Below are 47,281 nucleotides of genomic sequence, written 5' to 3'. Positions count from 1 at the left end.
GGGGCGGGCCCGCATACTGCGGGCCCGCGAAGGTGCTCCACGGACGGCTCCTGGCTCGACGGCGCCACCTTGGCATGCCCAGGCGGTTCACCGCTGAGCCCGCCGTCGTCAACAAGCACTCAGGAGACGCTCGATGCCCCGCAACCCGTGGCGCGCCGCCGCAGGCCTGGCCCTGCTGTTGATGGCCGCACTGCCCGCCGCCGCCCAACGGCTGCTGCCCGACCGGGCCCATGAGCAGCTGTCGCCGCGCGAGCGCATCGACCTAGAGACCGGCTGGCGCTTCCAGCGTGGCGACCCGGCCGGCGCCACGGCGCGGCTGATGTACGACCTGCGGCCCGAGGTCGTGCAGTCGGCCGACGGCAAGGTGGCCGACGCCCAGCCCGAGGAAGCCCAGCGGGCCAAGGGCCCGCGCGACGGCGTGCTCAAGCCTTGGGTGCTGCCCAGCGCCAACGCCTTCATCAAGGACCCGGCCCGCCGCCACGTCCGCCCGCCAGGGCACCCGGGCGGCGACCTGCCCATCGTGCAGGCCGGCTTCGACGACAGCGGCTGGCGCGCCGTCACGCTGCCGCACGACTGGGCCATCGAGGGGCCCTTCCTGGAGACCGGCCCCTATGGCGGCATGGGGCGGCTGCAGACCTGGGGCCCCGTCTGGTACCGCAGGAAGCTCGACATCACGGCCGCCGACCGCGGGCGCGCGATCTTTCTGGATGTGGACGGCGCGATGTCGTACGCCACGGTCTGGCTCAACGGCAAGCTGGTCGGCGGCTGGCCCTATGGCTACACATCATTCCGGCTGGACCTGACGCCCTACGTCCAGCCCGGCGGCGTGAACCAGTTGGCCATCCGGCTGGACAACCCGCCGGAGTCCGCCCGCTGGTATCCCGGCGCGGGGCTGTACCGCAAGGTCTGGCTGACCAAGACCGATCCCGTCCACGTTGCGCACTGGGGCACCCAGGTGCGCACGCCGCAGGTCTCCGCTGAACAGGCCACCGTGGCGCTGGAAGTCCGTGTCGACAACGGCGGGCGCAGCGACGCCCGCGTGGACGTGGCGACCGAGTTCTTTGCGCTGGACGTCGAAGGCCGCCGTCACGGCGGCGCGGTGGCGCGCATCAGCCGGGCGGGCCTCGTCGTGCCGGCGTGCGGGCAGCGCGTGGCGGCCGGCGCAGCCCGCATCGCCAAGCCGCGCTTGTGGGGGCCCAGGCCGCAGCAGCAGCCCCACCGCTATGTGGCCGTCACGCGGGTGAAGCGCGACGGCCGGGTGGTGGACCGCTACGAGACCCGCTTCGGCATCCGCTCGCTGCGCTTCGACCCCGACACCGGCCTGCACGTGAACGGCCAGCCGGTGCGGCTGAACGGCGTCAACAACCATCACGACCTGGGCGTGCTGGGCGCGGCGTTCAACGTGCGCGCCGCCGAGCGGCAGCTGGAGATCCTGCAGGCCATGGGCGCCAATGCGCTGCGCATGGCGCACAACCCGCCGGCGACCGAACTGCTGGAGCTGGCCGACCGCATGGGCTTCCTGGTCGTCGACGAGATCTTCGATTCCTGGGAGCGCAAGAAGACGCCGCTGGACTTCCACCTCGTCTTCCCGGACTGGCACGAGCCCGACCTGCGCGCCATGCTGCGCCGCGACCGCAACCACCCGTCGGTGATCCTGTGGAGCATCGGCAACGAGGTGGGCGAGCAGTACACCGGCACCGACGGCGCGGCGGTGGCGCGCCGCCTGCACGAGATCGCCCGCGAGGAGGACCCGACGCGGCCCACGACGATGGCGATGAACTACGCCAAGTCCGACATGCCGCTGCCCGCCGAGGTTGACGTCATCGGCCTGAACTATCAGGGCGAGGGCATACGCCAGGACCCGGAGTTCGAGGGCACGGACCGCATCCGCACCCCGCCGCAGTACCCGCTGTTCCACGCGAAGTTCCCGGACAAGCTCATCCTCAGCAGTGAGACGGCCTCCGCCTTCAGCAGCCGCGGCGTTTACCTCTTCCCGGTCACACCGGCGAACAGCGCCATCACCCGCGACGGCCGCGGCGGCGACTCGGCAAGCCGTCAGGTCAGCGCCTACGAGCTGCATGCGGTGGACTTCGGCGCCTCCGCCGACAAGGTGTTCGCGGCGCTGGACCGCCATCCTTATGTGGCGGGCGAGTTCGTGTGGACCGGCTTCGACTACCTCGGCGAGCCCACGCCCTACTACGCCTCGCGCAGCTCCTACTCCGGCATCGTGGACCTTGCCGGCTTCCCCAAGGACCGCTACTGGCTGTACCAGTCGCGCTGGCGGCCCGGGCTGCCGATGGCCCACCTGCTCCCGCACTGGACCTGGCCCGAGCGCGTTGGACAGGTCACGCCGGTGCACGCCTTCACCAGCGGGGACGAGGCGGAGCTGTTCCTCAACGGCCGATCCCTGGGGCGGCGCAAGAAGGGACCGCTGGAGTACCGCCTGCGCTGGGACGACGTGGTGTACGAGCCCGGCGAACTCAAGCTGGTGGCCTACCGGCATGGCCAGCCCTGGGCGACGGCGAGCGTCGCGACGGCGGGCGAGGCCAGCCAGCTCGCGCTGGCTGCGGACCGTGCCGATATCGCCGCTGATGGCAGCGACCTGAGCTTCGTCACCGTGCGCATCGCCGACGCGGCGGGCAGCACGGTGCCCCGCGCCGCGCCGCGCGTGCGCTTCAGCGTCGACGGCCCGGGCGAGATCGTCGCCACCGACAACGGCGACGCCACCAGCTTCGAGCCCTTTGTGGCCACCAGCCGCCGGACGTTCAGCGGGCAGGCCCTGGTCATCGTGCGTGGCCGCCGCGGCGAGGCGGGTGCGTTCAAGCTGCGCGCCGAAGCCGACGGCCTGGCGCCCGCCGAGCTGACGTTGCGCAGCCGCTGAAGCCTTACTCCGGGTAGCGCTTGCCCTGCGACGGCAGCGCCCAGTCGTCGCTGCGAAACGGCGCGGCGGGCAGGCCGTCGCCGGCCACGAGGTTGGACTCGCTCGGGTTGTCGACCCAGGCATAGCGTGCCGCCACCGGCACGGGCACGTCAGGGCTGCTCAGCACCACATGGTCGCCGTCGATGCGTGCCTGCGCCGCGAAAAAGCGGCGGTCGGCACCGGACAGCGCAAAGCCGTGCAAGGCCTCGCCGGCCCGGGCTGTGCGCAGCCCGCCGGCCGTGGCGCTGAACTGCAGCCACAGTTCCTTGCCCCTGACCTCGCTGCGCGCAAGGCGGGGGCCGCTGGCCGGCGCTTCGCGCAGCCCCATGTCGTGCAGGGCCAGTGCTGCCAGGCGGTCACCCAGCGTGCGCTTGTTGCGCGGGTGGATGTCGTTGGCGTCGCCCACGTCGATGGCGACAGCCATGCCGGTGTGGGGCAGCTTGAGCGCTTGCGCCTGCGCGTCGCGCAGTTCGGCCCAGCCGCCTTCGCCCAGCCGGTTGTCCTGCAGCGGCAGGAAGGACGCCAGCTGCACGAAGAGGAAGGGCAGTTGCGGCTGCTGGAATTGACCACGCCAGTCCTGGATCAAGCGCTGGAAGCCGCCCGCGTACGCCGCCGCCCGGCCGGTGTTGCTCTCGCCCTGGTACCAGAGCACGCCGCGCAAAGGCAGGCCTTGCAGCGGCGCGATCAGGCCGTTGTGCGCCAGCGTCGGCGCGTCGTTCGCGGTGGGTTCCGTGGCCACCCGCGGCTCGGCCACGCGCGCGCGCCAGGTGCCGGCCAGCGGCACCGCGCCGGCGGGCGTGTCCAGGCGCATCGCTGCGGCGTCGCCGTGGAAGCCCCCGCCACCGCCGGTGTCGGTGATGCGCACCGCGATCCAGTTGGCACCGGCCCTCAGCAGCCCCGGCGCGACCTCATAGCGGCGCGATCGTTCGTAGCCGCACTGGCCGCCCACGCGCTGGCCGTTGACCCAGACCTCGTCGCAGTCGTCCACTTTGGCCAGGTGCAGGCTGGCCGCGCCGGCCGCCTGGCTCGGGCTCATCTCGATGCGCCGGCGCATCCAGACGATGCCGTCGAGATCGGCAAGCCCCTGGCTTTCCCAGACCTGTGGCGCCTGCAGCGTCGGCCAGTCGGCGTCGATGTCGATGTCGATGTCGCCGGCTTCCGACCAGCGGCGCGTATCCACGCCCGTCCAGGGCAGCCCGGGCTGCCAGCGCTGCAACCGCGCTTCGATCTGCTGACGGCGCAATCGAGTGAACTGGTTCACGTCGGCCGGCAGTGCGCGCACCGCGCCGGCCAGTTCGGGGTCAGCCAGCGCGGCGTCCTGGCGCACCCAGGTCTCCAGATGGGAACCGCCCCAGGCGGTGTTGACGAGACCGATGGGCACGCCCTGCGCAAGCTGCATCCGGCGCGCGAAGTGATAGCCCACCGCGCTGAAGCTGCCCACCTTGCCCGCTTCCGCGACCGCCCAGTCGGCCGGCGCAATGTCGGCCTGTGGCTGCAGGCTGGCTCGCAGCGGGACGCGCAGATGCCGCAGCTGCGGGTTCTGCGGGCTGCCGTCTTCCTGCGGGCCGGTGTCGGTGGCCGACAGCGGCCATTCCATGTTGGACTGGCCGCCCAGCAGCCAGACGTCGCCGACCAGCACGTCCTTCAGCTCGATGCGCTGGTCGCCGGCAACGATCAGCCGGTGCGGGCCACCCGCCGGCAGCGCCGCGAGCCGCACGGCCCAGCGGCCGTCGGCCGGCACGCGCACGCTGGCCTGGCGCCCGGCCAGTTGCACGGCGAGCGTCTGCCCGGGCGTCGCCCATCCCCACAGGCGGATGGGCTGCTCGCGCTGCAACACCATGTGCTCGCCGAAGATGTTCGCGAGCCGCACCTCGGCCTGCGTGCTGGTGGCGGCCAGGGCCAGTGCCAGCGGCAGCAGCCAGCGGCGCGGTCCAAGGGGCGAGGAAGGCGCAGCGGTCATCAAATTGGTCCGGGTGCAGTGCTCGATGGCTTCGAGCGCACGGCGCGCCTCGGACGCCGTCGAGGCGGGGGTCATGAGCCTATGAGGCCCGGGGCGGCCCGCGCCAGCGGACCGGTGTGCAGTCAGACAGCGCCGGCGCTGCGTTCAAGACGCCAGCGGTTGCGGCTGCGGCTCGGCGGCACGCGCGGCCTCCATCGGCGTGATGTTCTGGGCCAGCTGCCCCTTAGGGCCCTGCACGAGGTCGAACTGCACCTGGCTGCCCTGCTTCAGCGTCCGGAAACCTTCCATCTGGATCGCCGAGAAATGAGCGAAGACGTCATCGCCGCCGGCGTCCGGCTCGATGAATCCAAAGCCCTTGGCATCGTTGAACCACTTGACTTTGCCCAGCGCCATCATGTTGTCTCCATTTTCTGTGGCACCTCCAGGGGAGGCGGAGGCAGATTCTGGTGACGTGAACAATGGCGTCAATTCGGGACCTTCCCGGCCGGGTTGACCCGGGGGCGCTTGCAATTCCGCGCAGCGGCGCCAATTGCCGACGGTCGCGGGGATTGCTGGCCCTCCCGAGGGAAATACCCCCGTCGATAGAATCCCGACATGCCTGTGCTCCCCGTCTTTTCAACGCAAAACCAGTCGGTTCCGCCGCCGCCCGTGCCTCCTGTGAAGCCGGGCCGCGACGAGGGCGACGGGGCGGTGGTCGTCGAGCGCCAGACGCAGAAAACCGAGCCTCCGCGGCTCTACCAGGTCCTGCTGCTGAACGACGATTTCACCCCGATGGAGTTTGTTGTCATGGTTCTGCAGGAATTTTTCCGGCATGACCTCGATACGGCGACGCAGATCATGCTCAAAATCCACCACGAGGGTCGCGGGGTCTGCGGTGTCTTTACCAAGGACGTCGCCGCGACCAAGGTGGAGCTGGTGTTGGCCGCCTCACGGCGTGCCGGCCACCCCCTGCAGTGCATTATGGAGGCCGCATGATTGCGCAAGAGCTTGAAGTCAGTTTGCACATGGCGTTTGTCGAAGCACGCCAGCAGCGGCACGAATTCATCACCGTCGAGCACCTGCTGCTCGCGCTGCTCGACAACCCCAGCGCCGCGGAGGTGCTGCGCGCCTGTGCGGCCAACCTGGACGACCTGCGCAAGAGCCTGACGCAGTTCATCAAGGAAAACACGCCCATGGTGGGCGGCAGCGACGAGGTGGACACCCAGCCGACGCTGGGCTTCCAGCGCGTCATCCAGCGCGCCATCATGCACGTGCAGAGCACGGGCAGCGGCAAGAAGGAAGTGACCGGCGCCAACGTGCTCGTCGCCATCTTCGGCGAGAAGGATTCGCACGCCGTCTACTACCTGCACCAGCAGGGCGTCACGCGCCTGGACGTCGTCAACTTCATCGCCCACGGCATCAAGAAGACCGACCCCGAGCCGCCCAAGGCGCCGGAAGGGCAGGGCCAGGCCCAGGAGGGTGAGCGCGAGGAAGGCGAGGGTGGCAATGCCAAGGCGTCGCCGCTGGAGCAGTTCACGCAGAACCTGAACCAGCAGGCCAAGGACGGCAAGATCGACCCGCTGATCGGCCGCGAGTCCGAGGTCGAGCGCGTCGTGCAGGTGCTGTGCCGCCGCCGCAAGAACAACCCGCTGCTGGTGGGCGAGGCCGGTGTCGGCAAGACGGCCATCGCCGAGGGCCTGGCCTGGCGGATCACCGAAGGCGAAGTGCCCGAAGTGCTGGCCGATTCCGTCGTCTACTCGCTGGACATGGGCGCGCTGCTGGCAGGCACCAAGTACCGCGGCGATTTCGAGCAGCGCCTGAAGGCGGTGCTGAAGGCGTTGAAGGACCAGCCACATGCCATCCTCTTCATCGACGAGATCCACACGCTGATCGGCGCCGGCGCGGCGTCGGGCGGCACGCTGGACGCGAGCAACCTGCTCAAGCCGGCGCTGTCCAGCGGCGCGATGAAGTGCATCGGTGCGACCACCTTCACCGAGTACCGCGGCATCTTCGAGAAGGACGCGGCGCTGAGCCGGCGCTTCCAGAAGATCGACGTGGCCGAGCCGTCGGTGGAGCAGACCATCGAGATCCTCAAGGGCCTCAAGAGCCGCTTCGAGGAGCACCACTCGGTCAAGTACGCGCTGGGCGCGCTGCAGGCAGCGGCGGAGCTGTCGGCCAAGTACATCAACGACCGCCACCTGCCGGACAAGGCCATCGACGTCATCGACGAGGCCGGTGCCGCGCAGCGCATCCTGCCCAAGAGCAAGCAGAAGAAGACCATCACGCGCGTGGAGGTCGAGGACATCGTCGCCAAGATCGCGCGCATCCCGCCCGCGTCCGTCAACAGCGACGACCGCAGCAAGCTCAAGACGCTGGACCGCGACCTGAAGAGCGTCGTGTTCGGCCAGGACCCGGCCGTCGATGCGCTGGCCGCCGCCATCAAGATGGCGCGCTCGGGCCTGGGCCGGCCGGACAAGCCGGTGGGCTCGTTCCTGTTCAGCGGCCCCACGGGCGTCGGCAAGACCGAAGTGGCCAAGCAGCTCGCCTACATCCTGGGCATCGAACTGATCCGCTTCGACATGTCGGAGTACATGGAGCGCCACGCCGTCAGCCGCCTGATCGGTGCGCCTCCGGGCTATGTCGGTTTCGACCAGGGCGGCCTGCTGACCGAGGCCGTCACGAAGAAGCCGCACGCGGTGCTGCTGCTGGACGAGATCGAGAAGGCGCACCCGGATGTCTTCAACGTGCTGCTGCAGGTCATGGACCACGGCACGCTGACGGACAACAACGGGCGCAAGGCCGACTTCCGCAACGTCATCATCATCATGACGACGAACGCGGGCGCCGAGGCGCTGAACAAGGCCACCATCGGCTTCACCAACTCGCGCCAGCAGGGCGACGAGATGGCCGACATCAAGCGCCTGTTCACGCCCGAGTTCCGCAACCGCCTGGACGCCATCGTGTCCTTCCGCCCGCTGGACGAGGAAATCATCCTGCGCGTGGTCGACAAGTTCCTGCTGCAACTGGAAAGCCAGCTGCAGGAGAAGAAGGTCGAGGTCAGCTTCTCCGACGCGCTGCGCAAGCATCTCGCCAAGAAGGGGTTCGACCCGCTGATGGGCGCGCGGCCGATGCAGCGCCTCATCCAGGACACCATCCGCCGCGCGCTGGCCGACGAGCTGCTGTTCGGCAAGCTGGTCGATGGCGGCCGCCTGGGTGTGGACGTGGACGAGAAGGGCGAGACGGTGCTGGACATCCAGCCGACGCCGCCCAAGCCCAGCAAGGACGGCAAGCCCAAGGCGGAGCCGGCGACGGCCTGAGCGGCCGGTTCAATCGCAGAAGGGACGCCTCGGCGTCCCTTTTTCGTTCAGCCGGCCGGGTCCTGTCTGAAGAAGCCGGCCAGCAATTCGTACATCGCGGGCTCCTCGGCGCGCATCGCGGCCGGCGCGACGAAGAAAGCCTCCACCGCCACCGCGAAGAACTCCTCCACGGCCTCGGCGCCGTAGGGGTCGATCAGCGTGTCCTCGCCGGCATCGATGCGCCCGCAGAATTTCTCCCACTCGGCGTCGATCACCTCGATCCAGCGCTCGCGCGCGGCGGAGTCCAGCGGCGGCACGCCGTCGGCCAGGCCGTCGCGCATGTCGATGACGTGGGCGAACTCGTGGATGACGACGTTGAAGACCTCGTCGGTGCCGAACGCGGCCGGGTCGTTGCTGACCGCGATGGCGTTCCAGGCGAGCATCAGCGGCCCGCCCTCCATCGCCTCGCCGGCCAGTTCCTCGTCGTACTCGTGGACGATGCCGTCCTCGTCCTCGTAGCGCCGCTGCGCGACGACTTCACCCTCGTGCATGACGATGCCGACGAAGCCGTCGTACCAGCTCAAGCCCAGCCGTAGCACCGGCAGGCAGGCCTGGGCCGCTACGGCCACCGCGACCTCGTCGGTGACCTCGAAGCCGCCGACGCCGTGGAACTCCTTGGCCGACAGGAAGAGGCTGGACAGGCGGCGCAGCTCCGCCAGATCGTCATCGCTGCGCTGGCTGAGGAAGGGATAGCGCAGCAGCGTCAGCTGCCACAGCGCATCGGGAATCGCGTGGCGGCGTGCGGCGCGCTCCTCGCGCCAGTGCCGCAGGGCCTTCAGCATCACAACGGCAGCCGTTGCAGGCCGGCGGCGGACAGGCGGATGACGTCGCCGCGTGGCGGCGTCGCGTCCAGGTCCCAGTCGGACAGCACGACGCGCCGCAATCCACCGCCGAGGTCATGCTCGGCAGGCCGGTGGGTGTGGCCGTGGATCATGGTCGTCGCGCCCGCCTCGCACAGCAGCGCACGGCAGGCTTGGGCATCCAGGTCGGTGGCCATCAGCTGCGCCGCCTGGGCCGCCCGGCTGCCTTCGCGCATCTGCCGTCCCAGCGCCTGGCGGGCGGTCAGCGGCTGGGCCAGCACCTGCGCCTGCCATGCGGGCGAGCGCACCTGGCGGCGAAAGGCATGGTAGGCGGTGTCGTCCAGGCATTGCGCATCGCCATGCGCCAGCAGCCAGCGCTGGCCGAAGGCGTCGAGCACGGTGGGGTCGGGCAGGGCGGCCATGCCCGCGTCGGCCAGCAGGGCTGGGCCGACGAGGAAGTCGCGGTTGCCGGGCATGAAGAACAGCGCCACGCGCTGCGAGGCTTCGCGCAGCAGCCGCACGACGCCCGCCTCGAAGGGCTCGCCGCGCGCGTCGTCACCGACCCAGACCTCGAAGATGTCGCCCAGCAGCAGCACCGCTTGTGCGGGCGTCTCGGCCAGATGACGCGCCAGCCGTTCAAGCGTGGCGGGCGTGTCCGGCCCCAGGTGCAGGTCCGAGAGCAGGTCGACCTGCTCCCAGCTGGCCGGGGCCGTCAGCGTGTGGATCAAACTTCGACGGCTTTCTGGATGACGACGGCCTCGACCGGCACGTCGTCATGGAAGCCGGAGCGGCTGGTCTTGACCTTCTCGATCTTGTCGACGACGTCCTGGCCCTCGACGACCTTGCCGAACACGGCATAGCCCCAGCCGGAAGGCGATTCCGACTTGAAGTCCAGGAAGCCGTTGTTGGTCGTGTTGATGAAGAACTGCGCGGTGGCGGAGTGGGGCGCATTGGTGCGCGCCATCGCCAGCGTGTAGTGGGCGTTCTTGACGCCGTTGTTGGCCTCGTTCTGGATGGGCGCGTCGGTGGGCTTTTGCTTCATGCCCTCTTCGAAGCCGCCGCCCTGGATCATGAAGCCCTTGATGACGCGGTGGAACACCGTGCCGTCGTAGTGGCCCTTGCGGACGTAGTTCAGGAAGTTGGCGACGGACAGCGGCGCCTTCTCGACATCCAGTTCGATGAGGATGTCGCCGTGGTTGGTGGTGAGTTTGACTTGGCTCATTTTTTGACAGGCTCGACGAGAGCCTTGGTGATGAAGATGGGCTTGACCGGGAAATGCTGGTGGATGCCGTTGGGTGCGATCTCTGCGGCGCGGATCTTGTCGACGACGTCCATGCCCTCGACGACCTGGCCGAAGACGGCATAGCCGCTGGCCGGATTGCCCGGGTCGCCGTCGAGCCGGACGTTGTCGGCGACGTTGATGAAGAACTGCGAGGTGGCCGAGTGCGGATGGTCGGTGCGCGCCATCGCGACGCTGCCGCGCACGTTGGACAGGCCGTTGTGCGATTCGAGCGGGATCGGCGCCTTGGTGGGGCGTTGGTTGAGCTTGGCGTCGTAGCCGCCGGTTTGGATCATGAAGCCGTCGATGACGCGGTGGAAGAGCACGCCGTTGTAGTGGCCGGCCTTCACGTACTGCACGAAGTTGGCGGCCGACTTGGGCGCCTTGGCGGCGTCGAGCTCGATGCGGATGTCGCCCTCTGTCGTCTGCAGCTTGACCGTCTGGGCCGCGGCGGCGCTTGCGGCCAGCAGGCCGGCGAGGAGGAAGGAGATCGTCTTCGTCATGATGGGGTGTGGAGGGTCAGCGGGAGCGCAGGTCGCGGGTCAGTGCCAGCGTGCGAGTGATCTTGCCGGCCAGTGCATCGGTCGGCGCGACGGCGGCCTTCTGCGCGCGCTGGTAGGCGCGCAGCGCCAGCCGCAGCAGCACATCGCCGAGATTCTCCTGCGCCTGGGCGTGTTCGGGTTGCAGGCGCAATGCCTGCTCCAACGCAGCCTGGGCCTCGTCCAGCTCGCCGGCGGCGGCGTGCAGCACGGCGAGGTTGTTGTAGGGGTCGGCCAGGTCGGGAAAGTCCTGCGTGAGCCGGGTGAAGATGGCGCGCGCCTTCTCGCGTTCGCCCAGCTCCATGCGCATGACGCCGAGCGCGAAGCGCAACTGCAGGTCCTCCGGCGTGCGGGTCAGCGCCTGTTCGACCTGTTCGACAGCCTGGGTCTTCTGGCCGGCCAGCCACAGGCGCTGAGCGCTGGCGAGGTCTTCGGCGCGGGCCGGCACCGAGGCCAGGGCAAGCAGCAGCACAAGGGCAGGGAGGGGCAGGCGCATGAGGGTTGTCGCGGGGGCGGCAGAAAAGGCGGCTTGGGGGTCGGCCGCTATACTGATTTCATTCTATGAGCCCCGCCTGGCCGCCCCCGGTGCGGGGCTTCTTGTTGGTGGCTCCTAGGGGGTCGCCCCTCGCTTTCTGTCCCATGTCCCTGCGCGTCCACAACTCCCTCAGCCGCACCCTCGAAGACTTTCAGCCGCTTGTGCCGGGCCAGGTGCGCATGTACGTGTGCGGCATCACCGTCTACGACCTGTGCCACATGGGGCACCTGCGCATGAACATGGCGTTCGACGTCATTTACCGCTGGCTGCGCGCCAGTGGTTATGGCGTCACCTACGTGCGCAACGTGACGGACATCGACGACAAGATCATCAAGCGCGCCGTCGAGCGCGGCATCACGATCCGCCAGCTCACCGAAGAGATGACGGCCGCGATGCACGAGGACTTCGCCGCCGTGGGGCTGCTGCGCCCCGACCACGAGCCACGCGCGACCGAATACGTGCCGCAGATGCTGTCGCTGATCGGGCGCCTTGAAGAACGCGGCCTGGCCTACCGGGCCGAGGGCGGCGACGTGAACTACGCCGTGCGCAAGTTCGATGGCTACGGCAAATTGAGCGGCAAGAGCATCGACGACCTGCGCGCCGGCGAGCGCGTGGCGGTGGACGACGGCAAGCTGGACCCGCTGGATTTCGTGCTTTGGAAGGCCGCCAAGGCCGAGGAGCCGGCCGACGCCAAGTGGCCCGCACCCTTCGGCGAGGGCCGCCCCGGCTGGCACATCGAGTGCTCGGCGATGAGCTGCGCGCTGCTCGGCGAAAGCTTCGACATCCACGGCGGCGGCACCGACTTGCAGTTCCCGCACCATGAGAACGAGATCGCGCAGAGCGAGGGCGCCGGCTACGACTTTGCGAAGTACTGGCTGCACAACGGCTTCCTGAACGTCGACGGCGAGAAGATGTCCAAGAGCCTGGGCAACTTCTTCACCATCCGCGACGTGCTGAAGAAGTTCGACGGCGAGACGTTGCGCTTCTTCATGCTGCGCACGCACTACCGCCGGCCGTTCAATTTCAGCGACGCCCATCTGGAAGACGCGCGCACCGCGCTGGCGCGCCTGTACACGGCGCTTGACGCCGTCCCGCCGGCTGACGTCACCATCGACTGGACCGAGCCCAGCGCCGCCGCCTTCAAGACGGCCATGGACGAGGACTTCGGCACGCCCGGCGCCATCGCCGTGCTGTTCGACCTCGTCAACGAGGTCAACCGCGACCGTTCGCCGCAGCGTGCCGGTCTGCTGAAGGCGCTGGCCGGCGTGCTGGGCATCCTGCAGCAGGTGCCGCGCGCCTACTTGCAAGGCGGGTCGGACGACAGTGCCTGGATCGAGGAACGCATCGCGGCGCGCGCCGCGGCCAAGGCCGCCAAGGACTTTGCCGGTGCCGACGCCATCCGCGCCGAACTGGCGGCCCAAGGCATCACGCTGAAGGACGGTGCCGGCGGCACGACCTGGGTCAAAAGCTGATGGCCACCAAGACGCCCGTCGAGGTCACGCCGGACTATTGGGACGAGGCCTGCAAGCACCTGGCCAAGCGGGACCGGGTCATGAAGAAGCTCATCCCGCAGTTCGGCGAGGCTCGCCTGCAGACGCGCGGCGACGCCTTCGCCACGCTGGCCCGCTCCATCGTCGGGCAGCAGATCTCGGTCAAGGCCGCGCAGTCCGTCTGGACCCGCTGGACCACGCTGATGCCCAAGCTCCAGCCCGCGGCCGTGCTGGCGCTGGGTGTGGAGGAGCAACGCGCGGCCGGCCTGTCCGCCCGCAAGGTGGAATACCTGGGCGACCTTGCCAAGCACTTCGATGCGGGCCAGGTCCACGTGCGTCAATGGGCGCAGATGGACGACGAAGCCATCATCGAGGAGCTGGTCGCCATCCGCGGCATTGGCCGCTGGACGGCCGAGATGTTCCTGATCTTCCACCTGATGCGCCCCAATGTGATGCCGCTGGATGACATCGGCCTGCTGAAGGGCATCAGCCAGAACTATTTCTCCGGCGAGCCCGTGTCGCGCGCCGAGGCACGCGAAGTTGGCGACGCCTGGGCACCTTTCCGCTCGGTAGCGGTTTGGTACATTTGGCGCAGCCTCGATCCGCTACCTGTGGACTACTGATGAGCAAAAAACACTTTCTGGAATTCGAGCAGCCCATCGCGGAGCTTGAAACCAAGATCGAAGAGCTGCGCTACGTGCAAAGCGAGTCGGCCGTCGACATCTCCGAAGAGATCGACCGCCTCTCCAAGAAAAGCCAGCAGCTGACCAAAGAGGTCTACGCCAGCGTGGCGCCGTGGCAGGTCTACCAGATCGCCCGTCACCCGCAGCGCCCGCAGACGCTGGACTACTGCTCGGAAGTCTTCACCGAGTTCCAGGAGCTGCACGGCGACCGCCATTTCGCGGACGACGCGGCCATCGTCGGCGGCCTTGCGCGCTTCAACGGCCAGGCCTGCATGGTCATCGGCCACCAGCGCGGCAGCGACGCCAAGGAGCGCACGCTGCGCAACTTCGGCATGCCGCGCCCCGAGGGCTACCGCAAGGCGCTGCGCCTGCTGAAACTGGCCGAGAAGTTCGGCCTGCCGGTCTTCACCTTCATCGACACCATGGGCGCCTACCCCGGCATCGGTGCCGAGGAGCGCAGCCAGAGCGAGGCCATCGGCCGCAACATCCTCGAGATGGCGCAGCTCGAGGTGCCCATCATCGCCACCGTCATCGGCGAAGGCGGCTCCGGCGGCGCCCTGGCCATCGGCGTGGCCGATCAGGTGCTGATGCTGCAGTTCGCGGCCTACTCCGTCATCTCGCCAGAGGGCTGCGCGTCCATCCTGTGGAAGAGCAGCGAGCGCGCCTCCGACGCGGCCGAAGCGCTGGGCATCACCGCGCACCGCCTGAAGGCGCTGGGCCTGATCGACAAGATCGTCAGCGAGCCGGTGGGCGGCGCGCATCGCGACGCCAAGCAGATGGCGTCCAACCTGAAGCGCGCGCTGTCCGACGCGCTGCGCCAGGTCAGCGACCTCAAGACGCGCGAGCTGCTGGACCGCCGCTACGAGCGCGTCCAGGCCTATGGCCGCTTCAGCGACACCAAGAACCGCTGAACCTGAACGGGTCGCGGTCGCCTTCAGCGGCGGCCTCGATTCCACCGCGCTGCTGCACGTCGCCGCCCGTTCGGGCGCGCGCGTGCTCGCCTGCCACGTTCACCATGGGTTGCAACCCCAGGCCGACGACTGGGCCGCGCACTGCGAGCGCGTCGCCCTCGAGTTCGGTGCCGAATTCGCCTGCGAGCGGCTGACCGGCGCGCCCGCGTGTGGCGAGAGCGTCGAAGCCTGGGCCCGCGCCGGTCGGCATCACGCGCTGCACGACATGGCGACGGCGGCCGGTGCCGACCTGCTGCTGCTGGCCCATCACCGCCGCGACCAGGCCGAGACCTTCCTGCTGCAGGCCTTGCGCGGCGCCGGCACCGCCGGCCTGGCCGGCATGCCGCGTGCGCAGTGGCGCGAAGGCGTCTGCTGGGCGCGGCCGTGGCTGGACCAACCCCGCGAGGCCATCCTCGCCTACGCCGAGCAATACGGGCTGCGCTGGATCGAAGACCCGAGCAATGGCGACGCCCGCTATGCACGCAACCGGCTGCGCCAGACCTTGTGGCCCGCTTTCCCCACGGCGGAGGCCGGCCTCGCGCAGGCGGCGCGTTGGGCGCAGCAGGCCAACGAACTGGCCGAGGAGGTCGCCGCGGCCGACCTCGCCACGCTGTCTGGCCCCGAGCGCCTGAACCTGGCGGCGCTCGCCCGGCTGTCACCCGCCCGCGCCAGCAACGCCTTGCGCGCCTGGCTGGCGCGGCACACGGCCGCGCCGGCCAGCCTCGTCGGGCGCCTGTTGTCCGAATGGCGGCCGGGCGGGACGCTGAGCTGGCCGGCACCAGGCGGCGCGTTGCACGCCTATCGCGACGGGTTGTTCTGGGCCGAGGCGCCCGGCCACGCGCCGGCACCTGCCGAGATCGACCTCGGCCGGCCTGGACGCTTTCCACAGCCGGGTTGGCGCGGCAGCTGGCTCGTCGAGGCGGCCACGCCCGGCATCGCGCCCGACCGCCTGGCACGCCTGGTGCAACGCAGCCGCGCGGGCGCCGAGCAGTTCCAGCGCGCGCCCGGCTCGTCGCCACGCAGCCTGAAGAAGGCCTGCCAGGAGGCCGGCCTGCCGCCCTGGCGACGCGGCGGGCCGCTGCTCTTCGACGCGGATGGGCAGCTCGTGGCTATCGCCGGCCTGGGCATGGATGCGCGTGCCTTCGCCGCAAAAGATGCGCCGCAGCTTGCTGTGCGCTGGCTGGAGGACGCAGCCTTGCCGCAGAGCGAAGGCGACGGCCAGGGCGGCGCATAAAATCGGGGGTTTGCGAGCATGCCGTCCCGGCGTCTCACCTTCAGCCTTCGCTCAAACACATGGCTCTGATCGTCCACAAATACGGCGGTACCTCGATGGGGTCCACCGATCGCATCCGCAACGTGGCCAAGCGCGTCGCCAAATGGGCTCGCGCAGGCCACCAGATGGTGGTCGTGCCTTCGGCGATGAGCGGGGAGACCAACCGCCTGCTGGGGTTGGCCAAGGAGTTGTCGCCGGGCAGCCAGACCCCCGCCGTGATGCGCGAGATGGACGCGATCGCCGCCACCGGGGAGCAGGTCTCGGTGGGCCTGCTGGCCATCGCGCTGCAGGCCGAAGGCATGGAAGCGGTCAGTTATGCCGGCTGGCAGGTGCCGGTGGCGACCGATTCCTCGTACACCAAGGCACGTATCGAAAGCATCGACGATACCCGCGTGCGTGCTGACCTGGCAGCCGGCAAGGTGGTCGTCATCACCGGCTTCCAGGGCATCGACCCGGTGGGCAACGTCACGACGCTGGGCCGTGGCGGCTCGGACACCTCGGCCGTCGCCATCGCCGCGGCGATGAAGGCCGACGAGTGCCTGATCTACACCGACGTGGACGGCGTCTACACGACCGACCCGCGCATCGTCCCCGAGGCGCGCCGCCTGCACACCATCAGCTTCGAAGAGATGCTGGAGATGGCGTCGCTGGGCTCCAAGATCCTGCAGATCCGCTCGGTGGAGTTCGCTGGCAAGTACCGCGTGCCGCTGCGCGTGCTGTCCAGCTTCACGCCCTGGGACATCGACATCAACGAGGAAGCCAAGTCCGGCACCCTGATCAGTTTTGAAGAGGACGAAAAAATGGAACAAGCCGTCGTGTCGGGCATTGCCTTCAACCGTGACGAGGCCAAGGTGACGCTGCTGGGCGTGCCCGACAAGCCCGGCATCGCCTTCCAGATCCTCGGCCCGGTCGCCGAGGCCAACATCGACATCGACGTCATCATCCAGAACGTCTCGCACGACGGCAAGACCGACTTCTCGTTCACCGTGCACCGCAACGACTATGCGCGCACGATGGACCTGCTGCAGAACACCGTCGGCCCGGCGACCAACGCCGCCAAGGTCGTCGGCGACCCGAAGATCTGCAAGGTGTCCATCGTCGGCATCGGCATGCGCTCGCATGTCGGTGTGGCCAGCAAGATGTTCCGGGCGCTGAGCGAGGAGGGCATCAACATCCAGATGATCTCCACGAGCGAGATCAAGACCAGCGTCGTCATCGACGAGAAGTACATGGAACTGGCCGTGCGCGCGCTGCACAAGGCCTTTGACCTGGACCAGGAAGCGGCGACAGCAGCCTGATTTCTGCGAGGATCACTGCCGCGCTGATATAGAATGCGTGGCTGTGCTGGAGTCGTGACCGAGTGGCCGAAGGTGCTCCCCTGCTAAGGGAGTATGTGGGCAAAACCTGCATCGAGGGTTCGAATCCCTCCGACTCCGCCAAAGCACAAGCAAATACGGGCCCTCGCGGCCCGTTTTTTTTTGTCCCTCCAGCTCCACTTCGGCGCTGTGCAAAGCCTCGTCGACGAGGTTGCTCGCCCCAGCGTCAGCGGGCTTCTATCGCGCTGCGGTCTTCAATGCAGCGTCGATCACCTCTACGAACACCCTGTCCGCTGCGATGCAGCGCAAGGACCTGAGTTCCCGTCGGGTGGTGCGCTTGCAGGTGAGCAGTTCCAGCAGGCGCGGGCGATCAACTGTTTGAGCAAACCCGGCGATCAGCTCGGTGCCGAAGCCGTCCCAGCATGCGGCCAGGCTGGCAACGGCGCCCGGCAGGCCGTCGGGCCAGGTGATCGGCTCTGCGGCGCTCAATTGGGTGAACAACGCGCGCACGGCCCGAACGGCGCGGCGGGGGTCTTGCGGGGTGTGGGAAGCCAGGCCGTGCAGCAAGCACGTCGTCAGCGGCGCCACCGAACTCCACGGGTCCCGTCCCAGCGCCTCGCAGGCGTTGCGGGCGACCATGGTTTCCAGCGTGGCCACCGCCACGGTCTGCCAGGCATCCAGGTCGTGATGTTCCAGATGCTCGACGAGGGGCAGCAGTTCGTCCCAGCTGTGATCGTCGGCGGTCGCCAGCAGTGCGGTGGCCCTTTGCAGCGAGCAGTCGCTCGACGACGGGGCCGGCTTGGGAAGGCGGATCGTCATGTCACTCCGACAACGTCTGCCGCAGGTCGAAGCTCAGTTCGGCCGTCGCCGGCTGCTCGCGAGGCAGCGGCTGGAACTTCCATTGGGCCACGGCCTGGATGGCATGGGGGTTGAGGTAGGGGTTGGAGCTCTTCACGACTTCGGGCTGCGTGACGCTGCCATCGGGCTGCACGACGAAGCGCACCACCACGCCGCCCTTTTTCTGGCGCCTGAGGATCGTCACCGGGAACGCCGGTTCGACCTGGTGCACCAGGACCAGCGGAGGCTCTTCCTCCTCCTGGGCCGGCGCGGCGGCAGCGGCCTTTGGCGGTAGGGGCACGGGCGGCAGCGGCAGCGATGGCGCGCTTGCTGCCTGGGTGTTCGGTGGCATCGCGGCGGCACTGGGCGGGGACTCAGCCGCCGGCGCGGGTGCGGCTTCGGCGACGGCCGCGGGTTTGCGCTGGGCGGGAGCGGCTCGCTCGGGGGGCTTGCTGGTCGAGACCACGGTGCCGGCCGCCGGCTTTCCCGCCGGGGCTTGCGTGGGCGCCGGCGCGGCGGGTTCAGGAGCGGCGGCGGGGCCGATCCGCTTGGCCGTGGCGCCGTCGCGAAGGATCCGCATGAGGACCTTGTCGCCCTCCTGGCGGGCGCGCTCGGCGGCCGGGGCGAATCGGGGGTCGGCCGCCGCAGGGGCCTGCGCCATGGCGGCCTGCATGCCGCCGCCTGCGCACAAGAGCATGACGCCGCAGAGGCGGCGCTGCAGCGTGGCGAAGTGCGATGGATTCATGTGGACTTTCGCGGCGGTCGAAAGGCCGGCGCGCGGCACCTGCCTTTCTCCCCCATCTCGTTCAGAAGAACTTGTAGTTGACGGAGACGTGCAGGCTGCGGCGCTGCGCGTCCTCGACCGAAGGGGTGACGTCTATGGCCCTGCGGTCGACCGCCATTGCGCGGTTGAACACGTTGCTGACGTAGGCGCTCAACGTCAGGTTGCGAACGCCGCTGTAGCTGAAGAAGTAGTCGGTGCGCACATAGGCCGGCAGGCGGCAGGCGCCGGACGAGAGCTGTCGCGCGGCGCAGCCCTGCGCGTCCCAGCCGCTGTCGTAGTAGTCACCCTGCAGCGACGTGCCGCTGCGGTAGCTCAGCTTCAGGCCGTTGAGGACGGCACCGGTGGTGAGCGCGCCGCTGAAGCTGGCACTCACGCGGGAATAGCCGTACCGGCCAGCCAGGTTGTCGCCATAGCCGCCGCGCGCCGTGCTGTAGGCCTGGAACCGGTTGAGCCAGGTGCCCATCAGGTTGAGCTCCAGGTCGCCGACGGGCGTGTCGACGCTGGTCTTCACGCCGAAGTCCACCCCGTCGGTGCGGGTGCGGGAGGTGTTCTCGAACCGGTTCTCCACTTTCAGCAGCTGCCCCACCGTGATGCCGTACTGCTGCCGCAGTTGCACGGTGTTGAAGACCGGGTCTTGGCTCAGCGGTGCGCGCTGGACCGCCACGCCGGGCGGCAACTGACCCTCCTGCTCCAGCAGTTGGCTGGTGCCCGTGAACCGGATCTCGTTCTTGCGGCTCAGGCTCCAGTAGTCCAGCGTGACGCTGGTGCGTTGCATGGGTTCGAACAGCGTGCCGAACGAGTAGCCACGCGAGACCTCCGGCTTCAGGGACGGGTTGTTCCTGATCACGCTCACCGCATTGGCGTCGCATTGGGCGAGAGCCCGCTCGGCGAGCGCCTTGAGGCCGGCCCGGGCCGGGTCGCCGGCGGGCAGGGCCGCAGCCTGTGCGGTCAGGTCGTCGGCGTAACTTTGGCCGCCGGGGCAGCGCTTCGGGTCCTGGATGCCGCTCTCGAAGGCGGTTTTGGTCGAGGTCCCGGCTTCCACCAGGTTGGGTGCGCGGAAGCCGCTTTCGGCGGTGCCGCGCAGCAGCAGGTCCTGCGTGGGCTGGTAGCGCAGGCCGATCTTGGGCGAGAGGTGGGCGCCGAAACCGGGGAACTTGTCGATGCGCGCGGCCACCTGGGCGTTCAGCGTCTGCACGACCGGGATGTCCAGCTCGCCGAAGACGGCGCCGAAGGTCCGCGAGGCACGGGTCTGCGCGTAGGCGTAGCCCACGATGTCGCCGTTCTGCACGTTGTCGGTGGGCGTGATGACCGAGCGCTCATGGCGCAGGTCGTATCCCGCGGCGAAGCTCATCGGGCCGGCCGGCAGCTGGGCCAGCTCGCCGGAGATCTTGCCGTCCAGAGCCGTCTGGGTGAGCTTGCCGGTGGAACCCAGCGTCGGGAACAGCGCGTCGATCACCGCCTGGCTGTTGCGCTTGCCCAGCCGGTAGCCGTTGGAGATGTTGAAGAAGTCCGGGTCGATGGCCGATGTCCGGTCGCTGAGGTCGGTCGTCCCGCCGATGGTCTGGCGGAACCCGCTGTTGCTGAAGGCAATGCCCTGCGCACGTTGCGACGCCTTGGAGCCGAGGAAGGCCACCGAGGTTTCCCAGTCATAGCCGCCAGCGCTGCCCCGCAGGCCGGTGACCAGGCGGTAGTTGCTGGCGGATGCCGTCTGGCCGGCCTTGACGTCGGCGAAGCGGTAGGCCAGCGCGGCGTAGTCACCGGTGTCGTTCAGCGGATGCGTCGGCGGCAGCATGAAGAACGAGAACGACTGCGCGGTGCCCGTCCTGGGGTCGGCCCAGCTCGTCGCGGGGTCGAGGCTGTCGTAGAGCGCCTGGTACCACAGGTAGTCTGTCTTCGTGCGCGCCCACAAGAGCTCGGCGAAGCCCTCGACGCCCGGTGCGATCGCGGCCTTGGCCGAGATCAACAGATTGGTGCGGTTGGCCGCGGGCTGGGCTTCGAAGCCCTTGTAACGGTCATACCAGCACAGGCCGTCGATCGTCAGGCTGGCATCGCATCCGGACACCGCGTGCCAGTTGGTGGTGTTGGCCGGTGCGATGTTGCCGGGGAAGCTGTAGAACGACAGTTGCTCGTTGCCTTGCGGCAGGGTGTTGCGCCAGCCCTCGCTGACGCGGTCGACCACGTCGCGCCAGACCACCGGGTCGCGGCGGTAGTGCTGCACCGATGCGGTCACGTTGAAGCCGTCGGTGTCGAAGTCGCCGATGCCGGCCGTGGCATGGAAGCCGCGTTCGCCGAAGGAGCGGCTGTTCAGCGACCGCCCCATGTCTGCCCCGGCCTCGAAGCCCTGGTAGTTCTGGCGCGTGATGATGTTGACCACGCCGGCCACGGCGTCGGAGCCATAGACCGCCGAGGCGCCGCTTTTCAGGATTTCGATGCGTTCGATCGCATCGAGCGGCAGCGTGTCGATGTTGGTGAAGAACTGGGCGAAGTCCGCCAGGCCGAACGGCGCGACACGGCGGCCGTTGAGCAGCACGAGGGTCGACTGCTGGTCGAGGTGGCGCAGTGCGGTGGACGTGGCGCCGCTGGCGAACGCGGTGCTGCCGCCGACGTCGGTCAGGGAGTCCGTGGTCCAGGGCAGCGATTGCAGAAAGCCGGCCAGCGTCGTGGCGCCGGAGCGCTCGATGTCGGCGCGCCGCAGGACGGTCACGGGGTCGGATGTCTCCACATCGATGCGCTTGATGTTCGAGCCGGTCACGACGACGCGGTGCAGGGGCTGGGGCGGGGCGTCTTCGGATGCGGCTGCGGGCAGCGCAGCGGCCAGCGCGGCGATGGCTGCCGCGATGTGGGACATGCGGTGAACGTTCATGGGTGTCCTGGCTTGGGTGGAAGGCCTGCCGTAACAGGCCGGTCGGCGATAGCCCAGGACGATGCGTGAGGCCGGGCAGGAAGTCATGACCGACTTCTTGCGTGTTCATGAACAGGCGGGGCATGCCTGCGTTTTTGCGCGCGGGCCGTGCCAACCGCGCCAACTGCGTGGCAATGCGGCGCCGGCCCGTGGAGCCGGCCCGTCGAGCCGGTGGCGAGATGGCGCGGTGCGGTCGAGCGCCCGGGCGGCTGTCACGCCGCGTCGACGGTCGCGGCGCTGATCGGCACGTGCAGGTGAACGTGGGTGCCCTGGCCCGGCTGGCTCTCAATCCGCAGGGTGCCACCCATCAGCTGCGCCCGCTCCTCCATCGAGAGCAACCCGAAGCCCCGCGAGGGACGATCGGTCTCGAAGCCAACGCCGTCGTCGTCGATGCGCAGGTCCCAACCCTTGTCATTGCATTGCAGCTGGAGGTGGACATGCGTCGCGCGGGCGTGGCGGGCGATGTTGTTGAGGGACTCCTGGGCCACGCGGAAGACCATGGTCTTCACCTCGGGGTTCAGCGCGCGCACCTGCGGGTCGACGGCCGCCTCGCAGGTGACGCCGGACATGCGCTGGTATTCGGCGGCCAGCCATTGCAGGGCAGGGGCCAGGCCGCCGTCCAGCGCCGGCGGCCGCAGGTCCATGACCAGCTGGCGCATGCTGGTGGTGAGCATGTCCACGCGGTCGCGCATTCGCTCCCATTGGCCCGAGTCCGGCGACTGCCCCGCTTCGGCGCGCGTCTTCAGCACCGACATCTCCATGCGCATGGCGACCAGCTGCTGGCCCAGTTCGTCGTGCAGCTCGCGGGCGACGCGCTTGCGCTCTTCCTCCAGCGACAGGGCGTTGTGCGCGCCCAGCTCGCGCAGCGCCTGGCGCGACGCCTCGAGCTGCTCGGTGCGCTGCTGCAGCTCCTGCGTGCGCTGAGCCACCTGCTCGCGCAGCAAGGCGGCGCGGCGCACGAGCCATTGCGTGCGCAGGCGCAGCACGCCCCACAACGCCAACAGCACGCCCACGGCAACGGCGGCGCGGAAGGGCGCGGTCTCGTACCAGGCCGGCTCGACATGCAGCGGCCAGCGTTGCGTGGCCCATTCGCCGCCGTGGTTCCGTGCGCGGACCTCAAAACTGTAGTGGCCAGGCGGGATGTTGTTGTAGCGCGCGATCCGCGACTCGGTGGGCGCGTCCGTCCAGGCCTGTTCCAGCCCGGCCAGGCGGTAGGCGTAGCGCACCTGTTCAGGGGCCGAATAGTCGAGCAGCGCGAAGCTCATCTGGACCGAGCGCGTGGAAGGCCCCAGCCGGATCTCGCCGGTGGACGGCTGCCCTTCACTGACGGCGGTGAGCACCAGCGGGGCCTTGTAGGTCCACGGTTGGTATCGAGCCGGGTGGACGACGGTCAGCCCCTTCCCACCGAAGAGCAGGTCGCCCTCGGTGGTGGTGGCGACCGCTCCCGCGACGTGGGCCTGCAGGCCCACGCCATCGGTCTGCCGCAGCGGCGTGACCTTGAGCGAGTCGGCATCGATGCGCGCGAGGCCGGTGTCCGTGCTGACCCAGGCGTTGCCCTGCGCGTCGAGCGCCACGGCATTCGCCGCGTTGTCCGTGATGCCCTCCTTGTGCCCGACGCAGCGAACCGACCCCTGCGCACCCTGGCGCCCCGGCTCGACCCGGCAGGCGCCGCCGCCGTAGATGCTCACCCAAAGGCGGCCGCGGCCGTCTTTGGCGATGGCGCTGATCCATCCGCTGGACAGGCCCGCACGCCCGGGGGGTGTTTCCGGCCAGGGCTGGTCCATCACGCCGCTGCTGGGGCGGTAGCGAAACAGACCTTGTGTCGTGCCGACCAGGAGTTCGTCTTCGGACTCGCAGAGGAGCCAGTTGACGCGGTGGTTGGCCACGACCCGCTTGGCGGCGGGCTTGCGTGCTGTCAGCTCGAGGTAGTTCAGGCCGTTGTTGCCGCCAATCCACAACCGGCCGCCCACCGTGCAGAGCGCCGTGAACCGGGCAGTCGCCATTTGGGGCGCCTCCTGCAACTCGACACGGCTGCCGTCGGCGCTTGCCACGTACAAGGCGTTCGTTGCGCCGATGAAGACGCGTCCGTCGGGACCTTCGATCATTGCGAGGATGGCGTCCTCTGGCAACGCGTGGCGGGGGCGCCCCTTCTGCGTCGGCAGGCGACGGATTGTTCTGCGGTCGGGCGCAATGATGGAGACGCCGCCGCGCAGCGCACTCACCCACACGCTGCCATCGGCACGGGCGAGGATGGTCTGGACCAGCGTGGCCGCACCGCCGGCCTGATATTCGCCGCCCGCGTACCAGGTGGACACGGCCTGCTGCGCGGGGTTCGTCGCGGCGAGCGACTCGACGCCACCGACCCACATCAAACCGCCACGGTCACGAAAGAGCAGCCAGCTGGCATCCGCAGCAATGCCGGCCGGGTCCGGGCGCAGGCGCCGGGTGGACAGCGTCGCGATGTCCGCCGCCACGATGCCTTTGGTCGTGCCCAGCCAGATTTCGCCGTTGCCGGCGTCGGCCATGCCGATCACTTGCTCGAGGTGAGCCTGGCCGCCGCGTTCATCCAGCAGGCGATGGACGACGCCGGTCGCCGGCTCCCGCACGAACACGCCCGCGGTGAGGGTGCCGATCCACAACCGGCCGGTGCTGTCTTCGATCAGGCTGAGCAAGTCCTCCGCGGGGCGGTCTCCGGCCGGCAGCGGCACCAACTCGAAGAAGCGCGCACCGGCGCGCAGGACGAAAAGCCCGTAGGACATCGCGGCCCAGAGGTCGCCGCGCCGGTCCAGCAGCAATGCCGCCGGATCGATGTTCTGCGGCAAGCCAAGCGGAATACCGTGCTCTGCATCCTGCTGCACCCGCCCGGTGGCCAGCTCCAGCCGGTTCAACCCCTGATCGGTGCCCACCCACAGTCCGCCTTGGCGGTCTGCCGCCATCGCGGTGACCTGCGACCCGCTCAAACCTTGCGGACCTGCCGTGATGGCCTTGATGGCGCCCGTTCGCGGATCCAGGCGCAGCAGGCCGTTGCCGAATGTACCGATCCATAGCAGGCCTGAGTCGTCTTCGTACAGCGCCGTGACGTTGGCGGAACGCAGGTCGTCGCGCTTGGCCAGGTCGCCGAAGTCGCGCTGGAACTGATGGCCGTCCCACCGCACCAGGCCGGTCTGCGTGCCGATCCACATCATCCCGCTGCGGTCCTGCAGCATCGCCGTCGGGGCGAGCCCGGCGGGCAGGGTGGCGCGGCGGAAGACGGGTGTGGCGCTCTTCTCCCACGCACTCGCCGCCCACAGGCAGTTGCATCCCAGCACCCATACCAGCGCCCAGGCCACGCTGCCCAGCCGTCGCCAGAGCATCGCCGTGGCTGGCATGAGTCGGTGTTCGGCCTCAGCCCTGCTCGCCGACCAGCAGCGCATGGCCGCCCCTTGGAATGTAGTGTTTCATCGTCTGAAGGACGCGGCCCCTGTCGCTGCCAGGTTTGTAGATTAAAATCGACAATCATATTCCAGCCGCGTCGCTTGCGCCGACGACGAATCGCCATGAACAAAGATGCCGACGTGAACCGGGTTTCTGCAAATGCATCAGCGGGCCGCGTCCGCGTGCTGATCGCTGACGATCACGCGTTGGTGCGTGAAGGTCTGCGCAAGGTGCTCGAACTGGACGCCGCAATCGCACTGGCCGGCGAGGCCGCTTCGGCGTCCGAGACGCTGTCGCGATTGGAGCAAGGCGGGGTGGACCTGGTGCTGCTGGACCTGCTGATGCCGGGCTGCACCGACGTCGACCTGATCGAGCGCATCGTGAAGGCGCACCCACAGCTTCCCGTGCTCGTGCTCACCATGCACGCGGATCCCCACATCGCGCGCAGGGCGCTGGAAGCCGGCGCGCGCGGTTACCTCACCAAGGACATCTCCACGGAGTTGCTGATCGAGGCCGTGCACCAGGTGGCCGCGGGCCGCAGCTATGTCGACCCCACCCTGAGTGCGGCGCTGATCCGTCCGCAGACCGAAGTGCCCCAACCGCTGGAACAGTTGTCTGCGCGGGAGCGCCAGGTGCTCGTGGCCCTCGTGCAGGGCAGGGCGCTGATCGACATCGCGGCGGAACTCAATGTGGCGCCCAACACCGTCAGCACCTACAAGTCGCGGTTGATGGAAAAGCTCGGGCAAAGCAGCCTGAGCGACCTCGTGCGCTATTCCATCCGGCACGGACTGGCCGGCTGAAAAGCGCAGGTCGTGGGCTGTAGTGTTTAGGCGACTTCACTCGCAGGGCTCGAACCCGTGTTGAGCTGAATCGCCGCAACATCAGGCGCGCCGTAGGGATTCGTCGACGGCAGCGTTGCGTTTAGATCGCGCTCCGGAGCGTCGCCGCTGTGCTGCAACAACTTCATGGCAGCAGCGCGAAGCACTACGCGTCGGAGACATCTCGTGATGTAGTGTTTCATCGTCTCAAGTGGCTGCGCCCCTTCTTGAGAGATTTGTAGATTAAAATCGACGCATTAGGTATTCAAACGTGAGCGTCGCACTGGCGGCGTCGTGCTGGGCCCGGCGTGAAACGAGTCATCCCCCGTCGATCGACAGACCGAATCCGCGTGCTGATCGCGGACGACCACGCGCTCGTGCGCGAAGGGCTGCGCAAGGTGTTCGAGCTCGACGACGCGATCCAGTTGGCGGGCGACGCGGCCACGGCCTGCGAGACGCTCTTCGAACTGCGGCGGGGCCGGGTGGATGTGGTGGTGCTGGACCTGTCCATGCCCGGCTGCACCGACGTCGATCTGATTGAGCGGATCGTGGAGGCTTACCCGACGCTCGCGGTTCTCGTGCTCACCATGTACGCGGATCCTTACATTGCCCGCCGGGCGCTGGACGCAGGCGCGATCGGCTATCTCACGAAGGACATCTCCATCGACCTGCTCATCGAGGCGGTGCATGAGGTGGCTGCTGGCCGCAGCTATGTGGATCCAACCCTGCGTGCGGCGCTGGGTTGTCTGCAGGCCAACGCACCACAAACGCTGGAGCAGCTGTCGGCGCGGGAGCGTCAGGTGCTGTTGGCGCTGGTGCGCGGCAAGGCGTTGATCGACATCGCGGCCGATCTGAACGTGGCACCCAACACCGTCAGCACCTACAAGTCCCGCTTGATGGAAAAGCTCGGGCAGGGCAGTCTCAGCGACCTCGTGCGCTATTCCATCCGGCACGGCTTGGCGGGTTGATGCTGCTGTCGACGTGCAGCGGCAGGCTCATTTGTTGTAGTGCTTAATCGACAAACGCAGAAATCCGTGAACTAAGTCATTCCGCGACTCGACCTCCGTAGTGGTGTTTGATGTAGAGTTTCAACTACAGCAAACGAGCAACCGCTACACGGAGGTTCACGATGTTTTCGGTCACTGACCACATCCCCGCGAGAGGGGGCTCGGACAAGCAGTTCGCGCCAGGCCGATCTCAGCTTGCGCTCCAAGACCACCCGCGCGTGGTGGCCCATCACTTCAGCGGCCGTGAAGTTCGGCCGGCCAGTCGTGAGGTGGTCGTCGACGGGACGAAGCGCAAGCTCCAGCCGCGTGCGTTCGACCTCCTGGTCTACCTGATCGAACACCGCCATCGCGTGCTGTCCATCGACGAGTTGCTGGATGCCGTCTGGCGTGACCGCGATGTGCAGGTCTGCTCGCTGGCGACCGCCATCGCGCGCATACGTGCTGTCCTTGGCGCCGGGGCCTCAGGCGATGAAGTGATCATCCAGACCCACCACCGGGTGGGCTATCGCTTCGTTGCCGTGCTGGAGTGCGACGCTCGCGTCGCCTGGTGAGGCGCATGTGAAGGCGCACGAGGCAAGCGCGATGGGTGCGCCAGCCAACGGGGCATCCCATCTGGATGGCATCGAGGATCGGTTCCGGCACGAGATCGACCATCACGGCCTGCGCACCGCATGGCTCGCCGAACGCGTGGCCCGCACGCTCGGCCTCGATGCCGGCAACGTCCAGGCGGTGACCGAAGCGGCGAACCTGCACGACGTCGGCAAACGTTTCGTCGAAGACGCCGTGCTCTACAAGCCGGGGCGGCTGGATGCGAAGGAACGCCACGACATGGAAATGCATGTCGTCTTCGGCGCCTGGTCGTTGATGTCGAACGAGAGGTCGCGGCCGCGCCTGGCCGCACAGGTGGCGCTGCTCCATCACGAATGGTGGAACGGCCTGGGGTATCCCTTCGGCATCTCCGGCGATGCGATCCCGCTCGCTGCGCGTATCACCGCCGTCGCCGACGTGTTCGATGCGCTGAGCCAGGAGCGTTGCTACAAGCCGGCCTGGCCTCGCGACCAAGTCATGGCGTATCTGAGCGCGCAGCGCGGCCGTCAGTTCGACCCGCAGTGTGCCGAAGCGATGCACGACGTGGCCGAGCGCCTGCCTGCCAACTGGCATCTGCATGCGCTGTCTGCCGAACGACCTTTCCTGCCGGCTGCATCGCCGGGTGTCGTCTCGTTGCCGCCGCATGCGGCGTTGCTGCGCCGCCCGCGTGCGTCGGACTTGTCCGTCGCGTTGCACGGCGCGTAGCCCCGGGCCTGTGGATCACCTTGGAAGCACCCGCAAATCATGGCGCTTGTGATGAACCCGATTGACCGCTTGTTGCTGCTTGTGGGGCGCGTAGCCCACGGGCATGGCCTGTTTCTGCCTTCCACGCAGGGGCTGCCGACACTGCGGGACGTGATGGCCATGCCCTACGGGCGCGGACAGCCTGCAATGGAACACCCCGGCCCGTCGTCCGCCGCTGGCCGCGAGCGCTGGGATCCGAATGCGCGTGCGTCCAAGCCCGGGCTTTGGAGGAATGCGGCAAAACGCGTGGCCGCCTGGGCCCGAATTCGCCCGCGAGTTGAGGAAGCGCCTGCGAAGGCAGCGCCCCGCGCGCCGGCACGGCGCGGGCGGTCGCAGCGCCGAGTCAAAGCGCTGTTGACGGCGCCCTTTCGATGGGTCGCGCACGTCGTCTGCCTGGACGTCAAGCTGAAGCGCGAGGGCAGGACCCTGCACATTCTGCTGGCCGCTCGCCCGCCCGCCATCAAGAAGCCATCGGGCCTGGACAAAGCCATCGCCGAGGCCGCGCCGCTGAGGCGTGCACTCAAGCAGTTCCTCGATCTGCACCCGATGACACGGAAGATGCTGCGACACCTGGGCTATCTCGAGCGTGCATTGGGAACGCAAGGGGTGAAGGCCTTTGCAGAGGTGCCTGTCGAAGTCCTGGAGGTTTCGCTGGAGCAGTTGGAGTCGATCGTCACCAACTGGTCCGACCGTGATCTCGCGGAGCTCCGTTCGAAATTGGCCGTGGCGGTCAAGGATCGCTTGCAGGATCAGTTCGGCACCGATGGCCAACGGTCTGACTTCGCGACGGCGTCCCGCCTGATGGTTGGAGACATTCCGCACTCCGAGTTCGTCGAACTGGAACGCCAGTACCAGGGCCTGGTTTCACAAGAAACCATCCAGGCGGCACTCGATGCGATCAGGACGCCGGCACTTGATGAACCGGCAGCAGTGCCGGGCGACTGCACCGCCGGCGAGCCATTTCCCATTCGAGAGGCCGAATGGGCGAGTCACGAAGCGAAGCAGGCGAAGCCTGCTGCGCTGCGCCGCGCGCCATGAAGTTCCCGCGCCTGTCGGCAGCTCGAACTGAATGAGCTTTTGCAATCGACGCCACTAGACGCCACCCGACGCCACCCCATTCCGAGTCTTCGCCATGCATAACACCGCCACACAGCACTGCCCCGCTGCCACTGCCAGAGGCTTCACGCTGATCGAAGTCATGATCACCGTCGTCATCATCTGCATCCTCGCCGCGGTGGCGATGCCGCAATACAAGGACTACGTGACGCGCAGCCGCCTGGCCGATGCGGTCACCGGGTTGGCCACGATGCGGGCACAGATGGAGCGGTACTACCAGGACAACCGCACCTACGCGAACAGTGGCAGCTTCGTCTCGCCATGCAAAAGCGGCGGCGAGGCGGGCCGCAGCTTCGGCGACTTCGTCATCAGCTGCACCGGCAAGCTCAACGACCAGGAGTTCACCTTGCAGGCGAAGGGCGGCGGCCCGGTGAAGGGCTTCACCTACACCATCAATCAGCAAGATGTCCGCGCGACCAAGGAGCTGCCGCCCAATTGGGGTTCGCGCTGCGACAGCAAATGGATCACGAAGAAGGGTGACTCGTGCTGAGCCGCCATCGCGTTGCTGGTTTCGGCCTGATCGAGTTGATGGTGGCGGTCAGCATCCTGGCCATCCTCGGCGCGGTGGCGATGCCCAACTTCGCCACCTGGATCAGGAACTCCCGCATGCGCACGGTGGCTGAAGCACTGCAGGCGGGTGTCCGGCTCGCGCAGGCGGAAGCGCAGCGTCGCTCGCAAACTGTCGTGTTCTTCCTCACCAACAGCAAGGCCTGCACGACGGAATCGACAGCCGCTGCAGATGGCAGCTTTTGGCAGATCTTGGTCGTGCCGGACCCGCTGCAGAGCGACGACGAGGCGGAGGTGGTGCAGTGCGGCGTGTTGACCGACGTGTCGTCCGGCGTCAGCCTGAGTTCCCGAACCACGGCGTTGTGCTTCGGTGGAGACGGGCGACAGACGACACAGGCCGATCCGGCAGGCATCGGCATCTCCTGCACCGCCGGCCGGGCCCGCTTCGACGTGGCACCGAGCGTCCAAGGTCCGGAGAACCGGCCGTTGCGCCTCCTGGTCACGCTGGCCGGGGCGATCCGGCTGTGCGACCCCGGCAAGGACTCGCGCGCACCTGACGGATGCCCCCGTTCATGAAGCCGCCGAACGCTTCCAATCGCGGCTTCTCGTTGATCGAGATGATGGTCGGCCTGCTGATCATCTCGTTCGGTCTGCTCGGGCTCATCTCCATGCAATTCCGCGCGGTGCAGGCCTCCGTCGGCACGGAGGACTCCCAGCGCGCCGTGCTGCTCGCCAATGAGATGGCAGCGGCCATGTTCAACGCGAACACGGTGAATGTCGGCAAGGACGCGGTGAATGCATGGGCATCGCGCGTTGCTGAAAAAAGCGCGCAAGGCGTGCCGAACGGCGTCGGCGTCGTCACCGTGGTCAATGCCTCGACGGCGCGCATCACGGTGAGCTGGACGCCCGTGAACGCGCGCGGCGAGGCCAACGACACGCACAAGTACTCGACCGACGTGGTGATTCCATGATGCACCGCCGCATGACGGTTTCTCGCGGCTTTTCCTTGCCGGAGCTGATGGTGGCGATGGTCATCGGCCTCGTCCTGATGCTTGCCGTGACCACCATGGTGGCCCGCCAGGAGTCGGTTCGCCGCGGGGTCACGTCGGGCAACGACTTGACCGGCAACGCGGCCTACGCGTCCTATTTGCTGGACCGCGAGATGCGGAGCGCGGGCGCGGGTTTCAGCCAGGCGGTGGCGCAGAGCTATGGCTGCGCGGTGCGCGTCTCGCTGGACAGCGCGCAGCTGCTGCCGGCGACGAAGCCGTTTCCCGCGCCGTTCGCCGCGGTGCCCACAGACTACCGCCTCGCACCGCTGATCGCCTTCGCCGGTGCGGGTGCCCATGGCTCCGATGTGATCGCCGTCGCTGCGGGCAACTCGGCGCTGAGTGAAGCGGCCCTGCCGGTCGTGCCGAGATCCGCGGCGCCGGGTGAGCTCAAGCTGTCCAACACGCTCGGCATGCGGGCTGGCGACCTGCTGCTGCTGTCCCAGGCGGGTACCGGCTGCATGGTCCAGCAGCTGGGCAACAACTTCACGGGCGGCCCCACGCAGCGGGCAACCCTGGGCGGTCGTTATGCGGCCGACACGATAGACGGGCTGACCATCACTCAGTTCTCGACCAAGCCCTTCGTATTCGTCCTGGGCAATGTCGTGGGCAACCAGCCGCGGTTCCAACTGCTGGGCATCGACGCCGATGACACCCTGGTTTCCTACGACCTTCTGCAGCTCCGCTCCGAGGGCGTCCAGCCCTTGGCCGAGGGCGTGGTGGACATGCGGGCGCTGTACGGCGTCGACATGGCGCGCGGCGGTCAGGACCAGGTGACCGAATGGGTCGCGCCGACGGCCTCGGGCTTCACCGCGGCAGCGCTGACGGACGGCACGGCCGTTGCGCGCGAGAACCTGCGGCACATCCTGGCGGTCCGCGTCGCCTTGGTGCTGCGCAGTGACCTGGTGGAGAAGACCGACGTCACAGCCGGAAAGTTGACGCTCTTCAGCGACCTGCCTGACGCCGTGCATCAGACCTACACCGTGCCGGCAGGCTCCGCGAATCAACGCTACCGCGTCGTCGAGTTCACGGTGCCGCTGCGCAATGTCCGGGATGCCCGCTGATGAAACACGCCACTCCTGCCCACGGCACACCTGGCCGCCAGGCACAACGCGGCATCGTGCTCGTATTCGCCTTGATCACCTTGGTGATCCTGTTGATCGGCGCTGTCGCGATCTCACGCTCGATCAGCGCGAGCCAGTTCATCACCGGCAACCTGGGTTTCAAGCGCGACCTGGCCCATCAGGGCGAGCGCGCCTTGCAGGCAGCGATGGCGGCCGTACGGAACGGCCCGCTGGCGGATGTGGCGGCACGCAATGACGACCTGAAAAGTGCCAACTACAAGGCCACGCTGCTGCCCACCAATGCGCAAGGCATTCCGAAGGCGCTGTTGTCGGATGAGGAGTTCAGCAAAGTGGGGTCGGCGGATCGCGACATCCAGATCGACGACATGAGCGTGAAGGTCCGCTACGTGGTGGACCGCCTGGCAGCAGCGACGGGCGGCTGCGGACCCACCCATTGCGCGATGGCGAATGAAACGGTTTTCGGCGGCGGGTCCAGCGAATGGATCAATTCGCAAGGCAACAGCGGCGCGACCAAGGAACCCAATCCGGGCGCCGCGCCGCAGCAACCTGTCTATCGGATCACCGTGCGTGTGAGCGGGCCGCGAAGAACGCTGTCCTTCTTCCAGTCCACGTTCACCACCAACTAGTTCGCCAGTGCCGGCGTATCGAGATCGTTCATGAAAGCAGTCCGCCTTGTCAGCATCCCGGGCGTGGCCTTCGTGGCCAGCCTGATGATGGTCGCCGCAACGGCACCCGCTCAAGTGCCGTTGGCCGATCAGCCCGTCTTCTCGGCGGTCAGCGTCCCGGGCAACCTTGCACTGGCGCTTTCGGTCGAGTACCCGACGGCGATCAGCGTGGCCCATCCGTCGCGCACCTATTCGCCGGCCAACACCTACATCGGCTATTTCGACCCGATGAAGTGCTATGCCTATCGCTACACGGACGGTGCCGGTCTCGACAACTACTTCTATCCCGCCGCGCGGACGATGACGCGCACCTGTTCCGGCCTCTGGAGCGGCAACTACCTGAACTGGGCGTCGATGCAGACGATCGACCCGTTCCGCTGGGCGCTCACGGGTGGCTTTCGCGTGATCGACACGCCCACGTTGACGGTGCTCGAGAAGGCATGGGGGACGAACCAGGGGGACACGCGGAACTTCCCCGACAGCAGCGTTGCCGGCAGCGCGACGCTCGCGGGCGCGACGCCGTTCTCCACAGCCTCCGGCATTGCCACGCGGATCTGGTCGTTGGGCAACAGGATGCGTTTCATGACGTCGTCATCGGGCGCTCCGGTGCCCGACTACAGCGCCGCGGCGACGGCGTACGACCCGCGCGCGAACTACCAGCACGGCACGCTCTACGAGGTTTTCGTGCGCGTGAAGGTTTGCGACGCCTCGGAGTCCGTCGAGAACCTGGAGAGCAATTGCAGCCAGTACGGCACCGGCTCTTACAAGCCCACCGGGCTGCTGCAGCAGTACGCGGACAAGATCCGCTACAGCGCTTTCGGCTACCTCAACTCGGCGAGCGTGAACCGGGACGGCGGCGTGCTGCGCGCGCGCCAGAAGTTCATCGGGCCGAAGATGCCGGTGCCAGGCGGGCTGCCCGTGGCCAATGAGAACGCCGAGTGGGATGCCGGCACCGGTGTGATGTTCAGGAACCCCGATGCCGCAGACGCCGCCGCGACCAACACGGAGTTTGGCGTCGCCGTGGCCGACAGCGGCGTGATGAACTACCTGAACAAGTTCGGCGAGATCACGCCCGGCGCCTACAAGTACTTCGACCCGGTGAGCGAGCTGTACTACGGCGTGCAACGCTATTTGCGCAACATGGGCAACGTCCCGGCCTGGACCGCGATGGACGGCGCCGACACGGCCACCCGCAAGGGTTGGGTCGACGGCTTCCCGGTGATCACGTCGTGGAAGGAGAAGGACCCGATCCAGTACTCATGCCAGCGCAACTTCATCCTGGGCATCGGCGACGCCAACACCCACGCCGATCGCAACCTGCCCGGCGCGTCGGGCGCGTCGGAGCCGGCGCAGCCGCCTCAGGTTTCGAGCGATACCGCCGTCAACGCAACGGACTGGACGAACCAGGTGGGCGCACTGCAAGGCCTTGGCGATGCGCTCGGATCGGTCCAGAACTACAACGGCTGCTGCAGCAACAACGGCGCGTTGATGGCCGGCCTCGCGTACTGGGCCAACACGAACGACATACGGCCTGATCTGGAGGGCGACCAGACCATCAAGACCTACTGGCTGGACGTCCTCGAGTTCCAGCGGTTCAAGTCCAACAACCAGTTCTACCTGGCGGCGAAGTACGGTGGCTTCTCCGCACCCAGTTCCTTCTTCGCATCCGCCGCGACAAAGGCGCAGTTCGACACCAACAAGTCGTGGTGGGCCACCACCGGCGACACCATGCCCGATGGCGCCCCCCGCCCCGACAACTACTTCACGGCGGCGCGCGCCGACCAGATGGTGGCCGGGCTGACCAAGACCTTCTCCAGCATCGCGTCCCAGCTCAACGCCTATTCGACGGCGTTCGCGACCGCCATGCCGCAGGTGTCGGCGCTGGGCGTGGCCGCCTATGCGACCAAGTACGACGCCAAGGCGTGGACCGGCGAACTGATCGCCAGCAACGCCACCTTCGACCCCGAGACCGGCACGCCCGACCAGGCCACGCGTTGGAAATTCTCGGAGGTCCTGGCGAAGCAGGCCGCCGGCACCGGCTGGGACACCGGCCGCAACATCGTCACCTACAACGCTGACCGGAAAAAGCGAGTCGGCGTGCCCTTCCGCAAGGACGACATTTCCGCCGACCAGCGCCGCGCGCTGGATACCGCCTACGAAAGCGGCAATGACGCGGACAACTACCTGAACTACCTGCGCGGCGAACGCACGCATGAACGCTCGTCCGCGGCCTCGGGATCCACCCGCGCCTACCGCGACCGGGCCAACCTGGTGGGCGACATCGTCAACGCGAAGGCACGGCCGGTCGGCCCGCCGGCCGCGCCTTACTCCAGCGCCAACAACCCCGGCTACGACGACTTCAAGGCGAAGTACGCCGACCGCACGCCGATGGTGTACATCGGCACCAACGCAGGCATGCTGCATGCCATCGACGGCAGCCTGAGCGGCGACAACGCAGGCAGGGAGGTGTGGGCCTATGTGCCTGGGGCCGCCTTCAACGGCGCCACTGCGAGGCCCAGCGTCGATGGCCTGGCGTCCTTCGGCAATCCGGACTTCGTGCACCATTACCTGCTCGATGCGAGCCCCCTGGCCATCGATGTCGACCTGGGCCGCACGCCCGGCGGCAGCGGCACCGACTGGCGCACGCTGCTGATCGGCGGGCTGGGCAAGGGCGGCAAGGCCCTCTACGCCCTCGACATCACCGACCCGGCGTCCGTCACGAACGAGGCGACGGCCGCCCAGAAGGTCATGTGGGAGTTCACCGACCCGCACCTGGGCTACACCTACGGCCAGCCCATGGTCGTCAAGACGCGCAAGTACGGTTGGGTCGTGGTGGTGGGCTCGGGTTACAACAACAACGGCGGTCAGGGCTACTTCTTCTTCATCAACCCCCGCACGGGTGCGTTGCTGGAGAAGGTGGCCGCGCCCTGTGGCAACTGCTCGAGCAACAACCAGGCGGGTCTCGCGCACGTGAACGCCTTCGTGCTGGACCTGACCGATGGCCTCGCCGACGCGGTCTATGGCGGCGACCTGATGGGCAACGTGTGGCGCCTGGACGTGACGGGGTCGGACGACTATCCCAAGGCGGTCAGGTTCGCCACGCTCGTCGACTCGGACGGCAAGGCCCTGCCCATCACCACCAAACCGCTGCCCGTCGTGCAACCGGACACCAACCGGCGCTACATCACGGTGGGTACCGGCCGGCTGCTGGACGCCACCGACCTGAGCAACAAGCAGGCGCAGCGGTTCTTCGCGATCATCGACGGCACGAACGCGCAGTTCAGCAACGACGGCAGCGTCCCTGGCACCCAGTCGGACCTGCCGCCCGGCATCACCTTCCCGCTGACGGTGTCCAACATGCTGCAGCTGACCGATCTTGGCAAGGAGATCATGTTGGACCTGCGGACGCAACTGGGCTGGTACGTCGACCTGGGCGTGTCCGCCGGCGGGCCTGGCTGGCGCGTGCTGACGGACCCGACCTCGTTCTACGGCACCGTGGCGTTCGCGGCCACATCGCCCAGCACGGCGGACGTCTGCTCGCCCAACGGCAGCAGCCGCGTGTATGTCATCGACCTGGGCAAGGGGCGCTGTGCACTGAAGAGCGGCGGGTCGGCATGCCATGTGACCATCGACAGCCCCGTCAATGACCTGCAGTACTACAGCGTCAACGTGAAAGGAGTGGGCAAATCGCAGCTGCTGGCGGGCAACACGGGTCGTGGATGCGTGGGCGGCGAATGCAACATAGAGACGCTCAGCCCGGAAGGCCTCGGTCTGAAGCGCATGAACTGGCGCGAGATCCAGGTCAGCAAGTGAGTGTCCGGCCTGCAGGGCCGTTGGCGTCGGCAGTCGCCAGCGGCGCCGCCGCGCATCTTTCTGACGAATCTCGGCATCCCGTCGGTGGGTGCGCACCGTCGTTCATACACTTCGGCACCTCGCCGGTCGCCGCCTTCGCTGGCCCCGGTCTTTCACCTCCGTCGGGATGCTCTTATGCGACGTCTGCTCCCCGCCTGGCTGGCATGCGCCGCGCTTGCCGCCGCTGCCCAAGGCGTTCAGCCCATCTCGCCGCGCTTCAACGCCGACCCCTCGCCGCACTATTTCAAGACGCCGGCCGGCGGTGCCTTCTTCGTGTACGCGACGGACGACGCCTCCAACTCGGGCCGGTACTGGGATTCCACCAGCTGGCGGCTCTTCACCTCGCCCGACCTAAAGGCTTGGACGGACGCCGGCGTGCCGCTGGACGTCACGGTGTTCAAGTGGGCACGCCCCGATGCCAAGGCCTGGGCGCCCGAAGCTGCGTTTCGCGATGGCAAGTACTTCTTCTATGCGCCGGTCGGCGGAGACAAGATCGGCGTGGCCGTGTCGGACCAGCCTGAGCGCGGCTTCGTCGACGCGCGCACCGACGCCCTGGTGGACAAGGCTCGCGACGCCAACGCGGGCGACGAGCCGATCGACCCGGCCGTGTTCGTCGACAAGGACGGACAAGCCTATTTGTACTTCGGCACCCGCGCGCCCAAGGTCGTCAAGCTCAAGCGCGACATGGCGAGCCTCGACGGCCCGATCCAGGATGTCCAGGTCGCGGGGCTGCTCAAAGCCGACAAGAAGTACGGCGAGGCACCGTTCCTGCACGAGCGCCAGGGCGTGTACTACTTCAGCTTCTCGACCGGCTGGCCGGGGCAGATCGTGTACGCCACGGGCAGTTCACCGCTGGGCCCGTTCACCTACCGCGGCGTGGTGATCGACTACCTGAAGATCTCCACCAACCACCAGGCCATCCTGGCACACGAGGGCGAGAACTTCATCTTCTATCACGACGCCTTGCTGCCGGGCGGCGGCAGCCATCGCCGGTCGATCACCATCGCGCCGCTGGCATACGACGCCGATGGCGGCATCCGTCAGATCGTTTTGAGCCCTGCCCAGATCGGCAAGCGCTGACCGGATCTACGGGCCGAGCGCCGGGCCGCTCCCCTTGGGGACCGGCCAGGTGTGCGCCCGTTCAGCGCGGCGCGACTGGACGAGGGGCTCACGCATACCGGGTCGCACGGCCTTCGCGCACGAAGGCCCAGAGCTGCAGGCGGAGGCGGCGTGCAGTCTCGATCGCCAGGCTGCTGGGCGCCGACATGCACGCCAGCAGGCCGATGCCTGCCATCGCCGTCTTGTGCACCAACTCGTAGCTGGCGCGGCTGGACATCAGCACGAAGCCGTCGCGCAGGTCGGCATCGCGGCGGGCGAGGGCGCCGGTCAGCTTGTCCAGTGCGTTATGCCGGCCGATGTCCTCGCGCGCCAGGACCAGCTCGCCGCTGGGCCGGCACCAGGCCGCGCCGTGCAGCCCGCCGCAGCGGGCGTTCAGCGGCTGGGCGGTGGGCAGCGCGGCCAGAGCCCTGTCAAGGGCACCCGCGGCCAGCACCGGTGCCGTGACGGCAGCGGGCTGCAATGCGCCGAACTGCGCGAGGCTCTCCAGGCCGCACAGGCCGCAGCCGGTGCGGCCGGCCAGCGTGCGGCGGCGCGCCCTCAGGCGCTGCTCGCAGGCAGCCGTCACCGTCAGCGCCAGCTCGATCCCTTCGGGCCGGGGCTCGATCTCGACGCCGAGCAACTCGTGCCGCGATGTGAACCAGCCCTCGGCGAGGCCGAAGCCGAGCGCGAAGTCCTGCAAGTCCGTCGGGCTGGCCAGCATGACGGCCTGGGAGACGCCATTGACCGTCAGCGCGACGGGCAGTTCGACGGCGACATCTTCATCGGCCAGCGCATTCAGGGGCCTGAGCGCTTGCAGGGCGTCTTGGGACATGGGCGGCGATGATAAGAGCGGCAGCGGGCTGCCCCTGCGAGCCGCTCAGGCCGGGACTTCCTCTCCCAGGGCGCGCCGCAGCGCCATCGCCGCATGCGGCGCGCGCTCCTTGGCGCCGCTGATGAAGTACATGAAGACGTCGCGCGGCGCACATGCCTCGGTCGTTGCGGCCGGCGCCGGCTCGATGCGCGGCAGGCCATCGGGCTCACCGCCCGCGGCCCAGGTGCGGGCGGCTTCGGCCAGCGGCGGGAAGACCTCGGGCTTGCAGCCGAGCGGCTCGTCGGGGTGGGTGCGCATGATGCGTGTGTAGACGAAGCCGCCCGTCGCCTCGGCGATGGGCGGGTAGTCGTCGGACTCGGTGAACACCGTGGCGGCCTTGTACTGGCGCGCCAGCGCGAGGTACTCGGGGCATTGGAAGCTCGCATGCCGCACGTCCAGCGCATGGCGCAGCGGCAGACCGTCGATTTCGCCTGGCAACAGGTCGAGAAAGGCGGTGAGGTCGGCGGCGTCGAAGCGGTGCGAGGGCGCGAGCTGCCAAACGATGGGACCGAGCTTGTCACCCAGCTCGGCGATACCGCTGTGGATGAAGCGCTGGATCGAATCGGCACCGTCGGCCAGCACGCGGCGCTGCGTCGCAAAGCGGATCGCCTTCAGCGAGAACATGAAACCGTCGGGCGTGTCCTTGCGCCATTTGGCGAAGGTCGCGGGCTTCTGCGCACCGTAGTAGGTGCTGTTGATCTCGATGGCCGTCAGACGGCGGCTGGCGTACTCCAGCTCCCGCGCTTGCGGCCAGCCCTTGGGGTAGAAGTTGTCGCGCCAGGGCTCGAAATTCCAGCCACCGATGCCGACCCTGATCGTTCCTGCGCTCACGCCGTCTCCTGGCTGACTGCAAAAAATCAGTCTATCGGCGCGGTTTGGGTGGCGCAAGCTGCTCGGCCAGGAAGGGCTCCAGCAGCTGCAGCATCTCGCCATGGTTGGCGGTGAGGCTGTAGCCGTGCCCTTCGCCGTACTTGGCCAGCCACAGCGGCGGGTTGCCGGCGCTTTGGAGGGCACTGCGCATCAGCTCGGCCTGCTCCAGCGGCGTGCGCGGGTCGTCGACGCCGGCATAGATCATCACCTTGGCCTTGATGCGTGCGGCCTGGTGGCGCGGCGACACGGCGTCCAGCGCCTCGCGCTGCTTCACCGGGTCACCCACCATGTCGATCCAGAACTCGAGCGCGTCCTTGTCGCGGGACACGTCGCTCCAGCCGGAGCTCAGCAGCCGCGTGATGTCGCTGACGGGAAAGCCCGCCACGGCGCAGCGGTAGCGGTCCGGTGTGCGGGCCACGGCCATCAGGCTGGCATACCCGCCGTAGCTGCTGCCCATGATGCACAGCCGTTGGGGGTCGACGTCGCCGCGCTGGATCAGCGCGTCCAGCGCGTCGTCCAGGTCGTCCTGCATCGCCAGCCCCATCTGGCCGCGCGCCGAGTGCAGGAAGCGCTTGCCGAAACCGGTGCTGCCGCGAAAGCTCGGCAGCAACACCTGGTAGCCACGCGAGGCCAGCCAGCGCGCCATGGCCATGTCGCCGCCGGCATCGCCCCAGACGGCGCCGCGCGCCCAGGGCCCGCCGTGCACCAGCACGACGGTGGGCAGCGGCGTGCCGGCGGCGGCCAGCGGGGGCCGCAGCACATGGCTGGGCAGGGCCAGGCCGTCGCGGCTGCGCGGGGTCAGGCCGCGTGTGGCGGGCACGCGCCGCGGGTCGAGGTCGGGGCGTAAGTTCAGCACCGGGTTGAGGGCGCCGCTGCGGCTGTCCATCAGGTACCAGGTGGCGCGCCCGGTGTCGGTGCGGGAGCTGACGAACACCTGCGGCGAGTTGGAGAACTGCAGCGCGTTGACGCGGCCGGGCAAGGCCTCGTCGACCAGCGCCTGCAGCTTCTGGCGGCGTGCGTCCATCCAGGCGAAGAGCGGCCGCGCGGCGTCGATGCGCACGCCCAGCAGCTCGCCGCTGCTTTCGTCGCGCAGCAGCTCGCCCTGCTCATCCCCCAACGCATCGACCGCGACGTCGTACTGCGGGTGTTCGATCATCGTGTCGCCCCACCGGGCCGTCGCCGGGTCGTACTCGCGCAGCGCCACGGTGTCCCGGCCTTCGTTGGTGGCCACCAGCAGCTTGCCGTCGGCCTCGACGCTGAGCGGGCGCCGGATGTCGTCGCGCGTGGCGCTGTAGCGCCACAGCTCGCGCCAGCGGCCGTCGGCCTCGCGGTAGTGCACCACGCGCTCGGTGGATTGCGCGACATCGCTGATCGCAATGCGCGGCTGGGCATGCGTGTCCAGCACCCAGTCGCGCGTGCGGGCCGGGCGCTCGCGGGTCAGCAGCTGGCGCTTGCCGGTGGCGGCGTTGACCCGGTAGAGGTCGACGCTGTCCTTGTCCACGTCGTTGCAGGCCGCGATGAACTCCGGCTCGCTGCCGGGCAGCGTCTGCAGCGGCCGCATCCAGGTGTAGCGGCGCAGGCCGCTGGCCAGCCAGTCGTTGACGGTGGCGTGCAGCTTGCGTTGCTGCTGCCCGTCGACGCTGGTCATGAACAGGCCGCCCTGGCGGAACATCGTCTTGCGGCTCTGGCCCCGCTGGGCCAGCGTGTAGACGAGATGCTCACCGCCCACCCAGCGCGGGGCGGCGATGTCGGCGTCGGTGAAGCGCAGGTGCGAGACGTACTGGCTGCGCGCCAGGTCGAAGATGCTCAGCGCCATGCGCCCCTCGCGAGCGGCCAGCAGCGCCAGGTAGCGGCCGTCGGGCGAGAGCCGTGGCTCCGCGAAGGCGACGCCGCCAAACGCTTCATCCGCCGTCAGCGGCTTGAGCGCTTGCGGGGCGTCCGGGGTTTGCGCGGCCGCGTGCTGGGCGCACAGCGTGGCCGCCAACAGCAGCAGCGGCGCGAGGAAGGACGAACGCATTTCTTGACAGCGAGGGGTGGGACATCCGGCTCTGCGGCCGCTCGACAAATGAAAAAGCCAGCACGCGCTGGGCGGTGCTGGCTTGTGGCTTGCGCGGCGCAGTCTACATGCCGGCGTAGTTGGGCCCGCCGCCGCCCTCGGGCGTCACCCAGACGATGTTCTGCGTCGGGTCCTTGATGTCGCAGGTCTTGCAATGCACGCAGTTCTGCGCGTTGATCTGCAGCCGTTCGCCGCCGCCGGCCTCGTTGGGCACGAACTCGTAGACACCGGCCGGGCAGTAGCGGGCCTCGGGGCCGGCGTATTTGGCAAGGTTGACCTGCACGGGGATGGCGTTGTTCTTCAGCGTCAGGTGCGCCGGCTGGTTCTCTTCGTGGTTGGTGTTGGAGATGAACACCGACGACAGGCGATCGAAGGTCAGCTTGCCGTCGGGCTTGGGGTAGGTGATGGGCGTGCACTCGGCGGCCGGGCGCAGCGAGGCGCTGTCGGCCTTGTGGTTGTGCAGCGTCCACGGCGGGCTCTTGATGCCCAGCTTGGGCAGCAGCCACTGCTCGATGCCGGTCATCAGCTGGCCGGTGGTCTTGCCCTTCTTGAACCACAGCTTGAAGTTGCGCGTTTGCTGCAGCTCTTCGTTCAGCCAGCTCTTCTCGAAGGCCTCGGGGTAGGCGGCCAGCTCGTCCTGGGCGCGGCCGGCGTCCAGCGCGGGGGCCAGGGCCTCCGCGGCCAGCATGCCGCTCTTGATGGCGGCGTGGCTGCCCTTGATGCGGGCGGCGTTCAGGTAGCCGGCATCGCAGCCGATCAGGCAGCCGCCGGGGAAGACGGTCTTGGGCAGGGCCTGCGGCGTGCCGTTGTTGATGGCGCGCGCGCCGTAGCCGATGCGCTTGCCGCCTTCGATGTGGGCGCGGATGGCCGGGTGGGCCTTCCAGCGCTGCATCTCCTCGAAGGGGCTCAGGTAGGGGTTGTCGTAGTCCAGGCCGATGACGAAGCCCAGCGTGACCTTGTTGTCAGCCAGGTGGTACAGGAAGCCGCCGCCGAAGGTGTCGCCTTCCATCGGCCAGCCGGCGGTGTGCACCACCTTGCCCGGCTGCGCCTTGTCGGCGGGGATCTCCCACAGCTCCTTGATGCCGATGGCATAGGTCTGCGTGTCCTTGCCTTGGGTCAGCTTGAACTTCTCCAGCAGCTGCTTGCCCAGGTGGCCGCGTGCGCCTTCGGCAAACACGGTGTATTTGCCCAGCAACTCCATGCCCAGCTGGAAGTGGTCGGTCGGCTCGCCGTCCTTGCCCAGGCCCATGTTGCCGGTGGCCACGCCCTTGACGCGGCCCTGCTCGTCGTAGAGCACCTCGGCGGCCGCGAAGCCCGGGAAGATCTCGACGCCCAGCGCCTCGGCTTGGCTGGCCATCCACTTGACGACGTCGGACAGGCTGATGACGTAGCAGCCGTCGTTGTGGAAGTTGCGCGGCACGACCCAGTCGGGCGTGCGGTTGCTGCCGGTCTCGGACAGGAACAGCACGTCGTCGCCGGTCACGGCCTGGTTCAGTGGTGCGCCGAGCTCCTTCCAGTTCGCGAACAGCTCGGTCATGGCGCGCGGGTCCATCACCGCGCCGGACAGGATGTGGGCGCCGGGCTCCGAACCCTTCTCGAGCACGACCACATTGGCATCGGGCTTAACCTGCTTCAGGCGGATGGCCGTGGCCAAGCCGGCGGGGCCGCCGCCGACGACGACCACGTCGTACTCCATGGACTCGCGGGGTCCGAACTGGGCCAGGATTTCTTCGGATGTCATGCAGGTCTCCGGTAACTTGAATTGCGCGCGATTCTAGAGAGGGTGGATGGCAAATCGAACGACCGTGCTTTTTTAGGGCGGCCAGCCTAGCCCGGTAGGATCGGTGCAACCCACTCACAAGGCAGTCTCATGAGTTACTCCATCAACCTTGAAGGCCGTGTGGCCCTCATCACCGGCGCGTCCAGCGGCCTGGGCGCGCAGTTCGCCCGCACACTAAGCAAGGCGGGTGCCTGCGTGGTGCTGGCCGGCCGGCGCATCGAACGCCTGAAGGACTTGCGCGCCGAGATCGAAGGCAGTGGCGGCGATGCCCATGTGGTGCAGCTGGACGTGACCGACGTGGCCAGCATCAAGGCCGCCGTGGCCCATGCCGAGACCGAGGTCGGCACGCTGGACATCCTCATCAACAACTCCGGCGTGTCGACCACGCAGCGCCTCACCGACGTCACCGAGAACGACTACGACTACGTGATGGACACCAACACGCGTGGCGCCTTCTTCGTCGCGCAGGAGGTGGGCAAGCGCATGCTGGCCCGCGCGCGCGGCTCGGCGCCCGGCACTTTCATCGGCGGGCGCATCGTCAACGTCGCCTCCATGGCCGGCCTGCGCGTGCTGGGCCAGATCGGCGTCTATGCGATGAGCAAGGCCGCCGTCATCCACATGACGCGCGCGATGGCGCTGGAATGGGGGCGCTACGGCATCAACGTCAACGCGATCTGCCCCGGCTACATCGACACCGAGATCAACCACCACCACTGGGGCACCGAGCAGGGCCAGAAACTCATCGACATGCTGCCCAGGAAGCGCGTGGGCCAGCCGCAGGACCTCGACACGGCGCTGCTGATGCTGTGCGCCAACGAGAGCCACTTCATCAATGGCGCGGTGATCCAGGCCGACGACGGATTTGGTGTTTGATGAGCCGTCGAGACCTGACCCCGCTGGAAGCCCGCGTCCTGGCCGTCCTCGTCGAGAAGGAAAGCACCGTGCCGGACAGCTACCCGCTGTCGGCCAACGCATTGACGTCGGGATGCAACCAGAAGACGGCGCGCGACCCGGTCATGGACGTCAGCGAAGCCGAGGTGCTGGCCACCGTGGAGGAGCTGAAGGCGCTGCACCTCGTCAACACGGTCAGCGGCAGCCGCGTGGTGCGCTACGAGCACAACTTTGCGCGCGGCATGGGCGTCCCTGGTGCGGCCATGGCGCTGCTGACGCAGCTGATGCTGCGCGGCCCGCAGACGGCCGCTGAGCTGCGCCAGAACACCGAGCGCCTGCACCGCTTCGCCGATGTCTCGTCGGTTGAAGGCTTCCTCGAAGAACTCGCGGCGCGCGAGCCGGCGATGGCCATCAAGCTGCCCAAGGCCCCCGGTGCCCGCGAGGCGCGCTGGGCGCACCTGCTGTGCGGGCCGGTCGCGTCCGTCGAGCAGGCAGCCGCGGTGGCCGCGCCGCGCGACGAGGAAGTGGCCTTGCTGCGCGCGGAGGTCGCCGCGCTGCGCAGCCTCGTCAACCGCATCGCGGCCGAGCTGGGCATCGCGCCATGAGGTATGCCGTCCCGGCCGGGAAGAAGCTCACCTACGAGTGCCGCATCCCGATGCGCTGGGGCGACATGGACGCGATGGGGCACATCAACAACACGCTGTACTTCCGCTACCTGGAGATCGCCCGTGTCGACTGGCTGACGAGCATCGGTGCCGGGCCCAACCCGGGCGGGCAGGGGCCGGTCATCGTCAACGCCTTCTGCAACTTCTACCGCCAGCTGAAGGCGCCGGGCGAGGTGCTGGCCAGGCACTACGTCAGCGACCCGGGCCGCACCAGCTTCGAGACCTGGATCACGCTGGAGCGGGTGGACCAACCCGGCGTCATCTACGCCGAGGGCGGCGCGACGACGCTGTGGTTCGATGCCGAGACCGACAAGGCCATCGCCTTGCCGGACTGGGTGAGGGCGCTGGTTACTTGAACGCGTACTTCGCGCTGACGTAGACGTAGCGGCCGCGCGGATCGGTGTAGCTCGGGTCGTAGCCGGACAGGAAGAAGTAGGCTTGCTGCGAGAACGGCGGCGACTTGTCGAACAGGTTCTGCACGCCGGCACGCAGCGTCAGCGACTTGGTCACGTCCCAGCCGCCGGACAGGTTCCACAGCGAATAGGCGCCCACCTTGATGTCCGGCTTGCCGATGATGTGCTGGTCGTCGTAGCCCTGCAGATAGCTGTTGGACACGGTTGCCGAGAAGGGGCCGTGCTCCCAGTCGAGGCTGAGCGAGTGGCGCCAGCGCTGCACGACGCCGTCATTGATGAAGACGCCGAGGTTGCTGACGAAGGGGTCGCCGTCGCCGGTCTGCTGCTTGGACTTCAGCGTCAGCGTGCCGTTCAGGCGCAGGCCGAACTGGCCGAAGCCGGTCTTCAGGTTGGTCAGCGACACGCCGAGGTCCACGCCGGAGATGCGCTGCTTGCCCCGGTTCTCTTTGACGAGGTCGATGGCCTCGATGACGTTGTCTTCGTCACGGTGCACGAGGCCGCCGTACTTGGCCAGGTTGCCCAGGATCACGTCCACGCCCAGCGTGCTGATCAGGTTGGTCTTCTCGATGTTCCAGTAGTCGACGTTCAGGCTGACGCCGCGCCGCGGCTCGAAGACGGCGCCCAGCGAGAACTGGCGCGACTTCTCGGGCTTGAGCTTGGCATTGCTGTAGTTCAGCGTGGTCCAGATGTCCGAGCAGTCGGTGGGTGTGTTCTCCGGATCGGCCGCCAGGCAGACCGGGTCGACCAGCGTGGCCGAGGAGCCCTGGGTGAGCGGGCGGTACAGATCGGACAGGCTGGGCGCCCGGAAGCCCTTGCCCACCGACGCGCGCAGCAGCAGTTCGGGCATCGGCACGTACTTCAGGCCGACCTTCGGGCTGGCCGCGCCCCCGCTGACCTGATAGTGCTCATAGCGCAGCGCCGCCTGCAGTTCGAGCTGCTTGGTGACCGGCGCACTGATCTCGCCGAAGGCTGCACTGACCTTGCGCGACTTGCCGAAGTCAGAGTCCGGGCCTTGTGAGGATTCGCCCAGGATGAGGTCCTGCTTCAGCGCATCGGACTGGTGGTAGTTCTGCTTCTCGCGTCGCAGCTCGCCGCCGAAGGCGACAGCCAGATCGCCGCCGGCGAGCTGTGCGAGCGCCTTGGTGGCCTTGAAGTCCAGCGCATCCATCGTGCCGGTGGCGCGGCGCACTTCGCCGCGGATCTGCGCTTTTTCATACAGCGCAAGGCCAGCGGCGTTGGAGGGGCCGAAGGCATTGAGCGTGCCGTCGGCAAAGCCGTCCAGGATCATCTGCTCGTTCAGATAGCCACGGTGGTCGCGGTCCGAAACTGTGCTGGTGCTGTGGTTCAACGCCCATTCATAGTCCCAACCGCCCAGCAGGCCGTTGGTGCCCAGCAGGAAGCGTTTGGTGCTGGACACCAACTCGCTGGTCCGCAGGCCGGCCTCGGCCAGTCGGGTACGCACGGTGATGATGCGTTCCTCATCGTCCGCGTCGAGGCTGTTCAGCGCGCTGCCGGCAAAGGCCGGCACGCGAGACACATCCATGTCCGCATCGACGCGGTTGGGCGTGCCGGTGTAGAGCGTTCTGGCCCGCGCCAGCGACACCTCGGCGAAGGCTTGATGGCCACCGCCCAGATTGAACACACCCCGGGCGACGGCGCTGCTCTTGTTCGACTTCGGATACAGCTCGATGTCGCGCATGTAGTCAAACGTGCAGCCGTCCGCGCCGCCGATGCCATCGGGCAGGTAGAGGTTGGCCGGCGGGTTGCAGCCGTTCGCGGCGGCCGGATTGACGGTCTTCGAGTCGATCACGGTCTTGCCGTTGGACTTGTAGCCTTCTTCGATCAGCGTGTCGCGTTGATAGTTCGACAGCCGGATATTGCCTGGGAAGCTGGCGCTGGACAGCAGGTCCGGCAGCCGGCCAGGAATGTCCAGTTCCTTGATGAACTTTCGGCGCGACGCGTTCAGGCTGGTCGTCTTCTGCACGTCCAGCACAGCCATGACGTTGAAGCCGTCGCGGGCGTACTCGCCGAATCCACCCGCCAGCGTGGCCGAGCGCTTGTTGCCGCCGCCCTCGGTGGTGTTGCCGGCCAGCGCATTGATCTCGACGCCGGAGAAATCCTTGCGCGTGATGAAGTTGATGACGCCGCCGATGGCGTCGGACCCGTAAAGCGACGAGGCGCCGTCCAGCAGG

At 68.1% G+C, this 47,281-nt stretch carries 39 protein-coding genes and 1 tRNA gene (1 of these 40 running past the window's edge); 24 read left to right on the top strand and 16 right to left on the bottom strand.

Annotated features, from left to right (window positions below):
• The first annotated feature begins 133 nt into the window (after positions 1 to 133).
• Complete coding sequence (gene galB, locus ASD35_RS22655) at positions 134 to 2,881, top strand: beta-galactosidase GalB (RefSeq protein ID WP_056877175.1); 2,748 nt, start codon at positions 134 to 136, stop codon at positions 2,879 to 2,881.
• A gap of 4 nt (positions 2,882 to 2,885) precedes the next feature.
• On the opposite strand, the gene ASD35_RS22650 is transcribed toward galB, so the two are convergent.
• A complete protein-coding gene (locus tag ASD35_RS22650; RefSeq protein WP_162254509.1) occupies positions 2,886 to 4,880 on the bottom strand; it encodes a sialate O-acetylesterase in 1,995 nt (664 codons plus the stop codon).
• Positions 4,881 to 5,024: 144 nt separating this feature from the next.
• The gene (locus ASD35_RS22645) at positions 5,025 to 5,273 is read right to left on the bottom strand and encodes a cold shock domain-containing protein (protein WP_056877491.1); all 249 of its coding nucleotides are present in this window, start codon (positions 5,271 to 5,273) and stop codon (positions 5,025 to 5,027) included.
• A 201-nt stretch (positions 5,274 to 5,474) separates the two neighbouring features.
• Between ASD35_RS22645 and clpS the strand changes: the two genes are divergently transcribed.
• Together clpS and clpA are read left to right on the top strand one after the other, a co-directional pair.
• On the top strand, positions 5,475 to 5,855 hold the full coding sequence (gene clpS, locus ASD35_RS22640; protein WP_056877173.1) for an ATP-dependent Clp protease adapter ClpS: 381 nt from the start codon (positions 5,475 to 5,477) through the stop codon (positions 5,853 to 5,855).
• The gene (gene clpA / locus ASD35_RS22635) at positions 5,852 to 8,176 is read left to right on the top strand and encodes an ATP-dependent Clp protease ATP-binding subunit ClpA (RefSeq protein WP_056877172.1); all 2,325 of its coding nucleotides are present in this window, start codon (positions 5,852 to 5,854) and stop codon (positions 8,174 to 8,176) included. Before clpS ends, clpA begins: the two co-directional genes overlap by 4 nt.
• 47 nt (positions 8,177 to 8,223) lie before the next feature.
• On the opposite strand, the gene ASD35_RS22630 is transcribed toward clpA, so the two are convergent.
• The 5 genes from ASD35_RS22630 to ASD35_RS22610 are packed head-to-tail and all read right to left on the bottom strand — an operon-like array spanning position 8,224 to position 11,329.
• On the bottom strand, positions 8,224 to 8,997 hold the full coding sequence (locus ASD35_RS22630; protein WP_056877171.1) for a zinc-dependent peptidase: 774 nt from the start codon (positions 8,995 to 8,997) through the stop codon (positions 8,224 to 8,226).
• Positions 8,997 to 9,743: a UDP-2,3-diacylglucosamine diphosphatase gene (locus tag ASD35_RS22625; protein ID WP_056877170.1), complete on the bottom strand. Its 747-nt coding sequence runs from the start codon at positions 9,741 to 9,743 to the stop codon at positions 8,997 to 8,999. The genes ASD35_RS22630 and ASD35_RS22625 overlap by 1 nt, the downstream gene beginning before the upstream one ends.
• Positions 9,740 to 10,237 (bottom strand): peptidylprolyl isomerase, encoded by a 498-nt coding sequence (locus tag ASD35_RS22620; protein WP_056877169.1) that lies wholly within the window; start codon positions 10,235 to 10,237, stop codon positions 9,740 to 9,742. The genes ASD35_RS22625 and ASD35_RS22620 overlap by 4 nt, the downstream gene beginning before the upstream one ends.
• Positions 10,234 to 10,797, bottom strand: a complete 564-nt coding sequence (locus ASD35_RS22615; protein WP_082580365.1) for a peptidylprolyl isomerase — start codon at positions 10,795 to 10,797, stop codon at positions 10,234 to 10,236. Before ASD35_RS22615 ends, ASD35_RS22620 begins: the two co-directional genes overlap by 4 nt.
• 16 nt (positions 10,798 to 10,813) lie before the next feature.
• Positions 10,814 to 11,329, bottom strand: coding sequence for a tetratricopeptide repeat protein (locus ASD35_RS22610; protein WP_056877167.1), 516 nt, complete (start codon positions 11,327 to 11,329; stop codon positions 10,814 to 10,816).
• 143 nt (positions 11,330 to 11,472) lie between these two features.
• Here ASD35_RS22610 and cysS point away from each other — a divergent pair, with 143 nt between their 5' ends.
• The 6 genes from cysS (at position 11,473) to ASD35_RS22580 (ending at position 17,203) form a co-directional block, all read left to right on the top strand.
• Positions 11,473 to 12,840: a cysteine--tRNA ligase gene (gene cysS, locus ASD35_RS22605; protein ID WP_056877166.1), complete on the top strand. Its 1,368-nt coding sequence runs from the start codon at positions 11,473 to 11,475 to the stop codon at positions 12,838 to 12,840.
• On the top strand, positions 12,840 to 13,481 hold the full coding sequence (locus ASD35_RS22600; protein WP_056877165.1) for a DNA-3-methyladenine glycosylase: 642 nt from the start codon (positions 12,840 to 12,842) through the stop codon (positions 13,479 to 13,481). Before cysS ends, ASD35_RS22600 begins: the two co-directional genes overlap by 1 nt.
• Positions 13,481 to 14,452, top strand: coding sequence for an acetyl-CoA carboxylase carboxyltransferase subunit alpha (locus ASD35_RS22595; RefSeq protein ID WP_056877164.1), 972 nt, complete (start codon positions 13,481 to 13,483; stop codon positions 14,450 to 14,452). The genes ASD35_RS22600 and ASD35_RS22595 overlap by 1 nt, the downstream gene beginning before the upstream one ends.
• Positions 14,421 to 15,725 carry a tRNA lysidine(34) synthetase TilS gene (tilS, locus tag ASD35_RS22590; protein ID WP_056877163.1) on the top strand — a complete coding sequence of 435 codons (1,305 nt, stop codon included), beginning with the start codon at positions 14,421 to 14,423 and terminating at the stop codon, positions 15,723 to 15,725. The genes ASD35_RS22595 and tilS overlap by 32 nt, the downstream gene beginning before the upstream one ends.
• A gap of 59 nt (positions 15,726 to 15,784) precedes the next feature.
• Positions 15,785 to 17,062 carry an aspartate kinase gene (locus tag ASD35_RS22585; RefSeq protein ID WP_056877162.1) on the top strand — a complete coding sequence of 426 codons (1,278 nt, stop codon included), beginning with the start codon at positions 15,785 to 15,787 and terminating at the stop codon, positions 17,060 to 17,062.
• A 48-nt stretch (positions 17,063 to 17,110) separates the two neighbouring features.
• Positions 17,111 to 17,203 (top strand) — tRNA-Ser (locus tag ASD35_RS22580).
• 114 nt (positions 17,204 to 17,317) lie between these two features.
• Here ASD35_RS22580 and ASD35_RS22575 read toward each other — a convergent pair.
• The 4 genes from ASD35_RS22575 to ASD35_RS22560 form a co-directional block, all read right to left on the bottom strand.
• Complete coding sequence (locus ASD35_RS22575) at positions 17,318 to 17,899, bottom strand: hypothetical protein (protein ID WP_056877161.1); 582 nt, start codon at positions 17,897 to 17,899, stop codon at positions 17,318 to 17,320.
• A gap of 1 nt (position 17,900) precedes the next feature.
• On the bottom strand, positions 17,901 to 18,662 hold the full coding sequence (locus ASD35_RS22570; protein ID WP_056877160.1) for an energy transducer TonB: 762 nt from the start codon (positions 18,660 to 18,662) through the stop codon (positions 17,901 to 17,903).
• A 61-nt stretch (positions 18,663 to 18,723) separates the two neighbouring features.
• On the bottom strand, positions 18,724 to 21,564 hold the full coding sequence (locus tag ASD35_RS22565) for a TonB-dependent receptor domain-containing protein (RefSeq protein ID WP_056877159.1): 2,841 nt from the start codon (positions 21,562 to 21,564) through the stop codon (positions 18,724 to 18,726).
• A gap of 251 nt (positions 21,565 to 21,815) precedes the next feature.
• Positions 21,816 to 24,956 carry a two-component regulator propeller domain-containing protein gene (locus tag ASD35_RS22560; protein ID WP_056877158.1) on the bottom strand — a complete coding sequence of 1,047 codons (3,141 nt, stop codon included), beginning with the start codon at positions 24,954 to 24,956 and terminating at the stop codon, positions 21,816 to 21,818.
• Positions 24,957 to 25,139: 183 nt separating this feature from the next.
• Between ASD35_RS22560 and ASD35_RS22555 the strand changes: the two genes are divergently transcribed.
• The 12 genes from ASD35_RS22555 to ASD35_RS22500 all read left to right on the top strand — a co-directional run bounded on the left by ASD35_RS22555 (position 25,140) and on the right by ASD35_RS22500 (position 37,525).
• Positions 25,140 to 25,817 carry a response regulator transcription factor gene (locus tag ASD35_RS22555; protein WP_056877157.1) on the top strand — a complete coding sequence of 226 codons (678 nt, stop codon included), beginning with the start codon at positions 25,140 to 25,142 and terminating at the stop codon, positions 25,815 to 25,817.
• 368 nt (positions 25,818 to 26,185) lie between these two features.
• Positions 26,186 to 26,803 carry a response regulator transcription factor gene (locus tag ASD35_RS22550; protein ID WP_056877156.1) on the top strand — a complete coding sequence of 206 codons (618 nt, stop codon included), beginning with the start codon at positions 26,186 to 26,188 and terminating at the stop codon, positions 26,801 to 26,803.
• Positions 26,804 to 26,964: 161 nt separating this feature from the next.
• Positions 26,965 to 27,393: a winged helix-turn-helix domain-containing protein gene (locus ASD35_RS22545; RefSeq protein WP_082580361.1), complete on the top strand. Its 429-nt coding sequence runs from the start codon at positions 26,965 to 26,967 to the stop codon at positions 27,391 to 27,393.
• Positions 27,394 to 27,400: 7 nt separating this feature from the next.
• Entirely contained in the window at positions 27,401 to 28,135 is a 735-nt protein-coding gene (locus tag ASD35_RS22540; protein ID WP_157275712.1) for an HD-GYP domain-containing protein, read from the top strand.
• Between the two features lie 51 nt (positions 28,136 to 28,186).
• Positions 28,187 to 29,212 (top strand): hypothetical protein, encoded by a 1,026-nt coding sequence (locus ASD35_RS22535; RefSeq protein ID WP_157275711.1) that lies wholly within the window; start codon positions 28,187 to 28,189, stop codon positions 29,210 to 29,212.
• A gap of 94 nt (positions 29,213 to 29,306) precedes the next feature.
• Positions 29,307 to 29,780, top strand: coding sequence for a type IV pilin protein (locus tag ASD35_RS22530; RefSeq protein ID WP_056877152.1), 474 nt, complete (start codon positions 29,307 to 29,309; stop codon positions 29,778 to 29,780).
• A complete protein-coding gene (locus ASD35_RS22525) occupies positions 29,774 to 30,373 on the top strand; it encodes a GspH/FimT family pseudopilin (protein WP_056877151.1) in 600 nt (199 codons plus the stop codon). The genes ASD35_RS22530 and ASD35_RS22525 overlap by 7 nt, the downstream gene beginning before the upstream one ends.
• On the top strand, positions 30,370 to 30,768 hold the full coding sequence (locus tag ASD35_RS22520) for a prepilin-type N-terminal cleavage/methylation domain-containing protein (protein ID WP_056877150.1): 399 nt from the start codon (positions 30,370 to 30,372) through the stop codon (positions 30,766 to 30,768). The genes ASD35_RS22525 and ASD35_RS22520 overlap by 4 nt, the downstream gene beginning before the upstream one ends.
• Positions 30,765 to 31,907 (top strand): PilW family protein, encoded by a 1,143-nt coding sequence (locus tag ASD35_RS22515; RefSeq protein WP_082580359.1) that lies wholly within the window; start codon positions 30,765 to 30,767, stop codon positions 31,905 to 31,907. The genes ASD35_RS22520 and ASD35_RS22515 overlap by 4 nt, the downstream gene beginning before the upstream one ends.
• Positions 31,907 to 32,554 (top strand): hypothetical protein, encoded by a 648-nt coding sequence (locus ASD35_RS22510; RefSeq protein ID WP_056877148.1) that lies wholly within the window; start codon positions 31,907 to 31,909, stop codon positions 32,552 to 32,554. Before ASD35_RS22515 ends, ASD35_RS22510 begins: the two co-directional genes overlap by 1 nt.
• Before the next feature lie 30 nt (positions 32,555 to 32,584).
• Positions 32,585 to 36,406 (top strand): pilus assembly protein, encoded by a 3,822-nt coding sequence (locus ASD35_RS22505; RefSeq protein WP_082580358.1) that lies wholly within the window; start codon positions 32,585 to 32,587, stop codon positions 36,404 to 36,406.
• Positions 36,407 to 36,580: 174 nt separating this feature from the next.
• A complete protein-coding gene (locus ASD35_RS22500; RefSeq protein WP_056877146.1) occupies positions 36,581 to 37,525 on the top strand; it encodes a family 43 glycosylhydrolase in 945 nt (314 codons plus the stop codon).
• Positions 37,526 to 37,613: 88 nt separating this feature from the next.
• Here ASD35_RS22500 and fdhD read toward each other — a convergent pair whose 3' ends face one another.
• From fdhD to ASD35_RS22480, 4 genes are all read right to left on the bottom strand, one after another.
• Positions 37,614 to 38,375, bottom strand: a complete 762-nt coding sequence (gene fdhD, locus ASD35_RS22495; protein ID WP_056877145.1) for a formate dehydrogenase accessory sulfurtransferase FdhD — start codon at positions 38,373 to 38,375, stop codon at positions 37,614 to 37,616.
• A 45-nt stretch (positions 38,376 to 38,420) separates the two neighbouring features.
• Positions 38,421 to 39,245 (bottom strand): DUF72 domain-containing protein, encoded by an 825-nt coding sequence (locus ASD35_RS22490; RefSeq protein ID WP_235538429.1) that lies wholly within the window; start codon positions 39,243 to 39,245, stop codon positions 38,421 to 38,423.
• A 31-nt stretch (positions 39,246 to 39,276) separates the two neighbouring features.
• On the bottom strand, positions 39,277 to 41,301 hold the full coding sequence (locus ASD35_RS22485; protein ID WP_056877144.1) for a prolyl oligopeptidase family serine peptidase: 2,025 nt from the start codon (positions 41,299 to 41,301) through the stop codon (positions 39,277 to 39,279).
• Positions 41,302 to 41,404: 103 nt separating this feature from the next.
• Positions 41,405 to 43,081 carry an electron transfer flavoprotein-ubiquinone oxidoreductase gene (locus tag ASD35_RS22480; RefSeq protein ID WP_056877143.1) on the bottom strand — a complete coding sequence of 559 codons (1,677 nt, stop codon included), beginning with the start codon at positions 43,079 to 43,081 and terminating at the stop codon, positions 41,405 to 41,407.
• A gap of 129 nt (positions 43,082 to 43,210) precedes the next feature.
• Between ASD35_RS22480 and ASD35_RS22475 the strand changes: the two genes are divergently transcribed.
• Genes ASD35_RS22475 through ASD35_RS22465 form a run of 3 tightly spaced genes read left to right on the top strand, consistent with a single transcriptional unit; the run spans position 43,211 to position 45,032 of the window.
• A complete protein-coding gene (locus ASD35_RS22475; protein WP_056877142.1) occupies positions 43,211 to 43,993 on the top strand; it encodes an SDR family oxidoreductase in 783 nt (260 codons plus the stop codon).
• A complete protein-coding gene (locus ASD35_RS22470; protein ID WP_056877141.1) occupies positions 43,993 to 44,616 on the top strand; it encodes a YceH family protein in 624 nt (207 codons plus the stop codon). The genes ASD35_RS22475 and ASD35_RS22470 overlap by 1 nt, the downstream gene beginning before the upstream one ends.
• Entirely contained in the window at positions 44,613 to 45,032 is a 420-nt protein-coding gene (locus ASD35_RS22465) for a thioesterase family protein (protein WP_056877140.1), read from the top strand. Before ASD35_RS22470 ends, ASD35_RS22465 begins: the two co-directional genes overlap by 4 nt.
• Here ASD35_RS22465 and ASD35_RS22460 read toward each other — a convergent pair.
• On the bottom strand, positions 45,025 to 47,281 hold the 3' portion of the coding sequence (locus ASD35_RS22460) for a TonB-dependent receptor (protein WP_056877139.1). Its footprint extends 434 nt past the window's final position; the window shows 2,257 of its 2,691 coding nt (coding positions 435–2,691); the start codon falls outside the window, past its right edge; its stop codon occupies positions 45,025 to 45,027. The genes ASD35_RS22465 and ASD35_RS22460 overlap by 8 nt on opposite strands.

It is taken from the genome of Pelomonas sp. Root1444 (assembly GCF_001426885.1).
Classification (GTDB): Bacteria; Pseudomonadota; Gammaproteobacteria; order Burkholderiales; family Burkholderiaceae_C; genus Pelomonas.
Note: the sequence above shows the minus strand (reverse complement) of the source record. Positions and strands in the feature narration are given on the sequence as shown.

Coding starts and splice junctions, on each gene's coding strand:
- galB (WP_056877175.1), top strand. CDS start 134: ATGCCCCGCAACCCGTGGCGCGCCGCCGCAGGCCTGGCCCTGCTGTTG.
- ASD35_RS22650 (WP_162254509.1), bottom strand. CDS start 4,880: ATGACCGCTGCGCCTTCCTCGCCCCTTGGACCGCGCCGCTGGCTGCTG.
- ASD35_RS22645 (WP_056877491.1), bottom strand. CDS start 5,273: ATGGCGCTGGGCAAAGTCAAGTGGTTCAACGATGCCAAGGGCTTTGGA.
- clpS (WP_056877173.1), top strand. CDS start 5,475: ATGCCTGTGCTCCCCGTCTTTTCAACGCAAAACCAGTCGGTTCCGCCG.
- clpA (WP_056877172.1), top strand. CDS start 5,852: ATGATTGCGCAAGAGCTTGAAGTCAGTTTGCACATGGCGTTTGTCGAA.
- ASD35_RS22630 (WP_056877171.1), bottom strand. CDS start 8,997: ATGCTGAAGGCCCTGCGGCACTGGCGCGAGGAGCGCGCCGCACGCCGC.
- ASD35_RS22620 (WP_056877169.1), bottom strand. CDS start 10,237: ATGAGCCAAGTCAAACTCACCACCAACCACGGCGACATCCTCATCGAA.
- ASD35_RS22615 (WP_082580365.1), bottom strand. CDS start 10,797: ATGACGAAGACGATCTCCTTCCTCCTCGCCGGCCTGCTGGCCGCAAGC.
- ASD35_RS22610 (WP_056877167.1), bottom strand. CDS start 11,329: ATGCGCCTGCCCCTCCCTGCCCTTGTGCTGCTGCTTGCCCTGGCCTCG.
- cysS (WP_056877166.1), top strand. CDS start 11,473: ATGTCCCTGCGCGTCCACAACTCCCTCAGCCGCACCCTCGAAGACTTT.
- ASD35_RS22600 (WP_056877165.1), top strand. CDS start 12,840: ATGGCCACCAAGACGCCCGTCGAGGTCACGCCGGACTATTGGGACGAG.
- ASD35_RS22595 (WP_056877164.1), top strand. CDS start 13,481: ATGAGCAAAAAACACTTTCTGGAATTCGAGCAGCCCATCGCGGAGCTT.
- tilS (WP_056877163.1), top strand. CDS start 14,421: ATGGCCGCTTCAGCGACACCAAGAACCGCTGAACCTGAACGGGTCGCG.
- ASD35_RS22585 (WP_056877162.1), top strand. CDS start 15,785: ATGGCTCTGATCGTCCACAAATACGGCGGTACCTCGATGGGGTCCACC.
- ASD35_RS22575 (WP_056877161.1), bottom strand. CDS start 17,899: ATGACGATCCGCCTTCCCAAGCCGGCCCCGTCGTCGAGCGACTGCTCG.
- ASD35_RS22570 (WP_056877160.1), bottom strand. CDS start 18,662: ATGAATCCATCGCACTTCGCCACGCTGCAGCGCCGCCTCTGCGGCGTC.
- ASD35_RS22565 (WP_056877159.1), bottom strand. CDS start 21,564: ATGAACGTTCACCGCATGTCCCACATCGCGGCAGCCATCGCCGCGCTG.
- ASD35_RS22560 (WP_056877158.1), bottom strand. CDS start 24,956: ATGCTCTGGCGACGGCTGGGCAGCGTGGCCTGGGCGCTGGTATGGGTG.
- ASD35_RS22555 (WP_056877157.1), top strand. CDS start 25,140: ATGAACAAAGATGCCGACGTGAACCGGGTTTCTGCAAATGCATCAGCG.
- ASD35_RS22545 (WP_082580361.1), top strand. CDS start 26,965: ATGTTTTCGGTCACTGACCACATCCCCGCGAGAGGGGGCTCGGACAAG.
- ASD35_RS22535 (WP_157275711.1), top strand. CDS start 28,187: ATGAACCCGATTGACCGCTTGTTGCTGCTTGTGGGGCGCGTAGCCCAC.
- ASD35_RS22530 (WP_056877152.1), top strand. CDS start 29,307: ATGCATAACACCGCCACACAGCACTGCCCCGCTGCCACTGCCAGAGGC.
- ASD35_RS22520 (WP_056877150.1), top strand. CDS start 30,370: ATGAAGCCGCCGAACGCTTCCAATCGCGGCTTCTCGTTGATCGAGATG.
- ASD35_RS22515 (WP_082580359.1), top strand. CDS start 30,765: ATGATGCACCGCCGCATGACGGTTTCTCGCGGCTTTTCCTTGCCGGAG.
- ASD35_RS22510 (WP_056877148.1), top strand. CDS start 31,907: ATGAAACACGCCACTCCTGCCCACGGCACACCTGGCCGCCAGGCACAA.
- ASD35_RS22505 (WP_082580358.1), top strand. CDS start 32,585: ATGAAAGCAGTCCGCCTTGTCAGCATCCCGGGCGTGGCCTTCGTGGCC.
- ASD35_RS22500 (WP_056877146.1), top strand. CDS start 36,581: ATGCGACGTCTGCTCCCCGCCTGGCTGGCATGCGCCGCGCTTGCCGCC.
- fdhD (WP_056877145.1), bottom strand. CDS start 38,375: ATGTCCCAAGACGCCCTGCAAGCGCTCAGGCCCCTGAATGCGCTGGCC.
- ASD35_RS22485 (WP_056877144.1), bottom strand. CDS start 41,301: ATGCGTTCGTCCTTCCTCGCGCCGCTGCTGCTGTTGGCGGCCACGCTG.
- ASD35_RS22480 (WP_056877143.1), bottom strand. CDS start 43,081: ATGACATCCGAAGAAATCCTGGCCCAGTTCGGACCCCGCGAGTCCATG.
- ASD35_RS22475 (WP_056877142.1), top strand. CDS start 43,211: ATGAGTTACTCCATCAACCTTGAAGGCCGTGTGGCCCTCATCACCGGC.
- ASD35_RS22470 (WP_056877141.1), top strand. CDS start 43,993: ATGAGCCGTCGAGACCTGACCCCGCTGGAAGCCCGCGTCCTGGCCGTC.
- ASD35_RS22465 (WP_056877140.1), top strand. CDS start 44,613: ATGAGGTATGCCGTCCCGGCCGGGAAGAAGCTCACCTACGAGTGCCGC.